Below are 57,671 nucleotides of genomic sequence, written 5' to 3' on the forward strand. Positions count from 1 at the left end.
ATATTAAAGATGGCCCATTGATGAACCATCCAACTGTTAGCGCTTCATGCAACGGAATTCGCTATATTAATACAGTATATGATGGCATTGGTAGCTATTCTTATACCATTAATCTTGATTAATACAACAAAAACCTTGGATTAGGATAAAGGCTCAAGGGACTACCTTTATCCCATCGTTCTACCCTACCTTAAGAGAATAAGGTGCTGCCTTGGTTTTTCTCTTGCCCATATCTAAAGACCAACCACCACCCAGAGCTTTAATTAACTGGATACTGGCAATTTGCCGGCGAGTACGGATGTTGATTAATGAAAGTTCTGATTGTAATGCAGTATTTTCAACAACTACGACTTGCAGAAAAGTAACAAGCCCTCCTTTATAGCGATACAACTCTTGCTCCCAAGCCCGTTTGGCCGCACGAGCCGCTGCTTTTTGAGTCCGATATTCTTTATCAAGCTGATGAATCGCAATCAGATTATCCTCTACTTCCTGCAATGCAGTTAATACTGTTTGTCGATACGTAGCAACTGTTTCAAAATACTGAGCTTTAGCCTGATTTAATAAACCCCGCAATCGACCACCATCAAAAAGTGTTACTTGTGCTACAGGTTGGCTTAAGGTCAATAAACTCAGAGGCCCAAGTGACCAAAAAAGGCTTGGTTTGGAGATGAGATTCGCCAGGCTCCTGCTTTGAAAACCAGCACTTCCCGTTAATTCGATTACTGGAAAAAAAGCAGCTCGTGCTACACCAATATTTGCATTTGCAGCCTGAACCCGCGATTCCGCAGCAACAATGTCAGGTCTTCTATCCAGAATAGTTGAAGGCACATTTGGCGCTATTGCCAGGAAAACTCTAGGTGATTTAGCGGGAGATAAGGAAAAATTACTTGGTATTTCTCCCACTAATACTGCGATTGCATGTTCAAACTGAGCTCGTTGTAACCGTATATCTTCCGCCTGTGTTTTCGCATTCTCAAGTTGCGTTTCTGCTTCATCAACATCAGCTATAGGTGCAGCCCCACCTTGATAACGATTTTTTGTTAAATAAAGAGCTTGTTGATAGGCAACAACTGTCATATTCAATATGCGTTGCGCCTCATCACTGCCTCTTAATGCAAAATAATTATTCGCAAGCTCTGCTTGCAAACTCAAACGAATGGAAGCCATATCCGCCGCACTTGCATTCGCACTACGTTCACTGGCAATGACCGAATTGCGGATACTTCCCCACGCATCCAGCTCATAAGAGAGAAAACCACCTAGCAGAAATTGATTAAAAACCGGCGTAGTTACAGGATTCGCAACCGTTCGTGAATTTTGCTGTCTATCCGCATTGAATAAGCCTTGAATCGTGGGAAAAAAATAGGAGCGAGCCACTTGTACCAGTGAAACTGCTTCCTGAAAATGAGCATAAGCCAATTTCAAATCTTGGTTTGCATTATTTAGTTGGTTTTCCAAATCATTTAATACCGGATCATGAAAAGCCTGCCACCAACCATCTGGGGCAACAATTCGTGGTGTGGATTTAATTTCCACCCATTGACCTGGTTCCTTGAAATGTTCAGGAATAGGCATGGCAGGACGATGATATTTTGGAGCAAAAGAACACCCCATTAATGCAAAAACAAGGACACTAACACCAATAGATTTCTTTCCAAGCCCTGCTGCGGCGGGAAATTGTTTTGTCAATACGGTGCTCGAATTCTCATATGACTTCATGTATCCCGTTGTACGCTCGGTTTCTCCTTGCACTTTTTTCATGAAACAACTCGCACAGTTTCCCCATTTCTAATTGCATCTGGAGGATTAAGTACAACTCGATCACCAGGTAATACTCCTGTGGCAATTTCAACTTTTGAACCAAAATCACGTCGAAGAGTAACGGACTTTAAGACAATCTTATTGTCTTTGTCTAATGTTGCTACCTGTAATCCTTGCGCCTGAAAGAGCAAAGTATTGACAGGTAAAATCACCGTCTTAGGAGGAATAGGTAAAGTAAACCAAACTTCAGTGTAACTACCAGGCAACAATTCTCCATTTTTATTCGGAGAAATAAATTGAGCAAGTAAAGTACGCGTCTTAGGATCAATTGCTTGTGCTGTTTCAAATAATTTGGCAGGGAAAACTTGCTTGGGATGCTCCGCGAAATGGAGCTCTACAGTCATATTCGGCTTAATTCGAGAAGAAAAATACTGGGGGATTTTAACATAAATTCGCAGAGGTTTTGTTTGGGCAATACGAAATAAGGGTGGGGCTGTTGCACTACTCCCTGCGTCAATTAAATCACCAATATCTGTAGCTCGAGCCGTGATGACTCCATCAAAAGGGGCTATGACACGTTGAAATCCGACTAACTCTTGCAAATGTTGCAAATTGGCCTTTGCTGCAAACATCGCTGCTTCTAAAGCTGCAGCCGTACTTACTTTTTCGTCCGTTTCCTGTTGGGAAACGGATTTCGTTTTTACTAAATTAAGCCAACGTCTCGCAGTAATTTGTGCCAATTGATTATTCGCTATAGCGGTCTTCAAATCAGCTCTCGCTTGACGCTCTTGTGCATCAAGCTCAGGCGTTTCAATAACGGCCAGTAAATCACCTTGTTTCACATGGCTGCCAATATCTACATACCATTTTTTTATATAACCATTAGCACGTGCAAAAATAGGTGACTCATGCCAGGCTTGAACATTACCTGGTAAAATAATTTTGTCCTCTCCTTTCTCTTGTTCCGCTGTCATCACGCGTACTACAGGAACTGCAGCCGCAAGAGTCTCATTACGTAAACTGATCGCTGCGGAAACACGAAAAATAATGATCACCAAAATAATAAATAAAAAAACAGTAATCGCAATAACCAGTCTTCTATGCTTGTGGCCCTTTATATGTGATTGAATTGTTTTAAGCATGTTCCTTCCTTTGCTTCTTTTTCAATTTGCGTTGATGAATGACGTAAAAAACAGCCGGGACAAAAAAGAGCGTAGCCATTGTTGCAAAAGATAACCCCCCAATTACTGCCCTTCCTAATGGAGCATTCTGTTCACCACCATCCCCCAGGCCCAGCGCCATAGGAAACATACCAATTATCATGGCTAATGCAGTCATCATTACGGGTCGTAAACGGGTCTTTCCTGCTTCAAGCGCTGCTTGCATTGGATCATTTTCAGTTGCCAGATGATCTCGAGCAAAACTGATAATGAGGATGCTATTTGCTGTTGCAACCCCCATACACATAATTGCTCCTGTAAGGGCTGGTACACTTAATGCAGTATGGGTAATAAATAACATCCAAGCAATTCCAGCAATAGCAGCAGGTAATGCGGTAATAATGATAAAGGGATCAGTCCAAGATTGAAAGTTAATGACAATCAGCAGATAAACTAACAAAATTGAGAATGCTAATCCCCAATACAACCCATTGAATGCATGTTCTTTAGTATCAATCTGCCCACGAATCGCTACAGAAGAGCCTTTAGGCAAATCTTTATACGTGGCCCGAATAATTCTTTGGATGTCTTTGGTTACTGCGCCTAAATCTCTATCTTGTATTGAAGCAAAAATATCAATCACTGGCTGAACGTTATAATGTGACTCAACAACTGAAGTCACCATACGCTTCAATTTTGCAAAAGAACCTAAAATTTGCAGCTGGCTAGGTCGCATGGTTAAACTTCCAAGCGGAATATTAAGCAAATCATTTAATGACGTCATCACATATTGCGGTGCTTGGGTAACAATCGGATAAGAAACCCCATTTTTAGGATCCAGCCAGAAGGTAGGTGTGGTTTGAAAACTACCCGAAAGGGTAACCAACAAATCAGTAGCAACATTGAGCTGAGTAAATCCAAGTTCCTTTGCCAAACTACGATCAACATCCACAAAAAATTCAGGATAATTATTGGATTGTCTTATGCGCACATCAGTAAGTCCTGGAACCCGTTTTAACTGATTCATTAGGCTATTAGCATAATGAGCATTGTCTTCTTTTTTTAAACCAATAACCTGGATGTTAATAGGTGATGGCAAACCAAAATTGATAATTTGGTTTACGATATCTGCGGGTAAAAATGCAAAAGTAACTTGCGGAAAACGATCCCTCAGAACTGCTCTTAATTGATGCACATAATCCGAACTGGGTCTATGCCCATCTTTTAAAGAAATTAAAATGTCTGCATCTTCCGGGCCGTTCGTTGCTGAGTTGCTGTAGGATAAATTAATTCCACTTACCGGCAGCCCAATATTATCAACAATACTACCCAAATCCCTGGGAGGTATTACCTGGCGAATCACTGTATCAATATTATCCACTATACGTGCTGTTTCTTCTACTCGAGTACCTGTCGGTGCACTAATATGTAATTTAATTTGCCCTGCATCCACATCAGGGAAAAAATTCGAACCAAGCCATGGCCAGAGTAATACTATTGAAACACCAACAAAAGCTAAAAAACAGGGAATAAAAACTTTAGCATTATTCAATACCCAAGATAATGACTCAGAATACCGCGAACGTAATGCAGTAAATTTTTCTTCGAATGCTTCGTGTAGGCGAGAAAATCGACCCTTATTTTTCTCCTCAGACCTCGGATCATGTTTGCGTAACCAATACTTTGCCAAAGTAGCAACAAGTGTACGTGATAAAATATAAGACATAAGCATTGCAAAAATTACTGCTTCAGCTAAAGGCACAAATAAATATTGAGCGACTCCCCCCAAATAAAACATCGGCACGAAAACAATACAAATACATAGGGTTGATACCAGCGCAGGGATTGCAATCTGTTTCGCACCATCAAGTATGGCTTGTTCTACTTCCTTACCTTGCTCCAAATTCCAGTTAATATTTTCAATAGCAACGGTAGCATCATCAACTAAAATACCTACAGCAAGCGCTAAACCACCTAAAGTCATAATATTGATTGTCTCTCCTAAAGCAGAAAGAATAGTAATCGATGCAATAATGGATAAGGGAATGGACAAAGTGATAATCAAAGTACTGCGCAGGCTGCCTAAAAAAAGTAAAATCATAAGTCCCGTTAATGCTGCAGCAATTACACCTTCAGTAATAACGCCCCGGATAGCGGCAGTCACAAAGATTGATTGATCCGCAAAATAGGATAAATTAAGTCCTTCAGGAAGCATATCCTTAACTTTAGGTAATAACGCTTTTACCCGATGAACGATATCTAAAGTCGATGCACTCCCTGTTTTTTGAATGGACATCATTACTGCCCGTTGTCCATCTACTCGCACTATATTGGTTTGTGGTGCAAATCCATCTCGAACATGAGCAACATCACGGATATATAAAACTCGGCCCGGGGTGGATTTAACCGGCGCTTCATTTAATTCAACTGCTGAAAGCGGGCTACCATTTAATTTAACGATGTATTCATACTGACCTATTTTTTGTGTTCCTGCAGGTATAATAAGGTTTTGTGCAAGAATGGCATTATTAATATCTTGTGCAGAAACCCCATAGGTTTGCATCGCTGGAATATCCAAATCAACCTGAATTTGACGTACTTTTCCTCCATAAGGATACGGTAACGCAGCTCCTTGAACTGTTGCAAGTTGCGTACGAAGAAAGTTATTCCCCAAATCATTTAACTTTTGTTCCGGGATGGTCGCACTCGACAATACAAGTTGTAACACAGGAACCGTTGAGGCTTTATAGTTTAGTATTAATGGCGGTAAAGTCCCTGGCGGCAAATTACGCAGTATCGTTTGTGCAATTGCCGTGACCTGACTCAAAGCCATATCGACATTCACATTGGGATGGAAGAATAATTTGACGACGCTGACGCCAATGAGTGATTCAGACTCAATATGTTCAATATCATTTACTGTAGTCGTTACAGCACGCTCAAAAACACTCGTAATGCGGTTACCCATTTCATCAGGAGGTAAACCAGTGAAGCTCCATACAACACTCACAACGGGAATATTGATATCAGGAAAAATATCTGTAGGAGTGCGCATTATTGCCAAAGGCCCAATGATAAGAAGCATTAAAGCCATTACAATAAACGTGTAAGGTCGCGAAAGTGCAATCCATACAATCCACATAAATATCCATATCAACTATTCTAAAAAGAGACTCATTATATCAATGAAATACATTAAATTTTAAGAAGAATTAGGAGTTTTTCTTATTTAATTTCGCATCCAAAGTCACAAAGATGGTATTGCAAAGCTTTTGTTTTTTATATTGAATTTTTTAAATGAATCATTACCATTAAGTAAGGTCAAACTCTTGGCCACAACGGACAAAACCCGCAAAACCATGCGCTTTAGCATCCGGTAACTCTCCATCATTGTAATGATATAACCAGAGCTTTGCTTTAATCTTTGGATCCAACGTATCTAACTGATTGAAATGAGCGTGTACCCCACTGGGAGCTTCCATAGTTTCGCAATCGTGAAAAATAAGTGTTGCATCCCGATAATATTTTTCAAAACGCTCTGGAGTAAAGCGTGCATCAGTAGTAATGAAGAATTTTTTTCCTTTAAAACCAACGGCCAAACCATAGCTTGGCATCAGCTTCTTATTGGAATAAATATGAATGGTTTGCACTAAATTCAGTTTCAATCCCTCCCAATTAAACACTTGCTCATCCTTGATTAAATGCACCACAAAATAATCACTTAAAATTGCCTCTCTATCATCAAGTGTTTTTAATCCTCCACTTAAGCTGTGCTCCCATAATCGATGAACTAAATCTTTATGAATGATTAGCTCAGGTGATCCAGTAGAAGAAGCAAACTTACGTTGAAAAGCAAACCATTCGATCCCCCCTATGTGATCGGCATGTAAATGGCTAATGTAAACTGCATCAATATCTTGAGGAAGGTATCCGGCTTTAGTTAATGAAAAACGAATATCCGTACCACAATCTATCAATAGTTTCTTACCACTATCCGTTAGAAGTAGCATATTTGACTGAAAGTTTCCGAAATCCGTTCCGATACCACTACCCGCTCCTAAAAATAACAATTTCATGAATTAATCCCTGAACTAAGTGAAGGATCAAGTCTGTGAGCTTGTCCTAAAAATTCCCTAATAAACAGATATCTTCTTCATTAAAGAATAGCATTTAAAATTAGTTATTAGAAATAGCTCAAGTATTATAAATGAGCTATTCTCAATGTAAGTGGACAGGCCAAACGAGTTAAACGTGCTAGGAAAACTCCATCTTAAAAATACGCGTCTGCTGTACTATTTTTTCTTCTTTCTAGCAATCACGCTTGGGAGCCTTATCGTTTGTTTGTTTTTATTAAAACACATTGCGGTACAAGAAATCATCGATGGAAATGAGCGATATCAATTGTATTCGTTAGCGAATCAACTTCGCCAGAGCTCCGATGATTTAACTGAGATGGCACGTCTTTATGTAATCACAGGCGAAAAAAAGTACTTTGATCACTATAATGAAGTCCTGGGGATAATCAATGGAACCTCTCCTCGCCCTTTAAATTATGACGAATTATATTGGGATTTGGTCATTGGAGATAAACGCCCCCAACCTTATGGCCCAGCAAAATCATTAGCTGCAATGATGTTGGAACATCGTTTTACTTTAAAAGAATTCTCCTTGCTGACTGAAGCTGAGAATCAAAGCAAAAAACTTGCAGAAACCGAAATTAAAGCAATGAATCTGATTGAAGGAAAATATCAGGATAAGTCAGGAAATTACACGATTATTGGGAAACCAAATCGCCAGTTAGCCCAACAAATGGTTTTTGGCGATGATTATTTGCAAGCAAAATTAAAAGTGATGAAGCCCTTACAAGAGTTCTTCACGCTGGTAAATACCCGGACATTCTTAATCAATGAACAAATTGATCAGGAAATGTCAAAAATTATCGCCTTAGCACTTGGACTCTCACTTCTGTCAACCTTCCTTATGCTCTTTTTTATCATTCATGCATTAAAAACATTATCCAAAGTAAATGAGGAAAATGATCTTTTATTATTGAATATTTTGCCAGAGTCAATTGCCTCTCGCTTGAAAATGGGAGAAGAGGATATTGCTGATGAATATTCCCAAGCAAGTGTTATGTTTGCAGATATTATTAATTTTACGCAGTTAACTGATCAATTAGGTGCCAAAAAAACAGTAAATGTTTTAAATTTATTGTTTGCTGAACTCGACAAACTTACCGAAAAATATCATATAGAAAAAGTTAAAACCATTGGCGATAACTATATGGCTGTATCAGGTGTTCCTGAACAAACAACACGCCATGCAATCAACATTGCAAATTATGCTTTAGCTATTCTGGAAAAAATGCAGGCATTTAATCAAGAAAATCAGATGCAACTCCAACTTCGCATTGGAATTACCTATGGTACTGTCATTGCGGGGATAATTGGTCATAAAAAATTTGTTTATGACATATGGGGGAATGTAGTTAACTTAGCCAGCCGACTGGAAGAAACTTCTCTCCCCAATAAAATCCAAATCTCTGAAAAAATGGCTTTTATGCTCCAAGATGAATTCATTGTTGAACCACGAGGAACTTTGGAAATGAAAGGCATAGGTGATGTAACGACCTATTTTCTTCTGGGAAAAAAAGAAAAATAAAACTACAGATGTTTTATTCGCCTTTATGGCATCGAGGACATATCCCATAAATATTTAATGCATGATCGGTCATCTGAAAATGTGCGCGCTCAGCTATTGTTTTTTGTCTTTGTTCAATAATTTCATCAACAAATTCTTCAACACAACCACATTTGATGCAAACCAGGTGATCATGATGAGCCCCCTGACTCAATTCAAATACTGAGTGTCCCCCTTCAAAATTATGACGTGTAACTAATCCTGCTGTCTCAAATTGTGTTAATACACGATAAACTGTTGCGAGGCCCACATCTTCCCCTGTTTCTAATAATGCCTTGTAAACACCTTCCGCACTTAAATGATGATTGGGCGATTGCTCCAAGATTTGCAATACTTTTAAACGCGGTAAAGTAATTTTCAGTCCAGCATTCTTAAGCTGCTTACTTTCTTCCATTAATGCTCCAGGTGTCTTTCAGTAAATGACGTGTTATTATGGCGAAATTTTTCACGATAGGCAAAAAAATGAGAATAATAATTTTTCTACTTGGAATCGTATTTACTTTAACTCTTACCCAATGTTCCTCTTTTGATCTATCTCGACGAGTAGTTCAGCAAGGGAATTTATTACCACAATCAAAAATTGACCGGCTCAAAATAGGAATGAGTAAGAATGATGTTGCTATATTAATGGGCACCAGTTTGTTAAGTCCCACCTTTAATAACGATCGCTGGGACTATGCATACACCTGGCGCAGAGGTCATGGATATATGACGATGTCAACAGTGAGTTTGTATTTTCACAACGATAGACTAACTCATGTGGAACGAAGCAAACTAAAACCAGGTGTAGCATCGCTCAATCATCCAAACATTAATCAAGAATAACCAGAACTTGTGTGTTCTGTTTTAAATAAAGGCTGAGGATTTATGCCCTCAGCCCGGCTTCTATCTCTTACCCACATCTCTGCCTACAGGCAACAAATGACATTCTACCAGGTTAAATTTTGAGGATCTCTTAGGAATAAGCCGTGGGACATCGGTAGCTATGTGTATCGACTTAGAGGGCTTACACACGGCGGCGAATACTTGTTGCCTTTTGACGTCGTTTTTCTTTTGGATCTAAAACCAAAGGCCTATATATTTCTACTCTATCACCTTCTTGAAGCACGTGTTCCAAAGAAACTTGTTTTGCATAAATTCCAACGACCATATTTCGCGTTTCCGGATGAGTATTATATATTCCTGATGCATTTAGAGCATCAAAAACTGTTGCTCCTTGTTTGAGATCTAAAACCATATGTACTGTACTCCTATCTACAGCCACATATACCAGCTCAATCTTCACCATAAATTGTCCTGGCTCTCTCACAAAAGGAATCGACCATTTTATCCGTTACTTGCTCAAATACAGGGCCAAGCAACATGGAAAACATACGCCCGGCAAATTCAAACTCTAAATCAAACGAGACTTTGCATCCCTCGTCCACTTCATCGAAACGCCAAAAACCCTCTAAATGACTGAATGGACCATCAACAAGACGAATTTCGATCATTTTATTAATTTGTAATCGATTACGTGTAGTAAAGGACTTACTCATGCCTGCTGCACCAATAATTAAAGTGGCCTGCACTTCATCTTCATCACGATGATGTACTAAGCTTTCTGTACAATAAGGTAGAAATTCCGCATAACGCTCTACTTCATTCACCAACGAAAACATTTGCTCACATGTATAATTGACCGTACGTGACTTTTTCACTATGGGCATTATGCTTCTCCCCGAATTTTATGTCTAAACCAAAGACTGAGCTCTTTAATTTCCTCAAAACAAATTGAATGTTCCATAGGATATTTATAATAAGAAATATGTTCATATCCTTTTTTCAATAGCCAATCTTTACTTGATTCAGTCCACTGAGGTAAAACCAGGGGATCAAATTGCCCGGCCCCCATAAAAAAAGGTGTACTCTTATCCAGATTTGGCCTGCTATGCGCAGCTAAAGGTAAATAAGCAGACAAGGCAACAACTCCCCCCAAGCGAGCTGGTGTATGAAGAGCCGTATGTAATGCCATAGCTCCCCCTTGTGAAAATCCTGCCAGGAAAATCTGATTGTAGGCAAAACCATCGTTTAATTGTTCATCGATAACTTTACGAATCAGCAACTCTGATTGTTCAATTCCTTCTTTATCTTCTCTATCAATTAATCTGACACCGACAATATCATACCAAGCAGGCATGACCATCCCGCCATTTAATGTTACTGGCCGTTGGGGGGCATTAATAAATACGTGGCGTATCTCTACATCCGCAATCGTTAACTGATCGACTAAACCCATCATATCGGAAGCATCAGCCCCTAATCCATGCATCCAAATAACACATGCTTGTGCTTGAGCCTGTGACTCATTTATAAATACATTCAAAACAAATCCCCTCACAGACAAAAAAGAGAAATTATCGCTAATGCATCAACACAGTGCAAGTTATATACTCTCGATATTTTATAGAAATTTTATTGACTTAAAAACAAACAATTTGATATATTTGCAATCACAAATACCAGCCCTTCTATTCCATTTTTACTCAATATGAATTATAGTTCGCTAGTGTGAATCAATAAGCGGCAAAAGATGTTTAATAAAGAAGAACCATTTACCCTTACGATGCTGGGGACCGATACAGTATATACTCCCACTCTAAAAAGCAAGAAGAAACCTAAACCCTTAAAAAAAGGGGATACAGTTCAGGAATATTATCCTAAGGGAGAAACTCTAAGTATTGTTTCGACATTGATTAAAACAGAAGAGAACCCTCTGATTAATCACAAACAACTTGCTCCTTTTCAATCTGCAGAAGTCGCTGTGGTTAATGGGCCCAAAACAGACGGAAGCGATGTGGGCGAAAAAATTGGAATTGGCCTTGGTATTGCTTTAAATGCTCTTGTCCGCGGGCAAACTAAGCTTAATGATATTGCACACAGCAGAGGCGGCGTTGAATCCATTCTGATCGCTCATGAACTCGATGCGATAAAGAAAGCCATTAATTCTTGTGAAAATTTCGAACAACTAATCAAGGAATTAACGCAACAACAAGCGGCCAGGAAAAGTGGCAAACCATTTAACAATACTACTGACATCATTAAACCTTTATTAACCCAACTACCTAAAGACAAACAAGACCAAGAGCGATGGTTTAATGCACTAAAAACCAATATTGCTGATGCATCAATGAATCTTTTTATCATTGATCCAGTTCCTGGAGACTGTTGGCCAGTAACTTGGTATGACGAAAGATTTTTTACTCTTCCATCTTTTGTTAAACATGCTGAATTTGTCTATTACGAAAATGAACGCTCTGATTGGGGCTTTACTCCAATCTATGTTGAGGCTTCAAATGCAGAACAAACAATAGTTCGACATACCCTGCCCGGGCATCACGGTACAGGCTCTGCTGGAACTAATGCATCACAACAAAACGTTGTCGTTTCTCCTGATAAAACCAAAGCGACGCACGTTCAAAAATTAATGGTTTTTAAATTACTTAATTTTTTAACATCGCACGGAGTTGCATTTAAAGACGCACGAGAAATTTTCCATGAGTCTACCGGTTTAGGTAAAAAATATCTCTCATTCCTGAAAGAAATGGACATTAGCGAGGGTATCGATGTAGCAAAACTTGATTTCCCAACTATATTTCGCAAGCTCTATGACAAAATTTATGAAAATAGAGCTGCATATGAAGCGTTTAATGCGACGCATTATACATTTATGGGCGTAGCCCCCCAAAGAAAAATGCTGCGCACTGGTCATAAATACGGTCTTTTAACAGAAGTTTTTCCTAAAAATATCGGATATGTTAATGAAGAGCACAGTAAATTAATGAAAGAGTATTTCTTCAAAATACTCCAAGTTGATTCCCATGAAGAGCATAGTTTGGCTGCATTGATTAAATCAGCACAAAATGTATTATCCAAAAACATTAGAAAAATATCTAATCTTTCAGCTTCCCTTACTGAGCACTCAATTGCAGCAACAGCAATACTTGACAGTGAAAGTGCACGCCAAGATGTTTTAAGTTCTTTTGGCGCATTAATACAAAGAGTAAACCAACAATATCTAAGCGATGATTGGAGTGCAAATGACAAACAAAAAGAAAAAGAAGAGCTTTTTGCAGCAATCACCAACATATTTCAAGAATTTAATGAATTATTAAAAATTGAAAATCCAACCATACAAGAATTTGTAAAAAACCTGATTGATTTAAGTTTAAAAGGAGTTACTCAGACTGTTGGGCAACAACATGCGAACCTTAAAGAAGAATTGAATCGTTTGCAAACATCAACTGATACCAATTTAAAATACTTTTTTAATTCCTTATTAACTCAGATTAATAAAGATGAAAGCTATTCAGGTGCAGAAATTAATCCGGAAATTATTAGGATTTTCGAAAGCCAGGAATTTGCTCGATTAGCGGATTACCCAGTAAGTATAAAAATAGCTTACATCTGCCGACAACTGGGCGAAAAACTTCCTAAAAACGAAACTGAAGAAAGCTTAATTGAGCAACTTACAGCTCGATTTGAAGATCATTATGGTAGCTCTTTTGATGAATTTGAAAAATTGTTTCATCAGATCGGAGTCTTTATTAATGACACCGCAGCGCTAGGTCGATTCTTTGTAACCGAGGAAACTATTTTCAATAAGCATGAGTTGTCCCTTCGAAAAGAAGCTGAAACATTAATCGATATCGCTGCACAAAAATTTTATCGAGACAGACCCAAAGCCTTGCCTGCTCCTGCAGAAAAAGGCACGTTCCAAGAGTTAGTTGAACGTCATGCCATCAATAAATACGATGTCGTTGATAGACTAAAACAAGAAAAAGTTGCTTTAGAACAGGAAAGACAGCAATTAGCTGCTCGCATCGAAAAGATGCAGCAGGAACAAATAGCGAAAAAAGAAGAGCAAGAAAAAACAATCGAAAAGATGCGGGAACAAATAGCAGAAAAAGAAGAGCAAGAAAGAAAAACGAATGCATCATTAAAAGCCGAACGAAGTAAAACAAGCGAATACCAGGCCGCACTGAATAATAATAATGAAGCCAAGTATTTATTGCTCATTAATAACAAACTGATTCCCTTAACAAATGAATATTTAGCATTACTTAAATCTCAATTATCCAATAGGCCTAAAGAATTAGAACAGGATGATGAAATAAAAAAAGAAGATGATAAAATAAATATCAAAATCAAAAAAGCAACCGAACTGCTTGATGTTTTGCAAAATCAAAAAAAATTTCCTCACCCTGAAATGCGCTTGCGCGTATTTTACAAAAAATTGGGCCGTGCTGAAGCGGAACTCAAAAAACATCGTGATGCTGACTGGGAGCGATATTTTCAAAATGCCTTAATCGCCGTAGGAATTCTTGCAAGCCTCGGCCTAGGATTAATTGCGCTCGCAGTTTATACCCATGTAGGCTATTCATCGACAAAATCGATGCTCTTCTGGCAATCTTCTGGAGAGAATGTGGTCTCTACAATGAATAAGTATAGAAAAGGGCTTGATCTATCAATTGATGATATTGATGATGATGAAGTGCTCATAGATGACTTATCAATATAGTTGCAGTATGTAAGCATCGGAACCCAGAAAATCTAGACAATTTGGCCTGTTTCTATTTCGCTAGCTTGAGTCAAAATGGCTAGATGTTCAAGTACTGAAGCGCAGCATACATGGAGTATGTGCGCATCAGGACGAATAAAATCTGGACAGATTGGCCAAAATAGTAGAAATGCAAACAGACCTACTTGAATTTTTACTTAAATAAATGGATAGTTACCCTTCTAACAGTTAATGACTTTTTTCCAATGAGACGAATTTACTTTTTATTTATGATTTGCATCCCCATATTCTTATTGGGTTGTGGGCAAAAAGGGCCTCTTTATTTGCCAGAATCAACAAAAAATGCCACAAATAGTAAGTAACGAGTGACGTGCGGGGCAAAAATTATGAAAATTAAATTTACCAAAATGCATGGCTTAGGCAATGATTTCATAGTGATTGATGGAGTCCATCAGAAAATCAATCTAAGTCCCCAACAAATCGCCAATATAGCTCAGCGCAATACCGGTGTTGGTTTTGATCAATGTTTACTTATTGAATCCAGCCAGCAAGATGGTATCGATTTTAACTATCGAATTTTTAATGCGGATGGTCAGGAGGTTGGTCAATGTGGTAATGGAGCACGTTGTCTTGCTTTATTTGCAAAATACTATGGTTTAACTGACAAAAATCACTTAACTGTGGCCACATCAACCACGAAGATGAATTTACATATCAATTCAGACTCAAGTGTCAGCGTCGATATGGGTATTCCACAATTAGCCCCATCAGCTATCCCTCTCAGAGCAAATCAACAAGCTGCCGAATATTCTTTGGAACTTCCGCATAATCAAAGAATAAGTTTACATGCACTCAGTATGGGTAATCCACATGCAGTATTATTGGTAGAAAATACAGAAGCAGCACCAGTCCATACTCTTGGGAAACAAATCAGCCTGCATCCAGACTTTCCTGAACAGGCAAATGTTGGATTTATGCAAATTGTAAATCCGACGCATATTAAATTACGAGTGTATGAACGCGGCTGTGGGGAAACACAAGCATGTGGAAGTGGTGCTGTCGCAGCAGCCGCTGTTGGACGTTTGTACCATCAACTGGACAAACAAATCAAAGTGACGTTACCTGGCGGTGATTTGTTTATTAACTGGCCAACATTTAATGAACCAATAATTCTGACTGGGCCAGCCGTTTTTGTTTACGAAGGTATCCTGTTCTAAAAAGCAGATGTTAGGGCGAGTTCTGTTGATATATCTTTCATGCAATGTCCCCTTTTATGCAAAATTAACACAAGTATTGAATTTTATTTACAAAGAGTTATCCTGAAAGAACGCCTCACACTCGCATCGTTCCAAAATTTATATAAAATTTCTTTCGAAACTCGCCGCAGCAAGCAAAGTGCGAAGAGAAAGAGAAGTGCAGAATCGGAGTGTACACGAGTTACATGAGGATTCGAGCACCGCATCGACGACGCAATTTGTCACTACAGGAAGTTTTTGGGGGAAGTCTATTTTGGAAACTGGTGCTTGGCTAAAAGGAGAGTGCCATGACAGGAAGCAAAATACAAAGTTTTGATTTATTCAAAGCAGCTATGGGAAACCCAGAGTATTTAACGGAAATCAATAAAGATATAGGGAGCCAAGCCCAATTTTTAGCAACTCTTGAAGAAGGAAATTTGACGTTCTCCAATATTCTTGAATCCATTCAAATAGTCAAAAATCCAAAAGTAAAATCTCTCTTGATTATTCACTTATTAAGCCAAAAAGAATTCTTATCTTCTTTAAAAGGGGATTCCTTGTTAAATAGGTTGGTTATTCCAGATCTCCACATCCCTTCACGTCTTAATTCTCTGATTCATCAACTAGACATAAAAATGCTTTCTACTCAATTGATTGGCAAATTAGAACCTGAAGCAGCGGTCAGTATTCTTTGCTCCGTGCCTCATTTTCATCAGTTAACCATGCCCCAAATAGAAGCATTAATCGAGCGATACCCCCTCTATGAAAGACACAAGGTTCTAACTTATTGGATTACTCATTTTGTTTCCATGCCTAATGCCCATTACATCTTGGCTCATTTAATGAACATTGCCGGGCACAATATCATTGATGAATTGAGTAAAATGGAACCTAATCAGAAAGAAATAGTCATTCTCAATATTATTGAGCATTTAGGATTATTTAATAATATACCGATTAAATTCCTGGATCATGCAAATAAAGAATCTCATTTGATTTTGGCGATGCGCTTTTATCTTAATGGACATTATAATAAAGCCTATGCAAGCTATATTAATCAATTATCTAAAAGATTATTAGATAAAAACCATTCTTTTTCACTCGAAGCAATCGAGTTACTTTTTTTCCTGAACGATAAACTGGCATTTAGAGAGTTAGCAAAAAGAACAGCTCATTTAACGAATCGCTATTTAAGAAATAATGCGCTAAAAGGAAATGTTGCATTATTTTATCAAAATAATCGCATTAACATTCAAAGAATGCTGCAAAATGTTCATTTAAATCCACTCTTTTTTAGTGGACACCGACCACCAGCTGATTCGGATGAAAACCCCTTTATAGAGGGTTTAATCAAACATGACAAGTTGATTAATTGTTTTGAGTATTTTTTAATACACTATAAAGGCAATTCTGAATCAATTGGGAAACTGCTTAATGACTATATGGAGTTTTATCAGCACTCAGAAAATCATACCATTCGAGCCAAAGCAATACACCATATTGGTTTCATGCTAGGACGTCCCGAATTAGATGGAACAGTAAAAGAAGCAATATTTACTGCTTTTTTAAACCACCCTGATTTTTTTGATGAGCAAGTTAGTTATCAATTATTTTTATTTGATGCAAAAAGGATTATTCGTTATTTTGGCCTACGTGGTGGAAAAGAAAATTATCAAAGAGTTATTGATTTGTGTACTTTGGCCCTAAAAAATCTGAACTCTGAAAAAAATCAAGAAATTATTCTCGTTGCACGAAAAGCGCTTTCGGAAGCGCAACATGAGTTACGTTTTACTAAAGAACAAGGATTTTTTTCTGGATTGATTAAATGGTTCAAACGATGTTGGACTTACGGATGGACTGGTTTTTTTAAACCTAACTCACCTGATTATGTCGTTCCAGAATCATTGGGGCTTAAGGAAAAAAATAAAAAACCATCCAAAGATCGGATAAAAAAATCCATCTCAACTCAGGAGGAAGAAAAAGAGCTTCCGGATTTATTAAACGACATCACTCTTCCGTTAACACAAGAAAAATTTGAAGACATTATTAAGGCATTAGAGAGTTACTCATTACAAACAATACCTAAAGAGGAGCTGAGCACAAGACAAAAACTTCACCGTCTATATCATTATGTAATGGAACGTAAAGAAGAAAATGAGGGGCTTTATCGATGGTTAAAAGACAATCAAAATCCATTTATTATAAATCAATTTCGTCTATTAGAGTTGATGTTAAAAGAAAGACCTCTCAGTGATGTAGATTCATTACTTGCACAGGTCAATGAAGATTCAGACCACTTGCAATATGTTTCCAACGAATTTGATTGTCTACTGCCAGAACTGGTAATCCAATCCAGTACTAAACCTTTAAAAAGTTCAGAAAACACTGACTTTGTAGCAAGCGCAACTAAAGTGCTTTCCGAATATACTTGTGAAGCTGCTGGATATGCACAAAGTGCATTGCATTGGGCGGAAGGCTTTTTTGCGAAAATGAAGAATCCTGCCAAAGAAGAAGAGCCTTTTGAAGTGGAACATATTGATTCTTTTAAAAAAACAATCAGTGGCAAAGGAGTTACTTCGTAATAGCTCAAGTCTCCCATGTGAATGTTTACTCGAACGGTTGGATTTGAGCACAGGTTGTGAGAAATTTTTTCTAAGCAAGCGCAGCATACATCAGTATGTGAGCATTGATTAGGGAAATTTTCTCGCCAGATGCGCCAAATACGGCCGTTCCCTGGTTGGGATTGAGCACTTACGTTACTTCGACTTAAGTTTCCAACGCTTATGCATCCAGTTCCATTGCTCAGGATGAGCTAAAATAATGCGTTCTAAAGCTTGGTTATAAGCTAACGTATTATAATATAGTGATTCTTGAGCACTTCCATAATCTGTCCAAGGGATTGGATCATAAAATTCTAAGACATGTTTTCCATTAGGCAATCTATAGCCCGCTGCAGGAATTACTGGGACTCCAGTATAGCGAGATAAAGTCGCTAAGCTACGATAGGTTCCTGCCTTTACTCCAAAAAACTCTACAGCAATACCGTCTCGATTAACCAAAGAAGCATGTTGATCAAGAACAAAAATGACCGCATGATTTTGTTCCAAAGCAGCACAAACCTTATCTAGAGAATTCTTTTTAGGAATAACGTTTAAACCTACTTGGTAGTATTGCTTAAATAAGCTCCGCTCAATAAATTTGATTGATAGAGTACGACGTATAAAATGAAACTGCCCTTGAAACTCTTTAAAATTTAAAACACCACCTATTGGCGCCACTTCCCAATTGCCAAAATGTCCAGTAAGAACCAAAACACCTTTTTGTTGCGCTACAACTGCTAACATATTCTCATGGCCACGAACCTCGACTTGTTTACGTAATTTATCTTCAGACATGAAACGCAATTGAATTGCTTCTTTAAAGGATTTAAGTAAATGAGAGTAATAAGATACAGCAAGCCGCTTTTTTTGTGCGTCATTTAATTGATCACCATAAACGCGATCAATATTTGCCATAATGACTTGCCGCTTATAGGGTAAAAATTTATATACGAATCGCCCCAGCAAGCTTATAGGCAACTCATTAATTTTTCGTTCTAATTCAGTCACAAGCTTTGATCACCAAACAAGCATTCATACTGGCAAACCCACGATTAATCGTCAATGCATAAGGCCCTCTTTTGAGAGACTGATGTTCTGCACTTACAGATAAACCTTTACAGCTGGAGGCAATATTTTGCAAATTAGCGATACCAGGTACACACTTAGATGAAAGCGCATAAGTTGTCATTACCGCGTCAATCAGACCAGAAGCGCATATAGTATGTCCCATAGACCATTTGAATGCGGTTACTGGAATTTCCTTTTGCGCAAAAACATTTTGTATTGCCTGAGATTCGCTATAATCCGATTTGCTATTACCATTACCGTGAGCAACAATAAAACCTAAATTATCAGCGTTTAGTTGAACAAGATCCAAAGTACGTTGCATCAACTCTGCCAATTGTTGTCCGCTTGCATCCAGAGAAAATAACCCTTCTGTTTCCGTGGTAGATAATCCACCAATAATTTCTCCATAACACGTTGCGGAGCGTGCTCGCATACTTGCTTCACTTTCCAATATCAAAGCAGCAGCACCTTCAGCTAAAATTGTGCCATCATGCGCCTCATCAAAAGGTTTTAAATGTTGATGACTTAATACACCTAATTGCTCATAGTAAAACAAGGCTTGGGGTTCAGCTATATCATAGGCAACAACCACGGCCCGCTCTGCCTGACCACTGCTAATGGCATGATATGCTTCCAATAAAGCCTGCGTACCACCCACTGCATGGTTCGTTACATTATGATTAGGACCTTTAAATTCATAGGTGATTCCTGTATATGCAAGAACATTATTAGGTAATATTCGCAATAACCACATTGGATGAACTGTTTCGAATAGCTGCCCAGCAAATTGCTGCATATCACCTTGAGTTTTTGCTAACAAAGGCAAAAAATCATACTGTTGAAAATATTTATTTCCAGGAGACCCCACAAAAATAGCGGTTTGCTCATTAAACGAATTAGGATCATCAAGAGTATCGCGATAAGCAATCATTTGACTGTGTTCGATTGCTTGTACCGCAGCATTAATTCCCATCACATCCTGGCGTGAAATAACCTTCAGCAACTTACGATCCGGTAACATTTTTGCAGGATTAAAATCTTTTAACTCTCCAGCCAATCCATGAGGCCAACCGGATAAATCCCAGTGGGTCATTTTAGCAATTCCGTTTTTTCCAGAAAGAATCGCATCCCAAGTAGCATCCGCAGTAGCGCCTGATGCAGTTAGGGCGCTGCGCCCAGTAATGAATACTCTATTGCTCTGACTCATAGTCCTGCTCCTTCAAATTCAGGATGCTTAAATAACAAGCAACTATTTGAGCCACCAAATCCAAAAGAATTGGATAAAACCACACCTAAAGAACGTTCACGCGGCCCATCAACTACATAATCCAAATCACATTCTGGGTCTGGGGTCGTTAAATTAGCAGTCTTGGGTATCTGTGCCTGCTCTATAGATTTAACGGATAATACAGCCTCCAGCGCCCCTGCCGCAGCAATCAAATGTCCAGTCTGACTTTTAGTCGAACTTACAGGTAGGTTTGCGATATATTCCCCAAAAACTGCTTTAATCGCATTCGTTTCACTTAAGTCATTCATCTTGGTCGAGGTACCATGGGCATTAATATAATCCACATCAGAAGCCCGTACTCCTGCATCATGGAGAGCGCGTTCGATTGCTTGAATGGCTCCATCCCCATTTGGATGTGAATCAGTAATTCGATAAGAACTTAAGGAATTTCCCTCACCGGCTAACTCAGCATAAATACGAGCACCGCGAGCTTTTGCTTTACTCCATTCTTCCAAAATTAAAAAGGCAGCACCTTCCCCCAAGACAAAACCATTACGCGTTGCATCAAAAGGTCGGCTCGCTGTTTCCGGTGTACTATTATAAGAAGATAAGGCGCCTAATAAGCAAAAACTGGATAACCCCAAAGGATTAATCATCGAATCAAATCCGCCAGCCAACATAAAATCAGCTTCGCCTCGACGAATGACTTGCATCGCCAACCCTAAAGCTTGCCCTCCTGAAGCACACGCTGTATGCACCGAGGAAGCATAACCTCTAATTCCGAATTGTTGAATCAATAAAGATAACCCTGAGTTTGGCGTTGTTTTACCAAAATCAGATAATCTGTAAAATTCTCGCGTGTTCGCAAGTAATCGCCCCCAATCCGCTTCACCATCTTGAGCACAAGTTTGTTGAAATCGGGACAGATAGTCAAATTCAGCAGTCATCATACCGCTACCTGTAACTACGCCCCATTGTGCTGCCGTTTGCTCTGTAGGCAATATACCTGCATCATCAAATGCTTGTTGCGCTGCCTCAAGAGCATATCGTGTAAAAGGTACAGAAAAGCGACTACGTTTTGTGGTTAATTTGGGATCGAGTGTAAAATGTTTCACCTCAGCCGCAATATAAGCGGGAAAAGCACTGGCGTCAAACTGCTTGATTTCAGCAATTCCCGAACGCCCCTCCAATAAATTGGACCATGTGGACTGCACATCAAGTCCTAAAGGAGAAACAGCTCCCAAACCTGTAATAGCCACTCGTCTTTTTTTCACTTTATTTACCTCTGGGAATTAAGTACTACATCTACAACACAAACACGCTTGCCTGCAACCTCACTACGATAAGCCAGGATCAACTCATCTTCTGTTTGTTTTTTGACAGTCACAAAACATTCAAGAATATCACCCGGATAAACGAATTCATTCATTTTTATTTTGCGCAATTCGCTTACTTTATAGTGTATTGAATATCCTGCACGTCGAATAAATTCATAGGTCAAATTTAACTTGCACTCCAATAATACTGTCAGAGGTAATACGGGTTTCTTAGGAAAATGATCTGCAAAATAAGGGGCTGCTCGTGATATTCTTTTTTCAGCGATTAAACTAACCCCTGGTTGACTGAAGCGAACTCTATCAAAAGTCATGGGCACTACAGGCAATTCCAAACTCATAATCAGATCGTCATTCAATAATGGTGCACTTTCCTTGCTAATAACTGACCAATCCCCAGGACGATTAATTTCAGAAAATTGCTGCCTTACTTCATCTAAATCAATAAAATCAGCCATTGGTAGTAAAGGGCCCAAAGCCCCTTCAATACGAAAAACAAGCTCATTACCCACTTTAGCTTCGCTATGGTATTGCATTACCGAATCATCTAAGTGTTTAATAAATGACTCAAGCAATAAAGTCTCGCCTACATAAGCCCGTCGGTGCATAGAAGCACTGGCGACAATACCAGCAACAGGCCTGCGGGTAAATCCTTGCAGCTCCATTACATTCCAAGCGGCCAATTGTCCTAGTGTTTCTCCAATTAAAGAAGGAATAAAACAGGGCCGTCCCTGTTCATCAACTGTGAGGAATGCATCATTTGAAGTAACATGTTTGACTCCCCGGATCATCTGTCCAGGAGATGACTCTACTATACGATCAACAAATAAGAATCTCATCAGTATTTATTATGCCCTATTAACTTGCTTTTAAAGTCACACCAGAATTAAGCCTCAGCTCCAGCGGTTTGTTGTTCCTTAGTTGCAGCGACAACTAACTTACAAAACGTTTCAATGGTAAATAACATGGGTATTTCATTGACTTTCATATTTGACTTGAATTGCTCTGCAGGAACTTCACTTAAATAATTTTGCAATGCAATCAAACCTTGTTCGGTGATGATACCACCTTTCTCGAATTCATCTTCTGCCAAATCACCACGTGCATTTTTTTCCAATTGACCACGAGGAATTTTAATTTTGAATTCTTTTTCCAATTGGAAAACCAAATCAAGAAAATCAATAGATTCAGCGCCGAGATCTGCTATTAATCGACTGTTAAGAGATATTTCTTCTACATCAATTACTAGCACATCAGCAACAATTTCTCTAACTTTAGGATAAACGTCTGCTACATTCATATTTTGTCCTCAGAGATCAGCTAATTTACAAAGCCCGAAATTATACCATAGATTTTTTTAAAGACACAAAATTAAACGTGGCGAGGTATTAACCAACCTGACTATACCCTGCATCAACAAATAAAGTATGTCCATTAATCATGGACGCTTCGGGTAAGCATAAGAGATAAATGGCATTAGCAACATCTTGTGTTGTTAGTGGTCTATCAGCCAGTGAGCGGGCTTGGTACTCATCAAGTAACTGTTCCCTATTAGGGAAATGCTTTAATGCATCAGTATCAACTACCCCAGCAGAAACAGCATTCACTGTAATGCCATCAACAGCCAACTCAAGACTCAAAGAACGAACTAAAGCTTCAAGTGCTGCTTTAGATGCACCAATAAATGCATAATTTGGAATTGCCCGAGATGCACCAAGACTAGATAAGGCGATAATACGGCTACCCTTGGGCATCAGTGAATGTCCTTCTGTGGCCAAATGATTTAATGCCAAAGCATTGGTTTCCAGACACCAGCGCCAATGCTTAGTTGACATCTTTAGTGCCGGTTTTAAAACACCACTAGCGGCATTACTAATTAAAAAATCAAGGCGATTAAAATGTTCATGGAATTGTGCAAACATTTCTTTTACAGACTGATGATCTGCTACATTAGCTTGCAAAGCAATTGCTTTACGGCCCATAGCATGGAGTTCTTCAATCAAAGCTTGGGCTTCATCAGAACTGTTGTAATAAACTATGGCAATATCACTTCCTGCCTGGGCTAACTTTAATGCAGTCGCCTTACCGATGCCTTTTGCACCGCCAGTAATTAATCCAACTTTACCCGCAAAAACCAAACTCATGGAATATTCCTCATCAACTTCATTTATCTAAGAATAAAAAATGCAACTGTTATAAAGCCCGCTTAAGAAATCATAACTCCTGTTACATTTAACATGTAGCCTGGGTGAAGCGAAGCGGAACCCGGGTATAGGGAAAAAATTCCCGGGTTCCGCTTCGCTTCACCCAGGCTACTATTTCAAAGATACCAAGTGCTTGTAAATCGGCACCGTGGACAAACAGTTACAAAAGCTACATTTTCATTTTTATTCATCGATAAAGCAATGATTAGATCATTAAATTTTTAAATATCTTGTTTCTAGAGAGCTAACTTTGTACTATCGCCACACGATTAAGATAAATATATATTAATGAATGAAGCATTCTTGGTTTAAAACTGTGTTTCCTATCGCTGCGATTTTTTCCTTTCGCATGCTCGGTTTGTTTTTACTCATACCTGTATTTAGCATTTATGCAGAAAATTTGCAGGGTGCCTCTCCTGCTTTGGTGGGTCTTGCTCTAGGAATTTATGGTCTTGCGCAAGGTCTTCTCCAAATGCCCTTTGGCATGCTTTCCGATAAAATAGGAAGAAAACCCATGATTACTGTGGGTCTAATCCTTTTTGCTTTTGGTAGTTTGCTGGGTGCCATTACTGATTCTATTTATGGGATGATTCTTGCCAGAACCTTGCAAGGCACAGGTGCAATTGGTAGCGTTTTAATCGCTTTACTTTCTGATTTAACACCTGACGAACAACGTACCAAAGCAATGGCGGTCATTGGTATGACCATAGGCACATCATTTAGCTTGGCCATGGTAATTAGCCCAGCCATTACCCATCATTTTGGTCTCTCTGGTATTTTTTGCCTAACTACTTTATTAGCGATTATAGGGATAGGATTGCTGCATTTAGTAATTCCTAAACCTGTAAATGAACGCATTCACATTGATAGTGAAACAAATCCCGCTTTATTGAAACAAGTTATTTCCAATCTACAACTACAACGCCTTAATATGGGCATTTTTTGTCAGCATTTTATTCTTACAGCAACATTTTTTGCCATCCCCTACATCTTGAGAAAACAGGTGGAGCAAGGCCATTTATCACAACAATGGCATTTTTATCTGCCCCTTATGCTTATTTCATTTATACTCATGATCCCATTTATTGTGATTGCCGAAAAGAAAAAGCGCATGAAAAGTGTTTTTATTTTATCCGTACTCACAATGGTAATAGCACAATTATTATTAGCCTATACTTTTCAAAATTGGCTTAGTCTATGCTTTCTTATGTTAATTTATTTTATTGCTTTTAATATTCTCGAAGCCGCATTACCCTCTTTGGTATCCAGACAGGCAAATCCTAACAGTAAAGGAACTGCCATGGGCGTTTATTCAACCAGTCAATTTTTAGGGCTTTTTATTGGTGGAACAATATCAGGTGTTTTGTATCAATGGAGTGGCAGCAAGGGAATTTTTATTACGAATACTGTCTTAAGTGCTTTATGGCTACTTGTTTCTTTTTCCATGAAATCAAACGCTTCTATCGCAACACTTATTTTGCCTTGTTCCTGGACTGGAAAAAAAATAAATCTCATCAATGAATTGTTACATGTGAAAGGAGTGATTGAAGTAGCATTCGCAGAAGATGAGCGGGTAATTTATTTACGTGTGAACAGAGAGCACTATCTTGAAGGCAGTGCTGAAAAAATAATTCATAGCGGAAATCGCTAATCAATGGAGTGTTTAAATGAAAATTTCTTTGAAGCATCAAACTACAGAACACAGTAATGCTGCATCCTGTAAAGTGACAGAGTATCATCTTAATGATCCAATGATTGATTGCGCTATAGCAAAAATATCAGGCCGATATCCTGAGACACGACGAGTAATAAATTTAGAATGTAATGAATTAGCTTATGTATTCCAGGGTGAAGGTAAAGTCGTTGTCAATCATACAGAATATAAATTATCTGCTGGTGATGCAGTATTAATTGAAGCAGGAGAAAAATATTACTGGGAAGGAACTATGCAATTGTTTATTTCTTGTCGTCCAGCATGGAATATGGGGCAACACCAATTAGTTGATTAAATTCTACATACTACTCGTAGCCTGGGCGAAGCCTAGGCTACTCAAGTTGATACTGTTTGCAATGCACCATTAAGCTACTGACGGACCAGGCGCAAATTTTTACCAGAAAATGAGCTCTTCTCTGTAGATCGGTATGGGTTAATATCCAAACCGCCTCGTCTTGTATAGCGTCCATATACAGTCAGTTTTTCAGGCTTGCAATAGTTCATAATATCAACAAAAATGCGCTCAATACATTGTTCGTGAAACTCATTATGATTTCGATATGAAACAAGGTATTTCAATAAACCTTCTCGATTAATTTTTTTCCCTTTATAGGTGATGTGTACGCTTCCCCAATCAGGCTGGTTTGTAACCAGACAATTTGATTTCAATAAATTGGAAAATAAGGTTTCCTCCACAATTTCATCGCTTACAGTGAGAAATGAAGGCTCAACAAGATAAACAGAACATTCTATATCAAGATTATCAAGTAACTCCCCTATTAAAGGCTGTTGTATAGCAAACTGACTGGTCGCATCCAGAAGGTGAACATGCACCCAAACTTCAGCACCAACTCGTTCTTGTAAGTCTTTTTTAATTGTATTTTCTAATTCACGAACACTTTGAATTCGAGTATTGTTGAATGAATTAAAATAAAGTTTTAATGATTTTGACTCAATCAAGTTAGGTGAACTGCAGTCATAAAACAATTCAGCAATTGCAACCATTGGTTTGCCTTTAGCATTAAGCCAGGAAACCTCATAGTGATTCCAGCAATCAAATCCATAAAAAGGCAATTGAACTGGATCAACCCCAATTTCCTGCCGCTTTCCTGCTCTCGGAATAGGATATAATCGATCTGGATTATACATTTCATCATATGCAGATTTTTTACCTAATTCGGATTGTTCCGCTTCGGATTGATATTTTTGCAATACTTGATCATTCATTGTATTTAACTCCAATATTTCTATAATTTTTGCAGTACTTTTCCAATTCACCGGTTGATTCATTTCCATTTGACTGGAAATATAAGTGAGCAATGATGCCGCTTCATTAATTCGCGCCGCTTTCTCGGTTAATTCACATGCTTGTATGCCAATAGACGTCATTACATCGAAATGCGGATTTTCCATAATTTTTTTAATCGTCGATAAAGAAAAACCTAAAAACTTTAAGGTGATAATTTGTTGTAATCGTATTAAATCCGTTTCAGAATAAAGACGATAACCGCTCATTGAGCGCTTTGTTGGTTTTAATAAGCCAATTTCATCGTAATATTGTAATGACCTTATAGTTAATGAGGTCATTTGGCTAATTTCTTTAATTTGGTAATATTTCATTCAACTTTCCCCTGAAAGTTGATTCTAAACTATCACGTAACGTGAGAGTCAATAGCTGAAAGCAAAAAAATGCACTATAGGGATAACAAAATCATGTCTAAAAATGATCTCAGTTGGTTAAAATACATTACTGAAATTCAAGCAATCGCTCAAAATGGACTGAGCTACTCAAATAATGAATTTGATAAAGAACGTTATTTAAGGCTTCGCGAAATTGCTTCCGAATTTATGGCAAATTACTCGGATACTCCTCTTACTGAGATAAAACAAATTTTTTCATTAGAAAAAGGATATGCTACTCCTAAGGTAGATGTCCGTGCTTTTATTCTAAAAGATAATAAAATTTTATTGGTTAAAGAACGCTCCGATGAGCTGTGGACCTTGCCTGGTGGGTGGGCAGAAACAAATGAATCAGCATCGGAATCAGTAATTAGAGAAGCTAAGGAAGAAACTGGATTTGATGTTTCTGTAATTAGATTACTTGCATTGTGGGATAAACAAAAACATGAGCATCCGCAACAGTGGCCGCATACTTATAAATGCTTTTTTCATTGTGACATTATGTCGGGAACCGCAAAAGAAAATTTAGAAATTTCTGAAATTGATTTTTTTGATTTAACTCGCTTACCAGCACTCTCAACACCTAGAGTGACCCAAAAACAAATTATGCGTCTGTACGAACTGGTTTCCAGTTCCGATAAAACACTTTTTGATTGAACAGATGCTTGACTCTTACCTTATGTCATACATTAGCCTTGTCACCAAGGAGGAAAAACGATGAAACAATGGTATGCAAAAGAGTTTAGTCGACTGACGCAAGTTTCAGTAAGAACACTGCATCACTACGACAAAATTGGTTTACTTAAACCCAGTTTACGTCTAAGCAATCGTTATCGTTTGTACTCCGAACAAGACTTATCAAAGCTGCAACAGATTATTGCCTTGAAATTTTTTGGTTTTGAATTAGCGCAAATCAAACGACTACTTGCTCATAATGCAAACATGCTGGAAAATCTAGGCATGCAAGCAAAATTTCTGCAAGAAAAAGCAGAAACACTCCTGCAAGCGAAGCTAAAGTAACTATTTATGATGTCCTAATCCATGATGAGCAGGTGAGTAAAGAAGCTAAAGAATGGCTTAAAAAAATCTCGAACTAATCATCCTATTCAACAACGAGTATATCAAGCCAGATATGCTTGTTGTTTTTTTTCTTTAGCAAAACGCAATTAAAAGCTCATCTTTAACTCATCAGTGCAAGGAATATATAAATTAGGTATACTCTTTCCCTAACTTTCGCATACAGGAGATCTTAAAATGGCACGTGGTATAAATAAAGTCATCTTAATTGGCAACGTGGGTATTGACCCTGATGTCCGTTACTTACCTAATGGAAATGCGGTCACTACACTATCAATTGCCACAAGTGAAGCATGGAAAGATAAAGTAACAGGTGAGAAACAAGAACGGACTGAATGGCATCGCGTAGTATGCTTTAACCGTTTAGGTGAAATAGCTGGGGAATACGTACGCAAAGGCTCTAAACTCTACATTGAAGGTAGTTTAAGAACTAGAAAGTGGCAGGATCAACAAGGCCAAGATAGATACACTACTGAGATTGTAGCTAATGACATTCAAATGCTCGACAGTAAAGGAGCCGCCGCATCATCCAGCTTTGATGAGATACCACAAGCCCAATTTACACCACCAAGCAATCCCAATGCGGGAAGACAACAACCGGTGCAAGTACCACAAGATGCTTTTGATCAATTGGATGATGATGTTCCATTTTAACTTCATTTGGATCTAAGCTGTCATATTGTCTATTGCTGCCCTTATCGATAAGGGCGCTATAATTTTCGTTTAACAGTTTTTAAAATAACTGTAACCTGTTGCGCAGTGGAGCCGCGACGTAGAAATACTATCTCTGTTTATAATCTAAATTAAGACATCAATCTTTTTTTATAAATGATATATGACCTGTTCTTTCCAGATATGCAAAAAGCACTTTATCCAAAGAAGAAGTATGTATTTGTTGACGCATTTGTTCCTCTATATCTTTTTTGGTGATATTTAAGCTTTGTAATACGTTCTTTTGAAGATGACCATTTTTTATAAGAAGATGACGTTTTCCCTTAAATATGCGTTCAAATATTAAAGATTTTCTAGTACATATAGCTAATATTTTATGCGTCAATATCAAACCAATTAAACCAATAGTTGTAGACATCAAAGTAGCCGGGCCATTTATTCCTCTGCTAATTAATCCACCAGAAATCACAATAATTAACAGATCAAATGAGTTGTTTAATTTAAACCGTCGATCACCAAATCGAATCAAAAGTGTACCAATTACTAATAACAATATAGCTCTTATAAACACATAAACTAGATTTTGATCTTCATTGACTAAATAAGCATAGAAAAGCATCCATTATCTCCAGATCGATAAAGTTATTAATTATTTTCCATAAACAAGATTACTTTTCAAATATTAGCTTTGCCAAATTACCTTGTAAAACCTCTTAAAAGATGACCTATATATAAGCCCTGACAAGGAAATTATCATTAGACCCCTTTCAAAACACTCCTGCGAAGGAGGGCTGTTTCATCGATACGATGCGCAAATCCTTATGGGACTTCGTTACACTCCAGTTCTACAGCTGTTATCACGCATTTCTTGCTTTGCAGCGAGTGACGAAAGAGGTCTATTATAATCATAAACCAAACTACAATTGACTTATTAACTGCTAAGAAGTAGAGGTTCTATAATACTGTCATACTAAACCATTTAAGTGAAACATAATGAAATTCACTTTTCAAATCCATATCGATGAGTCAAAGTGTATTCCATATGAAAAAAGCTTGAAAAGAAACCTTAGAAAGCTATTAGTGACTTACAATTGAGGTAACCATGGACAAAGTTAATTTGGTTGAAAAATTTAAACTCTTTAATGAGTACTGGGCTCCACGCATTGTTGGAGAACTAAATGGTCAATATGTCAAACTTGCAAAATTCAAAGGAGAGTTTATGTGGCATAGCCATGCAACTGAAGATGAGCTTTTTATGGTCATAAAAGGTATGCTCAAAATTGAACTTAAAGATAAAATAGTTACTTTAAAAGAAGGTGAGTTTTATATTGTACCCAAAGGCGTAGAACATAAACCTGTAGCAGATGAAGAAGTACATGTCATCTTATTAGAACCAAAATCAACAGAGCAAACAGGCGGTATCGAGAGTGATTTACTTGTGGATAAGCAACCATGGATCTAAAAAATAAATAAAACTTATCGCCATTTGCTTTGTTAAAAACGTAGCCTGGGTGAAGCGCAGCGGAACTCGGGGGGATTCTCAACGCAAAACCCGAGTTCCGCTGCGCTTCACCCAGGCTACAATCTAATTTTCTTCAAAACAAAAAACCCGCAAAATGCGGGTTTTTAGATTTGAACAGCTGAATTCACTCTTCAGTATCATCACTAGCAACAGGTCGATCTAATAACTCAACTATTGCCATAGGTGCATTATCGCCGTCTCTATAACCACACTTGATAATACGTACATATCCACCAGGACGTTCAACAAAACGCGGACCTAAATCTTTAAATAATTTACCAACAGCAGATTTAGATCTTAGAATATCAAACGCATGACGACGTGTAGCAACTGAATCAACCTTTGAAACAGTAATTAAAGGTTCAATATAACGTCGCAAATCTTTAGCTTTAGGCAAAGTTGTTTTAATCAACTCATGCTCAATTAAAGAGCAACACATATTTGCAAACATAGCCTTTCTGTGGCTACTTGTACGGCCAAAACTTCTGCCTGAATTACGGTGACGCATAACCAAAACTCCTAAACTTTATTCGCCAAGATTTGCTGGCGGCCAATTCTCAAGTTTCATACCAAGCGATAATGAACGTGAAGCTAAAACATCCTTAATCTCAGTTAAAGATTTCTTACCTAGATTAGGAGTTTTTAAGAGTTCATTTTCAGTTCTTTGTACTAAATCGCCGATATAATGAATATTTTCTGCTTTCAAGCAATTTGCAGATCGAACAGTTAACTCTAAATCATCAACAGAGCGTAATAGAATAGGATCAAAATCATTGCGTTCTTTATTATCAGACCGAGACTCTTCAAATTTCATGTCAACAAAAGCATGAAGTTGTCTTTGAAGAATACTAGCAGAGATCCGTATTGATTCTTCAGCATCAATAGTTCCATTAGTTTCTAACTCAATAGTTAACTTGTCGAGGTCAGTACGGTTTTCTACACGAGCACTATCAACATAGTAAGCCACTTTCTTAACTGGAGAGAAACTATTATCAATTTTAAGCTTCCCAACAGATTTTCTTTCTACTTCATCATCGAAATGTCTAATAAATGAATCAGTACTGTGGAAACCAATTCCTCGCTCAACTTTCAAAGTCATATTCAATTTGCCTTTTTCATTCAAATTAGCAATGACCAGCTCTGGATTAATTATTTCTAATCCATGAGTCAGCTGAATGTCTCCAGCAGTAACTTGACAAGGACCTTGTTTGTTCAATGTTACAGTGGCGTCTTCACCAACTGACATTTTTATTGCAACTAACTTCAGGTTCAGTAATATATCAACAACATCTTCCTGCACGCCTTCAATTGTGCTGTACTCATGCAGAACACCGTCAATTGAAGCTTCAGTAATTGCACTTCCAGGCATTGATGATAACAAAATACGTCTCAAAGCATTGCCGAGAGTATGACCAAAGCCACGCTCCAAAGGCTCTAAAACTATTCTAGCTTTATAGGGCGATTCTGCCTGGACCTTAAGAACATTAGGTGTCAACATTTCATTGATTTCAGTATACATTCAGCTATTTCTCCGAGCTTACTTAGAGTAAAGTTCTACAACTAAGTTTACGTTGTAGTCTGAAGATAAGTCAGTTAACGTTGGTGCTGTAGAGAATGTCCCTTTGCAAGAAGAAGAATCTACAGTAATCCAATCACATGGAGCTCTTTGTTCGGACAAAGCTAAAGCTGCTTGAATACGGCCTTGGCTTCGTGCTTTTTGACGAACAGATATAACATCTCCAGGTTTTACTAAGAAAGATGGAACGTTAACTATATTATCATTAACAAGTATGGCTTTGTGTGTAACAAGTTGTCGTGCTTCAGCACGTGTACTTGCAAAACCCATACGGTACACAACATTATCCAAACGTCTTTCAAGTAAAGACATCAGGTTTTCGCCTGTAGCACCTTTCATACGAGCAGCCATTTTGTAATAGCCACGGAATTGCTTTTCAAGAACGCCATATAGTCTTCTAATTTTTTGTTTCTCTCTAAGCTGAATTCCATAACCATTCAGGCGTGGTTTTTTATCACCATGTTGTCCAGGTAACTTTTCAGATTTACATTTGGACTTGTGATCACGGACACCACTTTTAAGTAATAAATCACAACCTTCACGACGTGATAACTTACATTTTGGACCAAGATATCTAGCCATTAATTACTCCTGAGTCTTATACACGACGTTTTTTAGGTGGTTTACACCCGTTATGAGGTATACCAGTAACATCGGTAATTTCAACAATTTTAAAATCCTGTGATATTAATTCACGAATAGTGGACTCTCTTCCAGGTCCGGGACCATGAACAAATACAGCCACAGATTTCATACCGTATTCTTTCGCAACAGCAGCAGCACGCTCAGTAGCAACCTGTGCAGCATAAGGGGTGCTTTTTCTTGATCCTCTAAATCCTGAACCACCAGATGTTGCCCAGCATAGCGCATTACCTTGTCTATCAGTAAAGGTAACTATAGTATTATTAAAAGATGCATGAACGTGCACAATACCATCTGATACAACACGTTTTGCCTTTTTGCGTACTTTTTGTTGTTTTGACTTTGTTATTGCCATCTTACTTTCCTACATGAAAAATCAAACGGTAGTGCCTTTTCTGCGACCTTTTCTCGTACGAGCATTAGTTTTCGTACGTTGTCCTCGCAATGGCAACCCTCTTCTGTGTCTTAGACCACGATAACATCCTAGATCCATAAGGCGCTTAATGTTCATTGTCACAACACGACGCAAATCACCTTCCACTGTTATTTTTGCAATTTCTGTTCTCAAAGACTCAAGTTGAGCATCAGTTAGTTCTGATACCTTTTTTGAAGGTTCAATACCAACTGCTGAACATAATTTCAAGGATGTAGGTTTACCAATACCATATATTGCTGTTAAAGCAATCACAACATGTTTGTGATCAGGTATATTTACTCCTGCAATACGAGCCATTAACTTCTCCGAACGTTATTTGTTCTGTCGAAAGGGACAGAAGAATACTATTTTTATAAAATTAAATCAAGCGGATATTAACCCTGCTTTTGCTTATGTCTGGCATCTTTACAAATAACCCGTATAGTGCCACTTCGTTTAATAATCTTGCAATTGCGACAAATTCGCTTTACAGATGCTCTTACTTTCATTCCTAACTCCGATAAAGATCATAAAAGACCAGGTAATTTGGTGCCTTTAAAATTAGCCTTTTTCATTAAAGAATCATATTGCTGCGTCATTAAATGAGCTTGTACCTGAGCTACAAAATCCATAATAACAACTACAATAATCAGCAATGACGTTCCTCCGAAATAAAAAGGGACATGCCATGTATACATCAAAATCTGAGGCAAAAGACATACAAGAACCAAATAAATCGCGCCAACTAGTGTCAAGCGGGTCATTACACCATCAATATATTTAGTTGTTTGTTCACCTGGTCTAATTCCAGGAATATATGCACCAGATTTTTTTAAATTATCAGCAGTATCTTTGGGATTAAACACCAAAGCTGCATAAAAGAACGCAAAAAATATAATAGCTACAGCATACACAATTAAATACAAAGGCTGCCCAGGGGATAGAGCCATTCCAACATCAGCTAACCACCCCAAACCTTTAGTATGTGAGAAAAATTGCGCCAAAGTTGCAGGTAATAATATGATGCTGGACGCAAAAATAGGAGGTATTACTCCAGACATATTGATCTTCAAAGGTAAATGGCTTGTTTGTGCAGCATATACCTTTCTACCTTGCGTTCTTTGCGCATAATTAACTCTTATACGCCTCTGTGCACGCTCCATGAATACTACAAATCCGGTTACCACCACTACAACAGCAGCAATAATAATTAAGGTTAATGCCTGCATTTGTCCTTCTTTAACCTGTTGAAGAACTGATGCAATAGCAGTGGGCATACTTGAAACAATTCCCGAAAAGATAATTAAGGATATGCCATTACCGACACCCTTTTCAGTAATTTGCTCACCCAACCACATTAAAAACATTGTTCCGGTCACCAAGGTAACCACTGCGGTAAAGTAGAATGAGAAGTCAGCTTGTAGTGCAATTTGTTGTCCAGCTAACCAACGTGCCATCCCTAAAGACTGAAACACCGAAAGTACCAAAGTCAGGTATCGAGTGTATTGGTTTATTTTTCTACGTCCAGATTCACCTTCTTTTTTAAGTTGTTCCAATTTAGGAGAAACAACAGTAAAAAGTTGTAGAATAATAGATGCAGAAATATATGGCATAATACCAATTGCAAAAACCGTCACACGCGATAAAGCACCACCAGAAAACATATTGAATAAGCCAAATATTGTATTCTGTTGTTCATTAAAAAAATTAGCGAGCCGCGCGGGATCCAAACCAGGAACTGGTATGTGTGCTCCTAAACGATATACTAAAATGCCAAGAACAACAAACAATAATCTTGATTTCAGTTCAGCCAATCCTCCACGTGATTGGCTTGCATTATGTTTTTGGTTTTTCATAGTCATTCTTCTATGCTGCCGCCTAAACCTTCAATGGCCGAACGAGCTCCTTTAGTGACTCTTAAACCTTTAAGTTTGATGGCAGTAGTTAATTCACCAGATAAAATAACTTTTACATCCTTAATAGAATTGCTGATTAAACCTGCTTCACGCAATGTATTGAGATCAATTACTTCAGCAGACAATTTTGCAAGTTCACTGAGACATATTTGATCTACAGTTCTACCAACGCGTGACTTAAAGCCCATTTTTGGTAGACGTCTTTGAATAGGCATTTGACCGCCTTCAAAATTAATTTTATGAAAGCCACCAGCACGAGCTTTTTGCCCTTTATGACCTTTACCACTTGTTTTACCTAGTCCGGATCCTATACCACGCCCTAATCGTTTTTTGGGACGTTTTGAACCAGGATCTGGTGATAGTGAATTTAAATTCATTATACACTCTCCTCAACCAGCAATAGATAATCAACTTTATTAATAAGGCCACGAATTGCTGGGGTATCATTATGAGATACACTCGAATTAGTTTTACCTAGACCTAATTGCTTTACGATAGAAATGTGCTTTGGCTTTCTGCCTATAATGCTTTTAACCAAAGTTATTTTAATTTTCTTTTCCATAATTAGCCCGCCATAACTTCTTCAACAGTTTTACCACGCTTGGCCGCAACATAATCTGGGGTACCGATATTAGTTAAAGCTCCAATTGTAGCCCTAACAATATTGCTTGGGTTGGTAGAACCAATACTTTTAGCTAATATGTTTTGCACGCCTAAAACTTCTAAGACGGCTCTCATCGCGCCACCAGCAATAATTCCAGTACCTTCACTTGCAGGCTTCATAAATACTTTAGAAGCACCGTAGTTCCAAGTAATTTCATGAAATATAGTTGATCCAGAAAGTGGAATATAAACCATATTTTTCTTAGCTTGCTCCATTGCTTTTTGAATAGCAATTGGAACTTCTCTCGCTTTACCTCTACCAAAGCCAACTTTACCCTTGCCGTCACCAACAACAACAAGTACCGCAAAGCCGAAAACACGGCCGCCTTTTACAACTTTAGCTGTACGATTAACCGATACTAGCTTTTCTTGGTAGCCATCTGATTTAGGTGATGATTCATCGAATGCCATAATCGTTCCTTAAAAATCTAATCCAGCTTCGCGCGCACCTTCTGCAAGGGCTTTCACTCGGCCATGATATTTATAACCAGCACGATCAAATGCAACTTGAGTAATGCCACGCTCGCTTGCACGCTTACCAAGCAGCTTGCCAACTAGGTTAGCTTGTTCTACCTTACATTTACCGGTCAGGCTTGGGCGCAATTCTTTATCGTTTGTTGAACATGATACCAATACTTTATCACCAAGCTTATCCGCTTCAATGATTTGTGAGTAAATGTGCAAACCACTTCTATAAACGACTAATCTTGCTCTGCCTGATTTACGGATCAGTGCTTTTGCTTTTAATCCACGTCGAGCACGTGAGTTCTGTTTATTCATGACTTAAACCTTATTTCTTTTTCGCTTCTTTACGAGCAATATACTCGCCAGCAAGTTTAACACCTTTGCCTTTATAGGGCTCTGGTGGTCTAAATGCTCTTATTTCAGAAGCAACTTGACCCAAAATTTGTTTATCAACACCTTTCAGCAATATGACAGTATTACTTGGGGTTTCTACTAAAACGCCTTTAGGCAAGTGGTATTCAATAGGATGAGAAAAACCTAAAGATAACGTAATTGATTTATCTTTAGACTGTGCTCTATAACCTACACCAACCAGTTCCAAGGTAACAACAAAACCTTCAGTTACACCCTTAACCATATTGTTTACTAATGCACGAGCAGTTCCAGCCTGAGCCCAAGCTCTAGGATCATTTGCAGCAGGCGCAAACTCAACATGATTAGAATCTTTATTTTTAGTTACTTTAACTAACCTATTAATTTTTTGGGTTAGTGTTCCTTTAGGCCCTTTTACAGTAATTTCACCATCACCTATTGTTATTTCAACGTTTGCTGGTTGAACTACTGGGGCTTTTGCTACTCTAGACATATTATTCCTCGCAAGTATTAAGCCACTTCACAAATGACTTCGCCACCAACGCCTTTCATCTTTGCAGATATATGGGTCATTATACCTTGTGATGTAGACAAAATAGCTACGCCAAAGCCAGGAACAGATGTCAAATCTTTATAAGACTTATAGACTCTCAATCCAGGCCTGCTAATTCTCTTAATCAATTCAATAACGGGTCTGCCATGATAGTATTTCAGCTTAATCGTCATTAATTTAAGATTATTATCTAATGATTCCACAAAGAAGTTTTCAATATATCCTTCTTCCTTTAAAACACGAGCAATTTCTTCCTTCAATTTAGAAGAAGTTAACGTTATTTGCTGATGCTTTGCTTGTTGACCATTTCTAATTCGGGTCAGCATATCAGCAACTGGATCATGCATACTCACAATCGTTCTCCAATTAAAAAATTACCAGCTAGATTTTCTTCCGCCAGGTATATTACCAACCATTAGTTGTTGCCTTAAGCAAATTCTACAAAGAGCAAACTTACGATAAACTCCATGTGGACGGCCACATTGCTGACATCGTGTTTTAAAACGAACAGGATTTGAATTAACAGGCAATTTAGCTAACTTTAACTGGCTATCCATAATTACCTGAAAATCATCAGATGATTTAATCAATTTTTTCAATTCGTTTCTGCGTCTACTGTACTTATTTACTAGCTTGCTACGCTTTAACTCTCTCATGAGCATTGATTTTTTAGCCACAATTTCACCCTTATTTTTTATCTCTATCTTTCAATGGAAGGTTAAAGGCTTCTAATAAAGCTTTAGCTTCTTCATTTGTTTTAGCACTTGTAGTAATACAAATATCTAAACCACGGATACCATCTGTTTTATCGTAATCAATTTCTGGAAATACGATTTGTTCATGTATCCCCATACTGTAATTACCAGTTCCATCAAAAGATTTAGGATTTAAACCACGAAAATCTCTCACACGCGGTAAAGTTACGGAAACCAGTCTGTCTAAAAACTCATACATACGTTGACGTCTTAGTGTTACTTTACAGCCTATTGGCCAACCTTCCCTAATTTTAAAACCAGCAATAGATTTTCTTGCTTTAGTAACAACAGGCTTTTGTCCAGCAATTAGAGTCATATCCTCAACTGCATGGTTCATCACCTTTTTATCACCAACAGCTTCGCCAACACCCATATTCAAGGTGATTTTAAGCAACTTTGGAACTTCCATAACGCTGGAATACTTGAACCGTTTCATCATCATAGGGATGATTTCTTTTTTATAAAATTCATTAAGTCTTGCCATTTCAATCACCTAATTAAACACGGTCAATTATTTCATTGTCAGATTTAAAGTATCTAACCTTCTTACTTATTCCGTTACTCTCAATAAACTTAAAGCCTACTTTATCTGCTTTCTTTGTATTGGGATTATAATGAGCAACGTTAGAAACGTGTACTGGCGCTTCAAGGGTAATAATACCACCCTTGCTTTCTGGTTTTTGTGGATTAGCCTTAACATGTTTTTTGATTAAGTTTCCACCTTCAACAACCACACCACTTTCAGTCACACGTAGGACTTTACCTCTATGACCTTTACTTTTACCGGCAATTATAATTACATCATCGCCTTTCTGAATACGTTTCATATCTAAATCCTTCTCACAAAACTTCTGCAGCCAGAGATATTATTTTCATAAATCTCTCTCGTAGCTCGCGAGTAACAGGGCCAAATATACGAGTACCAATTGGCTCGTTTTGGTTATTTAACAGTACTGCAGCGTTACCATCGAAACGAATCAAAGAGCCATCGTCTCTACGAACGCCTTGTGCTGTACGAACAACTACTGCTTTCATCACAGCACCTTTCTTTACTTTACTTCTGGGTATTGCATCTTTAATACTTACTTTGATTACATCACCTACACGTGCATATCTACGGTGAGAACCGCCAAGCACTTTAATACACATAACCTTACGTGCTCCGCTATTGTCAGCCACTTCGAGCACTGTCTGCATTTGGATCATTTTTTACTCCAGCTCTGATTTCGACCAGAAAAAGGTTGCTGATTATATCAGGCCTTTTAGGGTTTTAAAAGTAAATCAACAGGGTTGATTAAGAAATTACTTCGACTAATACCCAGCTTTTTGTTTTAGAGAGTGGTCTTGACTCACGGATTTTTACTATGTTACCAATTTTACATACTTGATTTTCATCATGCGCATGCAATTTAGATCGACGTTTCATAATTTTTCCATACTTTGGATGTTTAACAGAACGTTCAATCATCACAACTATGGTTTTATCCATTTTGTCACTAACTACTTTTCCAACCATTGTTCTGGCATTTGATTCACTATTAGACATGTCACTTACCTGCCTTTTCAGTCAACATTGTTTTTACTCTTGCCACTGACTTACGCACCATGGTGATGAGATGTGTTTTATCTAGTGAGCCACTTGCTTTCTTCATTCGCAAATTTAATTGTTCTTTACGCAATGAAAGCAATTCATTTTGCAGTTCTTCTACTGATAAACCGCGTAATTCATCAATCTTTTTCATTACATCACCTTCCTTTCTTCAAATATAACCTTGAAAGGAAGTTTTGCTTTAGCCAGATCAAAAGCTTCCATAGCAAGCTCTCTGGACACACCTTCCATTTCAAATAAAACCTTACCTGGTTGTATTTGAGCAACCCAATATTCAACGCTACCTTTACCCTTACCTTGTCTTACTTCCAAAGGCTTTTGTGTAATAGGCTTATCTGGGAATACTCTAATCCAAATTTTACCACCACGTTTAATATGACGTGTCATTGCTCTTCGCGCTGCCTCGATTTGTCTTGCTGTTAAACGACCACGCTCAAGCGCTTTCAAACCAAATTCACCGAAGCTGATATTGCTACCGCGTAAGGCTAAACCTCTGTTACGGCCTTTCATCTGTTTTCGGTATTTTGTACGTTTAGGTTGTAACATGATTCTTAATCCTCACTCACTGGGCAACGTCAGAAGATCTTTTCTTTTGCGGGAGAATTTCACCCTTGAAGATCCAGACTTTTACACCAATAATACCGTAGGTAGTTTTAGACTCCGCTGTACCATAATCAATATCAGCTCTGAAAGTATGTAAAGGTACGCGACCTTCCCTATACCATTCACTACGAGCAATTTCAGCACCACCTAGTCTACCACTAACACAAATTTTAATTCCTTTAGCGCCTGCTTTAAGAGCTGAAGTTACTGCACGTTTCATAGCACGTCTAAACATAACACGCTGCTCTAACTGTTGCGCGATTCCTTCAGCAACAAGTGTTGAATCAAGTTCAGGCTTTTTAATTTCTTCAATATTAAGATGAACAGGTACACCTAATTTATTAGAAATTTCATTACGCAGAGTCTCAATACCACCACCCTTTTTACCGATGATCACACCAGGTCGTGCAGTTTGTATTGTAACAACAGCATTATTAGCAGGACGCTCAATGAGAATCTTGCTTACTGCAGCTGCCATAAGCTTCTTTTTCAGTTCAGTACGTAATTTAATATCTTGAATTAAAAATTCAGCGTATTTTTTGCCTGCGAACCATTTAGAGTTCCAGTCTTTAATAATACCAAGGCGTATGCCTATAGGGTTAACTTTTTGTCCCATTGCTATTCCTCGTCAGACACTTTTATCGTGATATGGCAGGTACGTTTGCAAATTCTGTTTGCACGTCCTTTAGCTCTGGGACTAATACGTTTTAAAGTCATTGCTTCATCAACGCAGACCATACCTACTTTTAAATCATCAATATCTGCACCATTATTATTTTCAGCATTTGCAATTGCAGACTCTAATAATTTAAGCATTAATTGAGCACCTTTTTTTGGTGTAAACTTGAGGACATCAAGTGCACCAGATACATTCATATTTCGTATCATATCTGCTACCAATCTGCCCTTCTGAGCGGATAAGGGAGCACCTTTTAACTTTGCTGTAACTTCCATCATATCCTCTTATTTGCCTTTAGCCTTTCTGTCACCAGAGTGGCCTTTGAATGTACGAGTCATGGCAAACTCACCTAATTTATGACCAACCATATTATCTGTTATGTAAACAGGAATATGATCTTTGCCGTTATGAACAGCAATTGTTAAGTCAATCATTTCAGGAACGATTGTTGATCTTCTTGACCAAGTCTTAATTGGTTTTTTAGATTTTGATTCAATTGCAGCTTCTACTTTGGCAATCAAATGATGGTCAACAAAAGGACCTTTTCTTATAGAACGAGCCACTTGATATCCTCTCAATAATTATTTCTTCTTACGTCTTCTGACAATAAAATTATCAGTACGCTTATTACTTCTGGTTTTGTAACCTTTAGTAGGTACGCCCCATGGTGACACCGGATGACGTCCACCAGAAGTACGGCCTTCACCACCACCATGTGGGTGATCAACTGGGTTCATAGCTACCCCACGAACTGTTGGGCGAATACCTCTCCAGCGTTTTGCTCCAGCTTTTCCTAATGCACGTAAACTATGTTCACTATTACTGACTTCACCAATTACTGCTCTACAAAGAACATGTATTTTACGCATTTCGCCAGAACGAAGTCTTAATGTTGCATAAATACCTTCTTTAGCAACAATTTGTCCGCTTGCTCCAGCACTTCTTAATACCTGGGCACCTTTTCCTGGTTTCATTTCAACACAATGAATTGTAGTACCAACAGGAATATTTTTTAATGGAAGACAATTACCAATACTAATAGGTGAATCAGCACCGCTAATAACTGTATCACCAACCTTTAAATTGGCTGGTGCAATAATATACCTTCTTTCACCATCTTTATAAACAATTAATGCGATTAATGCAGTACGATTTGGATCGTATTCAATACGCTCAACACGAGCCTCAATCCCATCTTTATTACGTTTAAAATCAATGATGCGATATTGATTACGTTGACCACCACCGATATGTCTTACAGTAATTCTACCTTGGTTGTTACGTCCGCCAGTTTTTTTCAGTTTTTCAACTAAAGCCGCATGTGGCTTTCCTTTATGAATATGGTGGTGAACCACACGTAATTCGCCACGTTTTCCTGGCGATGTAGGTTTAGATTTTAATAGTGCCATCTTAATCTGCCTTATTCGGTAGCTGTAAAGTCAATATCTTGATCAGCATGAAGAGTTACAAATGCTTTTTTCCAATCACTACGCTTTCCGCTTGTTTGTTTAAAACGCTTTGTTTTTCCCTTCACATTGATAACAGATACATTTTTAACTTTAACGTTAAATATATTCTCTACCGCTATTTTAATTTCATTTTTAGTTGCAGTTTTCAATACTTTGAAAGTAAACTGTTTCAGCTTGTCAGCTATAACAGTGGCTTTTTCAGAAGTATGTGGTTCACGTAGAACCATCAACAATCTTTCAGCGTTCATTGTAACTGTTCCTCAATTTTTTTAATTGCAGCTTCTGTAACAACAACCTTCTCAAATCTGAGTAAAGAAACAGGATCTATAGTTGTAACGTCGCAGATATCATAATCAATTAAGTTTCTTGAACCAAAATATTCATTCTCACCAACTTCACTCATTACTATAAGTGCATTATTAATATTTAGTTGGTTCATTTTGCTAACAAAATCTTTAGTTTTTTTGCTTTCACATTGGAAATCACTAACAACAACCAAGTTCCCAGTGCGACAAAGTTCGGAGATTATACTACGTAATGCACGTTTGTACATTTTTTTATTAATTTTTTGTGAATAATCTCTTTTTTTAGAAGCAAAGGTTACCCCACCGCTTCGCCATAGTGGACTTCTTATAGTACCTGCTCGAGCACGTCCAGTACCTTTTTGATTCCATGGCTTTTTACCGCCACCCCGGACTTCAGAGCGAGTTTTTTGGGCGCTATTACCACTACGAGCGTTATTCATATAAGTTACTACAGCTTGATGAATCAAACCTTCATTATAACCATATGCGAATACTTCTTGGTTCAGTATTAATTTTGAATTTGTATCTATAGTAGTAATTTCCATCACTCACCTCGCACTTGCTTTTTAACTGCAGGCTTAATCTCAACTCGTGAGCCAGGAGCACCAGGTATTGCACCTTTGATAAGAAGTAAATTTCTTTCTGCATCTACGCGCACTAATTCAAGGCTTTGAACGGTACAACGAACATTACCTAAATGACCTGCCATTTTCTTACCTTTGAACACACGTCCTGGAGTTTGGTTTTGACCAATAGAACCAGGAACACGATGCGATCTGGAGTTACCATGGGTAGCATCTTGTGTTCTAAAATTATATCTTTTAACTGTTCCGGCAAAACCTTTACCTTTAGTGATTCCAGCAACATCAACAAATTGTCCAGCCGCAAAAACATCCGCAACTGTGATTACTTGACCTGCTTTAAATGCATCTTCTGAATCAACTAAAAACTCAACAGACATATCACCTGCTTCAATTTCAGCTTTTGCAAAGTGACCTGTTAAAGGTTTATTAACTTTACTTGCTTTTTTTGTACCGCCTGTTAATTGAACAGCGGTGTAACCATCAGTTTCTTTAGTTTTAACCTGGGAAACTCTATTAGGGTGAACTTCAACAACAGAAACTGGAACTGAAACTCCATCTGCCATGAAAACCCGCGTCATACCGATTTTACGGCCTAATAAACCGATCATCATTCTAACACCTCTTTAATATCCTTCACCCTAACACTTAGTCATCAAGGCTTATCTGAACATCAACCCCAGCAGCCAGATCCAACTTCATCAATGCATCTACTGTTTTTTCAGTTGGATGAACGATAACGACCAGGCGTTTATGAGTACGTAATTCATATTGATCTCGAGCATCTTTATTAACATGCGGTGAAGTCAATACAGTAAATTTCTCCTTACGGACAGGCAACGGTATTGGCCCACGAACTTGTGCGCCAGTACGTTTTGCTGTCTCTACAATTTCTCGAGTTGACAAGTCAATCAACCGATGATCAAAGGATTTTAATCTTATTTTAATGTTTTGATTGTTACTCATTCTAATTACTCGATAATTTTAGCGACAACACCGGCGCCTACAGTACGGCCACCTTCCCGAATTGCGAAACGTAAACCTTCATCCATCGCAATAGGTGCATGCAGGTGAATGGTCAATTGTACGTTATCACCAGGCATTACCATTTCCACCCCAGATGGAAGATCACAGGTTCCAGTTACGTCTGTCGTTCTGAAATAAAACTGTGGTCTGTATCCATTGAAGAATGGTGTATGTCGTCCACCTTCTTCTTTTGATAATACGTATACTTCTGCTTCAAATTTTGTATGAGGCTTAATTGTGCCTGGCTTAGCTAATACCTGGCCACGCTCAACTTCATCACGTTTGGTTCCACGTAATAACACGCCAACGTTGTCACCAGCTCGACCCTCATCCAACAACTTACGGAACATTTCAACGCCTGTGCAGGTGGTTTTTTGAGTGTCACGAATTCCAACAATCTCAATCTCTTCACCCACTTTAACGATACCACTCTCTACGCGTCCGGTTACTACTGTGCCTCGTCCAGAAATAGAGAAGACGTCTTCGATTGGTAACAAAAATGCTTTATCAATGTTACGTACTGGCTCAGGTATGTAGGAATCCATAGTCTCAACCAATTTCTCAATCGCTTTAACTCCGATATCACTGTCATCACCTTCTAATGCTTTCAATGCAGAACCAACAACAATCGGAATATCATCGCCAGGAAAATCGTAACTGCTTAATAAGTCACGTACTTCCATCTCAACCAACTCTAACAACTCAGGGTCGTCTACCATATCTGCTTTATTCATGAACACAACAATATAGGGTACTCCTACCTGACGTGATAACAATATGTGTTCACGTGTTTGTGGCATTGGACCATCCGCCGCTGATACTACAAGTATCGCTCCGTCCATTTGCGCCGCACCGGTAATCATGTTCTTAACATAGTCAGCATGTCCAGGGCAATCTACGTGCGCATAGTGTCTGTTTGCTGATTCATATTCTACGTGAGCTGTAGATATTGTAATACCTCGCTCCCGCTCTTCGGGTGCTGCATCAATCTGGTCATACGCTTTGGCTGTGCCACCAAATTTCTTTGCCATAATTGTGGTAATAGCCGCAGTTAATGTAGTCTTACCGTGGTCTACGTGACCAATCGTGCCAACGTTTACGTGTGGCTTCTTACGCTCAAATTTTTCCTTCGCCATTTCAATAACCTCGTTTTAACTTTTTATTGTTTCTTAATAATTGCTTCAGCAATGTTATTTGGAGCTTCAGCATACTTAGAAAATTCCATAGTATATGTTGCTCTTCCTTGGGTAGCAGAACGTAAATCGGTTGAATAACCAAACATCTCTGCAAGTGGTACTTCAGCTCTAACAATTTTTCCTGCTGGTGAATCTTCCATGCCCTGCACAAGACCACGACGTCTATTAAGGTCGCCCATAACATCGCCCATGTAGTCTTCAGGAGTAACTACTTCAACACTCATAATTGGTTCAAGTAAAACTGGTTTGGCTTTTAATGCACCTTGTTTGAAACCCATTGATCCAGCAATTTTGAACGCCATTTCACTAGAATCTACTTCATGGAATGAACCATCAAACAAGGTTACTTTAACGTCTACTACTGGATATCCAGCAATAACGCCATTTTGCATTTGCTCTTGAACCCCTTTATCAACAGCTGGTATGTATTCTTTAGGAATAACACCACCAACAATTTCATTGATAAACTCATAACCTTTTCCAGGCTCTTGAGGTTCAATTTTCAACCACACATGTCCAAATTGACCGCGTCCACCAGATTGTCTAACAAATTTACCTTCTTGTTCCACTGTTTGTTTCAGTGTTTCACGATAAGCAACTTGAGGCTTACCCACATTGGCTTCCACATTAAACTCACGCTTCATGCGGTCAACAATAATTTCCAGATGAAGTTCACCCATACCTTCAATAATCGTTTGTCCTGATTCTTCATCTGTATGTACTCTGAATGATGGGTCTTCTTGAGCTAATTTACCAAGAGCAATACCCATTTTTTCTTGGTCTGCTTTAGTTTTTGGCTCAACAGCAACTGCGATTACCGGATCTGGAAAGTCCATTCTTTCTAGAATGACAACACTTTCAGTATCACATAAGGTATCACCTGTTGTTACTGTTTTTAGTCCAACAGCGGCAGCAATATCTCCTGCCCTTACTTCTTTAATTTCTTCACGCGAGTTTGCGTGCATCTGTAATAAACGACCTATACGCTCTCTCTTTGCCTTCACTGAGTTGTAAACTGTATCACCACTCTTTAAAACACCTGAGTATGCTCTAAAGTAGGTTAAAGTTCCAACAAATGGATCTGTAGCAATTTTAAAAGCTAAAGCAGAAAATGGTGCATCATAACTTGTTTTACGAGAAGCGGGTTCCCCATCTTCATCTACACCTTGAACGTCAGGAATATCAGTCGGGGAAGGTAAATATTCAATTACACCATCTAAAACTGCTTGAACACCTTTATTTTTAAAAGCTGAACCACAAAAAACCGGAACAATTGTGTTGCTTATTGTTAGTTGCCGCAACGCTTTTTTGATCTCTTCTTCGGTAAGTTCTTCACCTTCAAGATATTTTTCCATCAGCTCTTCAGTTGCTTCTGCAGCAGCTTCAATAAGTAGAGCGCGATATTCTTCACATTGTTCTTTGAGATCTTCAGGCACTTCTTTATATTGGAATGTCATACCTTTATTTTCTTCATCCCAATGAATTGCCTTCATTTTAATGAGGTCAATAACCCCTTTAAATTCTTCTTCTGCACCAATAGGTAATTGAACAACGACAGGATTTGAACCCAATCTTTGCTTAATTTGGGCTACTACACGAAGGAAGTTTGCCCCCATCCTATCCATCTTATTAACAAATACGATACGTGGTACACCATATTTGTTTGCTTGACGCCAAACAGTCTCTGACTGTGGTTCCACACCAGATACTGAGTCGAACACAACAACAGCACCGTCAAGTACACGTAATGAACGCTCAACCTCAATCATGAAGTCAACGTGTCCTGGGGTATCAATAATATTAATACGATGAGGTTCAAATTGCTTGTCCATCCCAGACCAGTAGCAAGTTGTTGCTGCTGAGGTAATGGTAATGCCACGCTCTTGCTCCTGAACCATCCAGTCCATTGTTGCAGCGCCGTCATGAACTTCACCAATTTTATGAGACATACCCGTATAGTACAGTACACGCTCAGTTGTGGTAGTTTTTCCAGCATCAACGTGCGCTGCAATTCCTATGTTTCTATATAGTTTTAATGGAGTAGACACGGATTACCCTCTCTCTCTTAGTTCCATCTAAAATGCGCAAACGCCTGGTTAGCTTTTGCCATCTTATGTGTATCTTCACGTTTTTTCACTGCGGAACCTTTGCTTTCATAAGCGTCCATCAGTTCACCGGCTAGGCGTAACATCATACCTTTTTCACCACGAGTACGAGCAGCTTGAACGATCCAGCGCATACCCAAAGCAATGCTGCGATCTGTTCTTACTTCAACTGGAACTTGATATGTAGCACCACCAACTCGACGCGAACGAACTTCCACGCTTGGGCGAACATTATCCAAAGCATTTTCAAAGTAGCGAAGAACAGTAGCTGAACCACTTGCAGAACCTGATTCACCTTCGTCTTCATCTGCTTTTTTAAGCTTCTTTACGCGCTCTTCTAAAACAGATAAAGCACCGTATATTATTTTTTCAGCAGTAGACTTTTTACCACTGACCATTAACACGTTAATAAATTTTGCTAACAATTCACTATGATGTTTAGGATCTGGCAAAATTTCTCTTTTAGGGACTTCTCTTCTTCTAGGCATTTCAATTTCCTACAATCAGTTATTTTTTATCTTTTGGTTTTTTAGTACCGTATTTCGAACGGCCTTGTTTACGATCATTAACACCTGATGTATCCAAGCTACCGCGTACCGTGTGATAACGCACCCCAGGTAAATCTTTAACACGACCACCTCTAATAAGAACAACTGAGTGTTCCTGAAGGTTATGGCCTTCTCCACCAATATATGATGAAACTTCAAATCCATTGGTTAAACGTACACGAGCAACCTTACGCATAGCTGAGTTAGGTTTTTTAGGTGTAGTAGTGTAAACGCGTGTACACACACCGCGTCTTTGTGGACATGATTCCAGCGCTGGTACGTTACTTTTCTTCTTTACGTCCACACGAGGCTTTCTTACTAACTGATTAATAGTAGCCATTTATACTTAACTCCGATCTGTCTCTTTTGATTATTTCGAATGCATAAGGAGGCCGGATTCTATATAGCCACGGCAGATTTGTCAAGTTTAATCTGCCGTTTTTTCGAATCCGAACTAGTGTTCTTGATTGTCTGCGTTTAATGCTTCACTTAACGCATGCTCAACATCACTTGCAGTAACAGTATGCACTGGGTGCTCACCGGCTGCAGCCTTAGCTCTTTTTGCCTTACGGCCTTGATGATATGCATAACCTGTTCCTGCAGGAATCAAGCGCCCAACCATCACGTTTTCTTTTAATCCACGTAAATCATCAACTTTACCACTTACAGCAGCTTCAGTTAGTACTCTTGTTGTTTCTTGGAACGAAGCAGCAGAGATAAATGACTCAGTTGCCAATGACGCTTTTGTAATACCTAACAATATAGGTGTACCTCTAGCGATTTGTTTTTCCTCAGCCATAAGCTTGTCATTTTCTTGCAATAAGACGCTTTCTTCTACTTGCTCACCTACTAAGAATTTTGAATCCCCAGCAAAAGTAATAACTCGTTTACGCAGCATTTGTCGTACGATTACTTCAATGTGCTTGTCATTAATTTTTACACCTTGTAGACGATATACATCTTGTACCTCATTTACGATATAGTTCGCTAATGCACCAACACCCAACAATCGTAATATATCATGTGGATTAAGTGCACCTTCAGCGATAATCTCACCACGCTCAACATGTTCGCCTTCGAAGACAGAAATATGTCTCCATTTTGGTATCAATTCTTCATGACATTGATCTTCAGAAACATTAATAAGTAATCTTCTCTTACCTTTTGTTTCCTTACCAAAACTAACCATTCCCGAAACTTCAGCCATAACTGCTGAATCTTTAGGTTTACGCGCTTCAAATAAATCAGCTACTCTTGGTAGACCCCCTGTAATATCGCGAGTTTTGGAACGCTCTTGAGGGATACGTGCGATAACATCTCCGATTCCCACATGGCTGCCATCCTCAAAATTAACGATAGCATCTACAGGCAGATAATATTGGGCAGGAACATTAGTACCAGCAAGATAAATATCTTCACCATTTTCAGTAACTAGTTTTACCATAGGTCGTAAATCACGACCTGCGGCACTGCGTTGTTTTGCATCGATAACTACAATATTACTCAAACCGGTTAATTCATCAGTTTGTCGGTTCATGGTAATACCATCGATTAGGTCGACGAATTTCAAATAACCACTTACCTCAGAAATAACTGGGTGAGTATGCGGATCCCAAGTTGCAATAACTTGTCCAGCTTCCACAGGTGAATTATCATGCACTGAAATTACCGCACCATAAGGTAGCTTATAACGTTCACGCTCACGTCCGAACTCATCAACTATTGTTACTTCACCAGAGCGCGATACAGCAACCAGATTTTTATTTTCATGCGTTACTGTTTTAATGTTATGTAAACGAATAACCCCTTTGGTTTTAATCTGAATATTATTTGCTGCTGTGGCTCTTGATGCAGCACCCCCAATATGGAAAGTACGCATTGTTAACTGCGTTCCAGGCTCACCAATTGATTGGGCAGCAATAATACCTACAGCTTCCCCGGTATTAACAAGATGACCTCTTGCCAAATCACGGCCATAACACTTAGCGCATAATCCAAATCGAGTTTGACACGTAATCGGTGAACGAACCATGATTTGGTCCACGCCTTGTTTTTCCAGCTTTTCAACCCACTCTTCATCCAATAATGTTCCTGCAGTAACCACAGGCTCGCTTTGGTTAGGAATGTAAACATCTGAAGCAACTACCCGTCCTAATACACGCTCATGTAGGGGCTCAACAATATCGCCACCTTCAATCAGAGGTTGCATTAAAATACCAGTATTAACACCACAATCGTCTTCAGTTATCACTACATCTTGCGCCACATCAACTAAACGTCGTGTTAAGTAACCGGAATTAGCTGTTTTTAGCGCCGTATCTGCCAGACCTTTTCTCGCTCCGTGCGTTGAAATAAAGTACTGGAATACGTTCAGACCTTCACGGAAGTTAGCAGTAATTGGTGTTTCAATAATCGAGCCATCTGGTGCAGCCATCAATCCACGCATACCAGCAAGCTGTCTAATTTGCGCTGCAGAACCCCTAGAGCCTGAATCAGCCATCATGAAGATTGGATTGAATGATTCTTGTCTAACCAGATTACCTTTTGCATCACGAGCTTCTTCAGTTGCTATTTTGCTCATCATGGATTTAGCAACTAATTCGTTTGTTCTGGACCAAATATCAATTACTTTGTTGTAACGTTCGCCATTGGTTACCAAACCTGAACGGAATTGAGATTCAATTTCACGAACTTCATTATCAGCATGCTCAATAATACTGGCTTTATCATCAGGTATTTCCATATCTTCAATACCAATTGATACGCCAGAACGTGTCGCATACTTAAAGCCTGTATACATTAACTTATCAGCAAAAATTACAGTTTCTTTCAAACCGAAATTTCTATAGCAACTATCAATAACCTTCGAAATAACTTTCTTGGTCATGGTACGGTTTATCGTTGCAAAAGTCATACCTTTAGGAAGAATCTCGGCAAGAATAGCGCGACCAACTGTAGTTTCCACCAGATGATGTCCATCCCCGTCGTCCTTAGGCATGCGGATTTTAATTTTAGCATGGATATCAAGATGTCCTGACTCGTAAAAATTCTGAGCTTCCTGCGCACTGACAAAAATCTTCCCTTCACCTAATGCATTAACTTTTTCTCGAGTTAAATAATATAACCCGAGTACAACGTCTTGGCTGGGAACAATAATTGGCTCACCACTCGCAGGTGATAAAATATTATTGGTAGACATCATTAATGAGCGCGCTTCTAATTGTGCTTCCAAAGTCAATGGCACGTGAACGGCCATTTGGTCACCGTCAAAGTCCGCGTTATATGCAGTACAAACCAAAGGATGCAATTGTATCGCTTTACCTTCAATCAGTACCGGTTCAAATGCTTGAATACCTAGTCTATGCAATGTGGGTGCACGGTTCAACAGGATAGGATGCTCACGAATAACATCGTCTAAAATATCCCAAACAACTGACTCTTCACGCTCTACCATTTTTTTGGCGGCTTTAATTGTTGTAGCCAAGCCTCTAAATTCGAGTTTGCTGAATATGAATGGTTTAAATAATTCAAGAGCCATTTTCTTTGGAAGACCGCACTGATGCAGTTTCAAAGTCGGACCAACCACAATTACCGAACGTCCTGAATAGTCTACACGCTTACCTAACAGGTTTTGACGGAAACGACCTTGCTTTCCTTTAATCATATCTGCTAAGGATTTGAGTGGTCTTTTGTTTGTACCTGTAATCGCACGGCCACGACGCCCGTTATCCAGAAGCGCATCCACTGATTCCTGCAACATTCTCTTTTCATTTCGCACAATAATATCAGGTGCATTCAGATCAAGAAGACGCTTCAAACGATTATTTCGGTTAATAACACGTCGATACAAGTCATTCAAATCAGATGTGGCAAAACGACCGCCATCTAATGGAACTAAAGGTCTTAAATCTGGTGGTAGAACAGGTAATACATCCATGATCATCCATTCTGGCTTATTGCCAGAATCATAGAATGCTTCGAGTAACTTTAATCTCTTCGTGATTTTCTTAATTTTTGTTTCAGAACTTGTAGTTGGTAATTCTTCACGCAAGCTCTTGATTTCTTCTTCCAAATCAACTTGACGAAGTAAATCGCGAATGGCTTCAGCCCCCATTCGTGCATCAAACTCATCACCATATTGTTCCATTGCATCAAGATATACTTCATCATTCAGCAATTGGCCACGTTCAAGTTCTGTCATTCCTGGATCGACGACAACAAACGCTTCAAAATAAAGAACACGTTCAATGTCACGTAAAGTCATGTCAAGTAATAAACCAATTCGGGAAGGTAATGACTTCAAAAACCAGATATGTGCAACTGGACTTGCAAGTTCAATATGTCCCATACGTTCACGACGTACTTTAGCCAGTGCAAGCTCGACACCACATTTTTCGCAGATAACGCCTCGATGCTTGAGTCGCTTATATTTACCACATAAGCACTCGTAATCTTTTACTGGACCAAAGGTTTTGGCACAAAATAAGCCGTCGCGCTCAGGCTTAAATGTACGGTAATTAATTGTTTCGGGTTTTTTTACTTCACCATATGACCATGAACGAATTAGCTCAGGAGAGGCTAACGCAATTTTAATTGCGTCAAACTCTTCACTTTGTCCCTGTTGCTTAAGGATGCCGAGCAAATCGCTCATTACAGGTGCTTTTCTCATTGGTTCATTCATTGGATCGTCGTTTAGAGTACTCAAGTCTATGCCTCCAAAAATTTGTTAATCAGTATGTATCGCTGAAAAAGTTAATCGTGTTCGAGTTCGATATCTATTCCAAGTGCACGAATTTCCTTCAATAATACGTTGAAAGATTCAGGCATTCCTGGGTCCATACGATGATCACCATCGACAATATTTTTGTAGATTTTTGTTCTACCTCCAACGTCATCTGATTTCACAGTCAACATTTCCTGTAATGTATAAGCTGCACCATAAGCTTCGAGAGCCCATACTTCCATCTCCCCAAAGCGCTGACCACCAAACTGTGCTTTACCACCTAATGGTTGTTGCGTTACCAGGCTGTATGAGCCAGTTGAGCGAGCATGCATCTTATCATCAACTAAATGGTTTAGTTTCAACATATACATGTAACCTACAGTTACTGGGTTATCAAATTTGTTTCCAGTCCTACCATCAATCAAGAAGGTTTTGCCATCAGAAGACAAATCTGCCAGCTGCAGCATGCGTTTTATTTCTTCTTCAGAAGCACCATCAAAAACAGGTGTTGCCATCGGTACACCAGCTCGCAGATTATCTGCCAATCGGAATAACTCTTCATCATTCAGACAATCCAGATGTACGCGTTGTACATCATCATGGTTGTATATCTTATTCAAAAACGATTTGATTTCAGCTGCATTTTGTTTTGAATCAAGCATCTGAGCAATTTTATTTCCCAAACCTTTTGCAGCTAAACCAAGATGGGTTTCCAACACTTGTCCAATGTTCATACGTGAAGGGACACCCAATGGGTTAAGAACAATATCTACAGCTGTTCCATCTTCCATATGCGGCATGTCTTCAACCGGAACTACAATAGAGATAACCCCTTTGTTTCCATGTCGACCAGCCATTTTATCACCTGGTTGAATACGTCTTTTCACAGCAAGATATACCTTAACAATTTTTAATACACCAGGAGCTAAATCATCTCCTTGAATTATTTTCTTACGGCTATCATTGAAACGCTTTTCCATTTCTTTAGACAACAGCTCAAGCTGTTTTGAAAGTTGTTCCAATTGCTGGCTGATTACATCATTTTCAAGACGAATATCAAACCATTTCTCTCTACCTATCTTATCCAGATATTCTTGGTTTATTTTGGATCCTGGTTTCAGATTTCCTGGACCACCTGTTGCTACCTTATCAAGTACAATGTTCGCTACACGATGGTAAATATCTTCTTCACGAATACGTCGCTCATCAACTAAGTCCTTACGAACTCGAGCTAAATGTTCCTCTTCAATGCTTTTCGCACGCGCATCTTTTTCTAAGCCATCACGTGTAAATACTTGAACATCAATAACCGTACCATTCATTCCTGATGGAACGCGTAATGAAGAGTCTTTAACATCAGAAGCCTTTTCACCAAAAATTGCTCGTAACAACTTCTCTTCAGGAGTAAGTTGGGTTTCACCTTTAGGAGTAACTTTTCCAACCAGAATATCGCCTGCCTTAACTTCAGCTCCGATATAAACCACTCCAGCTTCATCTAAGTTAGAAAGTGCTGATTCACCAACATTTGGAATATCAGCAGTAATTTCTTCAGTGCCTAATTTGGTATCACGTGCAATACAAGTTAACTCTTCAATATGAATCGTCGTGAATCGGTCATCTTGTACAATACGTTCGGATATAAGGATAGAGTCCTCAAAGTTATATCCATTCCACGGCATAAAGGCGACCAATAAATTTTGACCTAGAGCTAATTCACCCATATCAGTACAAGGACCATCCGCTAAGATATCTCCTTTTTGAATTATATCGCCGGTATTAACAATTGGACGTTGATTAATACATGTATCCTGGTTTGAGCGGAAGTACTTAGTCAGGTTGTAAATATCAACACCTGTTTCACCAGCTGTAGTCTCATCATCATTCACGCGAACAACGATACGCGACGCATCAACAAGATCAATTACCCCACCACGTTTTGCAACTACTGAAACTCCTGAATCAGAAGCAACAATACGTTCCATTCCTGTACCTACTAGAGGTTTTTCAGAACGTAAAGTCGGCACTGCTTGCCGCTGCATGTTTGATCCCATCAAAGCACGGTTCGCATCATCATGCTCCAAGAATGGAATTAAAGAAGCAGCAACAGAAACGATCTGCTTGGGTGAAATATCCATGTAGTTAATCTTATCCGGTGTAGTCAATGAAAATTCATTTTGATGTCTACAGGGCACTAGATCTGCAAGAATATTTCCATCCTTATCAAGAGCCACGCTCGATTGTGCAATATACTGATCAACTTCTTCAATGGCTGATAGATATTCAATCTCATCCGTCACACGGCCATTGATTACTTTACGGCATGGAGTCTCAATAAATCCATAATCATTTGTTCTAGCATAAACAGATAATGAATTAATCAAACCAATATTTGGACCTTCTGGTGTTTCAATAGGACAAACACGTCCATAGTGTGTGGTATGAACGTCACGAACTTCAAAGCCTGCTCGTTCACGTGTTAAACCACCTGGGCCCAATGCAGAAACCCTACGTTTGTGTGTCACACCTGATAATGGATTAACTTGGTCCATAAACTGTGATAATTGGCTTGAGCCAAAAAATTCTTTAATTGCAGCAGAAACTGGTTTTGCATTGATTAAATCTTGTGGCATCAGATTTTCAGATTCAACCAAACTTAAACGTTCCTTAACTGCTCTTTCAACACGTACAAGACCGACTCTAAATTGGTTTTCTGTCATTTCACCAACACTACGAACCCTTCGGTTACCTAGGTGGTCAATGTCATCCACCATACCAATACCATTTCTTATATCGATCAATGTCTTGATAACAGCCATTATATCTTCTTTAGTCAAAGTACCTGGGCCATCATCATTTTTTCTACCAACACGTCGATTAAATTTCATTCTACCAACGGCTGATAAATCATAGCGTTCATCAACAAAGAATAAGTTTTTAAACAGGGCTTCAGCTGCTTCTTTAGTTGGTGGTTCACCTGGTCTCATCATACGATAAATTTCAACAAGCGCCTCTAACTGGCTTGAAGTAGGATCAATTTTCAATGTATCTGAAATATAGGAACCATGATCCAAGTCATTAGTATAAATCATGTCAAACTCATGGATTCCATTGGTAGCCATGAGATCGAGAGTCTCCTCAGTTACTTCATCATTTGCTTGTGCAATAAACTCACCAGTAGAAGTATCTATAATATTTTTAGCTAATGTTTTACCTATTAAATAATCACGTGGAACAATCAGATCTTTCATCTGAGCTTTTTCCATTTGTTTAATATGACGCGCAGTAATTCTTCTACCTTGTTCTACAATGAGCTCACCTGTTTCAGGAACAAGAATATCAAACGAAGCAATTTCACCTCGAAGTCGTTGAGGAATTAAATCAATATGGTATTCACCATTTTTAAGATGGCAGCTTGTCATTTCAAAGAACTCACTCAGGATATCCTCTGTTTCGTATCCTAAGGCTCTTAATAAAATGCTTACTGGTAATTTACGTCTTCTATCAATTCGAACATAAACACAGTCTTTTGGATCAAATTCAAAATCTAACCATGATCCACGGTAGGGTATAATACGTGCAGAATACAATAACTTACCAGATGAATGGGTTTTGCCCTTATCATGTTCAAATATCACACCAGGAGAACGATGTAATTGAGAAACAACAACTCTCTCGGTACCATTTACCACAAATGTACCAACATCAGTCATTAAAGGTATTTCACCCATAAAAACATCTTGCTCTCTAATATCTTTGATTGGTTTAGGATCTTCGCTTGCGTCCTTATCAAGAACAACAAGTCTGATTTTGACCCTTAGTGGTGCAGAATAGGTTAAGCCCCTCAATTTGCATTCACGAACATCAAACGCTGGTTCACCCAACTTATAACCAACATATTCCAGTCGTGCATTGCCAGAAAAGCTTTCAATCGGGAATACAGAAGAAAATGCAGCATGCAATCCTGTATTAAATTGTTCGTTTGACTTGCTATCAGCCTGAAGAAAATCCCTATAGGATTTAAGTTGAATTTCAAGCAGATTTGGTATTGCCATTTTATCGGCCTGCTTACCAAAGCTTTTGCGAAATCGTTTTTTCTCAGCATGCGAATATTGAGGTTTAGCTTCTGCAACGGCCATGGTGTTTCCTCTGTAAATTATTGATGACTCAAACACGTAAACCCAGCCATGAAAACCATGGCTGGGTTCTATCTCACTGATATAACTTTATTATTTAACTTCTACTGAAGCACCAGCTTCTTCAAGTTCTTTCTTGATGTTAGCAGCTTCATCTTTAGATACACCTTCTTTAATTGTTGAAGGAGCACCTTCTACTAAGTCTTTAGCTTCTTTCAAGCCAAGACCAGTAATACCACGAACTGCTTTAATTACGTTAACTTTGTTTGCACCGAAACTGGTCATAACAACAGTAAACTCTGTTTGTTCTTCAGCAGCGGCAGCAGCAGCACCAGCAGCTGGAGCAGCAACTGCAACAGCAGCAGCGGCAGCAGAAACGTTGAATTTTTCTTCCATAGCTTCGATTAATTCAACAACTTCCATAACAGACATGTTTGCTATGGTTTCTAAAATATCATTTTTTGACACAGCCATTACTAGCTCCTGATTTAAAATTAATTTAATGATTAAATGAGATTTAACCTGCTTTTTTATCTTTTACTGCTGCTAAGGTTCTAACTAATTTAGCATGTGGCTCAGCAAGAGTTCTGACAAATTTCTCAATTGGCGCTTTCATCACGTACATCAACTTGGCAATTGCCTCATCTCGAGTCGGTAAGCTAGCAACAGCATCAATCTGATTTGCTTGATATACTTTTCCGCCTACTGATAATGCTTTAATCTCAAGTTTGTCAAATGTCTTAGTGAATTCTTTAAGTAGTCTTGCAGCATCACTAGGTGCTTCCAGTGATAATGCAATGAACAACGGGCCTACAAGCGAGT

The 57,671-nt window shown here is 38.6% G+C and carries 64 protein-coding genes and 2 pseudogenes (2 of these 66 cut by a window edge); 13 read left to right on the forward strand and 53 right to left on the reverse strand.

The window, feature by feature from the left end:
• Positions 1–122: the final stretch of a hypothetical protein gene (locus tag DY223_RS14025; protein WP_058458765.1), read on the forward strand. It extends 265 nt beyond the left edge of the window; the window shows 122 of its 387 coding nt (coding positions 266–387); the start codon falls outside the window, past its left edge; the stop codon is at positions 120–122.
• Between the two features lie 58 nt (positions 123–180).
• Here DY223_RS14025 and DY223_RS14030 read toward each other — a convergent pair whose 3' ends face one another.
• From DY223_RS14030 to DY223_RS14045, 4 genes are all read right to left on the reverse strand, one after another.
• Positions 181–1,761, reverse strand: coding sequence for an efflux transporter outer membrane subunit (locus DY223_RS14030; RefSeq protein WP_082642411.1), 1,581 nt, complete (start codon positions 1,759–1,761; stop codon positions 181–183).
• Positions 1,758–2,903: an efflux RND transporter periplasmic adaptor subunit gene (locus tag DY223_RS14035; RefSeq protein WP_058458766.1), complete on the reverse strand. Its 1,146-nt coding sequence runs from the start codon at positions 2,901–2,903 to the stop codon at positions 1,758–1,760. Before DY223_RS14035 ends, DY223_RS14030 begins: the two co-directional genes overlap by 4 nt.
• Positions 2,896–6,063 (reverse strand): efflux RND transporter permease subunit, encoded by a 3,168-nt coding sequence (locus DY223_RS14040; RefSeq protein ID WP_058458767.1) that lies wholly within the window; start codon positions 6,061–6,063, stop codon positions 2,896–2,898. Before DY223_RS14040 ends, DY223_RS14035 begins: the two co-directional genes overlap by 8 nt.
• Positions 6,064–6,232: 169 nt before the next feature.
• Positions 6,233–6,997, reverse strand: coding sequence for an MBL fold metallo-hydrolase (locus DY223_RS14045; protein ID WP_058458768.1), 765 nt, complete (start codon positions 6,995–6,997; stop codon positions 6,233–6,235).
• A 151-nt stretch (positions 6,998–7,148) separates the two neighbouring features.
• Between DY223_RS14045 and DY223_RS14050 the strand changes: the two genes are divergently transcribed.
• Complete coding sequence (locus DY223_RS14050) at positions 7,149–8,582, forward strand: adenylate/guanylate cyclase domain-containing protein (RefSeq protein ID WP_259293206.1); 1,434 nt, start codon at positions 7,149–7,151, stop codon at positions 8,580–8,582.
• Between the two features lie 13 nt (positions 8,583–8,595).
• Here the strand turns inward: DY223_RS14050 and fur are convergent, their stop codons facing one another.
• On the reverse strand, positions 8,596–9,015 hold the full coding sequence (gene fur / locus DY223_RS14055) for a ferric iron uptake transcriptional regulator (RefSeq protein WP_058458769.1): 420 nt from the start codon (positions 9,013–9,015) through the stop codon (positions 8,596–8,598).
• A 38-nt stretch (positions 9,016–9,053) separates the two neighbouring features.
• Between fur and DY223_RS14060 the strand changes: the two genes are divergently transcribed.
• Positions 9,054–9,446, forward strand: a complete 393-nt coding sequence (locus DY223_RS14060) for an outer membrane protein assembly factor BamE (RefSeq protein WP_058458770.1) — start codon at positions 9,054–9,056, stop codon at positions 9,444–9,446.
• 181 nt (positions 9,447–9,627) lie between these two features.
• Here the strand turns inward: DY223_RS14060 and DY223_RS14065 are convergent, their stop codons facing one another.
• The 3 genes from DY223_RS14065 to DY223_RS14075 are packed head-to-tail and all read right to left on the reverse strand — an operon-like array spanning position 9,628 to position 10,986.
• Positions 9,628–9,909, reverse strand: a complete 282-nt coding sequence (locus DY223_RS14065) for an RnfH family protein (protein ID WP_058458771.1) — start codon at positions 9,907–9,909, stop codon at positions 9,628–9,630.
• Complete coding sequence (locus tag DY223_RS14070; protein WP_058458772.1) at positions 9,896–10,330, reverse strand: type II toxin-antitoxin system RatA family toxin; 435 nt, start codon at positions 10,328–10,330, stop codon at positions 9,896–9,898. Before DY223_RS14070 ends, DY223_RS14065 begins: the two co-directional genes overlap by 14 nt.
• Positions 10,330–10,986: an alpha/beta hydrolase gene (locus DY223_RS14075; protein ID WP_082642412.1), complete on the reverse strand. Its 657-nt coding sequence runs from the start codon at positions 10,984–10,986 to the stop codon at positions 10,330–10,332. Before DY223_RS14075 ends, DY223_RS14070 begins: the two co-directional genes overlap by 1 nt.
• Before the next feature lie 207 nt (positions 10,987–11,193).
• On the opposite strand from DY223_RS14075, the gene DY223_RS14080 reads away from it, so the two are divergent.
• The 4 genes from DY223_RS14080 to DY223_RS14095 all read left to right on the forward strand — a co-directional run bounded on the left by DY223_RS14080 (position 11,194) and on the right by DY223_RS14095 (position 17,998).
• Positions 11,194–14,181 (forward strand): hypothetical protein, encoded by a 2,988-nt coding sequence (locus DY223_RS14080; RefSeq protein WP_058458773.1) that lies wholly within the window; start codon positions 11,194–11,196, stop codon positions 14,179–14,181.
• A gap of 245 nt (positions 14,182–14,426) precedes the next feature.
• On the forward strand, positions 14,427–14,543 hold the full coding sequence (gene lptM, locus DY223_RS14085) for an LPS translocon maturation chaperone LptM (RefSeq protein ID WP_082642413.1): 117 nt from the start codon (positions 14,427–14,429) through the stop codon (positions 14,541–14,543).
• Positions 14,544–14,567: 24 nt separating this feature from the next.
• A complete protein-coding gene (gene dapF / locus DY223_RS14090; protein ID WP_058458774.1) occupies positions 14,568–15,398 on the forward strand; it encodes a diaminopimelate epimerase in 831 nt (276 codons plus the stop codon).
• A gap of 326 nt (positions 15,399–15,724) precedes the next feature.
• Positions 15,725–17,998 carry a hypothetical protein gene (locus DY223_RS14095; protein WP_058458775.1) on the forward strand — a complete coding sequence of 758 codons (2,274 nt, stop codon included), beginning with the start codon at positions 15,725–15,727 and terminating at the stop codon, positions 17,996–17,998.
• A gap of 174 nt (positions 17,999–18,172) precedes the next feature.
• Here the strand turns inward: DY223_RS14095 and DY223_RS14100 are convergent, their stop codons facing one another.
• The 6 genes from DY223_RS14100 to fabL all read right to left on the reverse strand — a co-directional run bounded on the left by DY223_RS14100 (position 18,173) and on the right by fabL (position 23,790).
• Positions 18,173–19,024, reverse strand: coding sequence for a lysophospholipid acyltransferase family protein (locus DY223_RS14100; protein ID WP_058458776.1), 852 nt, complete (start codon positions 19,022–19,024; stop codon positions 18,173–18,175).
• A complete protein-coding gene (locus DY223_RS14105) occupies positions 19,017–20,291 on the reverse strand; it encodes a beta-ketoacyl-[acyl-carrier-protein] synthase family protein (protein WP_058458777.1) in 1,275 nt (424 codons plus the stop codon). Before DY223_RS14105 ends, DY223_RS14100 begins: the two co-directional genes overlap by 8 nt.
• Positions 20,288–21,586 carry a beta-ketoacyl-[acyl-carrier-protein] synthase family protein gene (locus DY223_RS14110; protein ID WP_058458778.1) on the reverse strand — a complete coding sequence of 433 codons (1,299 nt, stop codon included), beginning with the start codon at positions 21,584–21,586 and terminating at the stop codon, positions 20,288–20,290. The genes DY223_RS14105 and DY223_RS14110 overlap by 4 nt, the downstream gene beginning before the upstream one ends.
• A 5-nt stretch (positions 21,587–21,591) precedes the next feature.
• A complete protein-coding gene (locus DY223_RS14115) occupies positions 21,592–22,485 on the reverse strand; it encodes an ApeI family dehydratase (RefSeq protein ID WP_115684330.1) in 894 nt (297 codons plus the stop codon).
• 47 nt (positions 22,486–22,532) lie between these two features.
• Positions 22,533–22,946 carry an acyl carrier protein gene (locus DY223_RS14120; protein ID WP_058458779.1) on the reverse strand — a complete coding sequence of 138 codons (414 nt, stop codon included), beginning with the start codon at positions 22,944–22,946 and terminating at the stop codon, positions 22,533–22,535.
• A gap of 88 nt (positions 22,947–23,034) precedes the next feature.
• On the reverse strand, positions 23,035–23,790 hold the full coding sequence (gene fabL / locus DY223_RS14125; protein WP_058458780.1) for an enoyl-[acyl-carrier-protein] reductase FabL: 756 nt from the start codon (positions 23,788–23,790) through the stop codon (positions 23,035–23,037).
• Positions 23,791–24,142: 352 nt separating this feature from the next.
• On the opposite strand from fabL, the gene DY223_RS14130 reads away from it, so the two are divergent.
• A complete protein-coding gene (locus DY223_RS14130) occupies positions 24,143–25,501 on the forward strand; it encodes an MFS transporter (protein ID WP_058458781.1) in 1,359 nt (452 codons plus the stop codon).
• 16 nt (positions 25,502–25,517) lie between these two features.
• Positions 25,518–25,859, forward strand: a complete 342-nt coding sequence (locus tag DY223_RS14135) for a cupin domain-containing protein (RefSeq protein ID WP_058458782.1) — start codon at positions 25,518–25,520, stop codon at positions 25,857–25,859.
• A 74-nt stretch (positions 25,860–25,933) separates the two neighbouring features.
• Here DY223_RS14135 and queF read toward each other — a convergent pair whose 3' ends face one another.
• The gene (gene queF / locus DY223_RS14140; RefSeq protein ID WP_058458817.1) at positions 25,934–26,791 is read right to left on the reverse strand and encodes an NADPH-dependent 7-cyano-7-deazaguanine reductase QueF; all 858 of its coding nucleotides are present in this window, start codon (positions 26,789–26,791) and stop codon (positions 25,934–25,936) included.
• A gap of 240 nt (positions 26,792–27,031) precedes the next feature.
• Positions 27,032–27,184 (reverse strand): annotated as a pseudogene (locus DY223_RS19720) (MerR family DNA-binding transcriptional regulator); the annotation flags it as partial.
• 93 nt (positions 27,185–27,277) lie between these two features.
• Between DY223_RS19720 and DY223_RS14145 the strand changes: the two are divergent.
• The 3 genes and pseudogenes from DY223_RS14145 to ssb all read left to right on the forward strand — a co-directional run bounded on the left by DY223_RS14145 (position 27,278) and on the right by ssb (position 28,975).
• Positions 27,278–27,901, forward strand: a complete 624-nt coding sequence (locus DY223_RS14145) for an NUDIX hydrolase (protein ID WP_058458783.1) — start codon at positions 27,278–27,280, stop codon at positions 27,899–27,901.
• Positions 27,902–27,961: 60 nt separating this feature from the next.
• A pseudogene (locus DY223_RS14150) lies at positions 27,962–28,246 on the forward strand (MerR family transcriptional regulator); the annotation flags it as partial.
• A 252-nt stretch (positions 28,247–28,498) separates the two neighbouring features.
• A complete protein-coding gene (gene ssb, locus DY223_RS14155; protein ID WP_058458785.1) occupies positions 28,499–28,975 on the forward strand; it encodes a single-stranded DNA-binding protein in 477 nt (158 codons plus the stop codon).
• Between the two features lie 157 nt (positions 28,976–29,132).
• Here ssb and DY223_RS14160 read toward each other — a convergent pair whose 3' ends face one another.
• Positions 29,133–29,612, reverse strand: coding sequence for a DUF421 domain-containing protein (locus DY223_RS14160; RefSeq protein WP_058458786.1), 480 nt, complete (start codon positions 29,610–29,612; stop codon positions 29,133–29,135).
• A gap of 483 nt (positions 29,613–30,095) precedes the next feature.
• On the opposite strand from DY223_RS14160, the gene DY223_RS14165 reads away from it, so the two are divergent.
• Positions 30,096–30,455: a cupin domain-containing protein gene (locus tag DY223_RS14165; protein ID WP_058458787.1), complete on the forward strand. Its 360-nt coding sequence runs from the start codon at positions 30,096–30,098 to the stop codon at positions 30,453–30,455.
• Between the two features lie 184 nt (positions 30,456–30,639).
• On the opposite strand, the gene rplQ is transcribed toward DY223_RS14165, so the two are convergent.
• The 36 genes from rplQ to rplJ all read right to left on the reverse strand — a co-directional run.
• Complete coding sequence (gene rplQ, locus DY223_RS14170; RefSeq protein WP_058458788.1) at positions 30,640–31,023, reverse strand: 50S ribosomal protein L17; 384 nt, start codon at positions 31,021–31,023, stop codon at positions 30,640–30,642.
• An 18-nt stretch (positions 31,024–31,041) separates the two neighbouring features.
• Entirely contained in the window at positions 31,042–32,034 is a 993-nt protein-coding gene (locus DY223_RS14175) for a DNA-directed RNA polymerase subunit alpha (RefSeq protein ID WP_058458789.1), read from the reverse strand.
• An 18-nt stretch (positions 32,035–32,052) separates the two neighbouring features.
• A complete protein-coding gene (rpsD, locus tag DY223_RS14180) occupies positions 32,053–32,673 on the reverse strand; it encodes a 30S ribosomal protein S4 (RefSeq protein WP_058458790.1) in 621 nt (206 codons plus the stop codon).
• A 16-nt stretch (positions 32,674–32,689) separates the two neighbouring features.
• Complete coding sequence (gene rpsK, locus DY223_RS14185) at positions 32,690–33,088, reverse strand: 30S ribosomal protein S11 (RefSeq protein WP_003633055.1); 399 nt, start codon at positions 33,086–33,088, stop codon at positions 32,690–32,692.
• 21 nt (positions 33,089–33,109) lie between these two features.
• Entirely contained in the window at positions 33,110–33,466 is a 357-nt protein-coding gene (rpsM, locus tag DY223_RS14190) for a 30S ribosomal protein S13 (RefSeq protein WP_019233380.1), read from the reverse strand.
• A gap of 77 nt (positions 33,467–33,543) precedes the next feature.
• On the reverse strand, positions 33,544–33,657 hold the full coding sequence (gene rpmJ / locus DY223_RS14195; protein WP_010946099.1) for a 50S ribosomal protein L36: 114 nt from the start codon (positions 33,655–33,657) through the stop codon (positions 33,544–33,546).
• A gap of 18 nt (positions 33,658–33,675) precedes the next feature.
• Positions 33,676–35,004: a preprotein translocase subunit SecY gene (gene secY / locus DY223_RS14200; protein WP_058458791.1), complete on the reverse strand. Its 1,329-nt coding sequence runs from the start codon at positions 35,002–35,004 to the stop codon at positions 33,676–33,678.
• A 2-nt stretch (positions 35,005–35,006) separates the two neighbouring features.
• On the reverse strand, positions 35,007–35,441 hold the full coding sequence (rplO, locus tag DY223_RS14205) for a 50S ribosomal protein L15 (RefSeq protein ID WP_058458792.1): 435 nt from the start codon (positions 35,439–35,441) through the stop codon (positions 35,007–35,009).
• On the reverse strand, positions 35,441–35,626 hold the full coding sequence (rpmD, locus tag DY223_RS14210) for a 50S ribosomal protein L30 (RefSeq protein ID WP_019233377.1): 186 nt from the start codon (positions 35,624–35,626) through the stop codon (positions 35,441–35,443). The genes rplO and rpmD overlap by 1 nt, the downstream gene beginning before the upstream one ends.
• Before the next feature lie 2 nt (positions 35,627–35,628).
• The gene (rpsE, locus tag DY223_RS14215; protein ID WP_019233376.1) at positions 35,629–36,138 is read right to left on the reverse strand and encodes a 30S ribosomal protein S5; all 510 of its coding nucleotides are present in this window, start codon (positions 36,136–36,138) and stop codon (positions 35,629–35,631) included.
• Positions 36,139–36,147: 9 nt separating this feature from the next.
• A complete protein-coding gene (rplR, locus tag DY223_RS14220) occupies positions 36,148–36,507 on the reverse strand; it encodes a 50S ribosomal protein L18 (protein ID WP_058458793.1) in 360 nt (119 codons plus the stop codon).
• A 10-nt stretch (positions 36,508–36,517) separates the two neighbouring features.
• Positions 36,518–37,057, reverse strand: a complete 540-nt coding sequence (gene rplF, locus DY223_RS14225; RefSeq protein ID WP_058458794.1) for a 50S ribosomal protein L6 — start codon at positions 37,055–37,057, stop codon at positions 36,518–36,520.
• A gap of 17 nt (positions 37,058–37,074) precedes the next feature.
• Positions 37,075–37,464, reverse strand: coding sequence for a 30S ribosomal protein S8 (gene rpsH / locus DY223_RS14230; RefSeq protein WP_202972288.1), 390 nt, complete (start codon positions 37,462–37,464; stop codon positions 37,075–37,077).
• 27 nt (positions 37,465–37,491) lie between these two features.
• On the reverse strand, positions 37,492–37,794 hold the full coding sequence (gene rpsN, locus DY223_RS14235; protein ID WP_058458796.1) for a 30S ribosomal protein S14: 303 nt from the start codon (positions 37,792–37,794) through the stop codon (positions 37,492–37,494).
• 10 nt (positions 37,795–37,804) lie between these two features.
• Positions 37,805–38,356, reverse strand: coding sequence for a 50S ribosomal protein L5 (gene rplE, locus DY223_RS14240; RefSeq protein WP_058458797.1), 552 nt, complete (start codon positions 38,354–38,356; stop codon positions 37,805–37,807).
• A 13-nt stretch (positions 38,357–38,369) separates the two neighbouring features.
• Positions 38,370–38,699 carry a 50S ribosomal protein L24 gene (gene rplX / locus DY223_RS14245; protein ID WP_058458798.1) on the reverse strand — a complete coding sequence of 110 codons (330 nt, stop codon included), beginning with the start codon at positions 38,697–38,699 and terminating at the stop codon, positions 38,370–38,372.
• A gap of 13 nt (positions 38,700–38,712) precedes the next feature.
• Positions 38,713–39,078, reverse strand: coding sequence for a 50S ribosomal protein L14 (gene rplN, locus DY223_RS14250; RefSeq protein WP_006872243.1), 366 nt, complete (start codon positions 39,076–39,078; stop codon positions 38,713–38,715).
• An 88-nt stretch (positions 39,079–39,166) separates the two neighbouring features.
• Positions 39,167–39,418 (reverse strand): 30S ribosomal protein S17, encoded by a 252-nt coding sequence (rpsQ, locus tag DY223_RS14255; protein WP_019233369.1) that lies wholly within the window; start codon positions 39,416–39,418, stop codon positions 39,167–39,169.
• Between the two features lies 1 nt (position 39,419).
• The gene (rpmC, locus tag DY223_RS14260; protein ID WP_019233368.1) at positions 39,420–39,614 is read right to left on the reverse strand and encodes a 50S ribosomal protein L29; all 195 of its coding nucleotides are present in this window, start codon (positions 39,612–39,614) and stop codon (positions 39,420–39,422) included.
• On the reverse strand, positions 39,614–40,027 hold the full coding sequence (rplP, locus tag DY223_RS14265; RefSeq protein WP_003633085.1) for a 50S ribosomal protein L16: 414 nt from the start codon (positions 40,025–40,027) through the stop codon (positions 39,614–39,616). Before rplP ends, rpmC begins: the two co-directional genes overlap by 1 nt.
• Before the next feature lie 16 nt (positions 40,028–40,043).
• Positions 40,044–40,700 (reverse strand): 30S ribosomal protein S3, encoded by a 657-nt coding sequence (rpsC, locus tag DY223_RS14270; protein ID WP_058458799.1) that lies wholly within the window; start codon positions 40,698–40,700, stop codon positions 40,044–40,046.
• A 2-nt stretch (positions 40,701–40,702) separates the two neighbouring features.
• Positions 40,703–41,038, reverse strand: a complete 336-nt coding sequence (gene rplV, locus DY223_RS14275; RefSeq protein WP_010654827.1) for a 50S ribosomal protein L22 — start codon at positions 41,036–41,038, stop codon at positions 40,703–40,705.
• Between the two features lie 9 nt (positions 41,039–41,047).
• Positions 41,048–41,326 (reverse strand): 30S ribosomal protein S19, encoded by a 279-nt coding sequence (gene rpsS, locus DY223_RS14280; protein ID WP_010654828.1) that lies wholly within the window; start codon positions 41,324–41,326, stop codon positions 41,048–41,050.
• A gap of 18 nt (positions 41,327–41,344) precedes the next feature.
• Positions 41,345–42,172: a 50S ribosomal protein L2 gene (gene rplB, locus DY223_RS14285; RefSeq protein ID WP_058458800.1), complete on the reverse strand. Its 828-nt coding sequence runs from the start codon at positions 42,170–42,172 to the stop codon at positions 41,345–41,347.
• A gap of 11 nt (positions 42,173–42,183) precedes the next feature.
• Positions 42,184–42,480 carry a 50S ribosomal protein L23 gene (gene rplW / locus DY223_RS14290; RefSeq protein WP_058458801.1) on the reverse strand — a complete coding sequence of 99 codons (297 nt, stop codon included), beginning with the start codon at positions 42,478–42,480 and terminating at the stop codon, positions 42,184–42,186.
• The gene (rplD, locus tag DY223_RS14295; RefSeq protein ID WP_058458802.1) at positions 42,477–43,082 is read right to left on the reverse strand and encodes a 50S ribosomal protein L4; all 606 of its coding nucleotides are present in this window, start codon (positions 43,080–43,082) and stop codon (positions 42,477–42,479) included. The genes rplW and rplD overlap by 4 nt, the downstream gene beginning before the upstream one ends.
• Complete coding sequence (rplC, locus tag DY223_RS14300) at positions 43,082–43,732, reverse strand: 50S ribosomal protein L3 (protein ID WP_058458803.1); 651 nt, start codon at positions 43,730–43,732, stop codon at positions 43,082–43,084. The genes rplD and rplC overlap by 1 nt, the downstream gene beginning before the upstream one ends.
• A gap of 34 nt (positions 43,733–43,766) precedes the next feature.
• Positions 43,767–44,084 (reverse strand): 30S ribosomal protein S10, encoded by a 318-nt coding sequence (rpsJ, locus tag DY223_RS14305; protein ID WP_019233361.1) that lies wholly within the window; start codon positions 44,082–44,084, stop codon positions 43,767–43,769.
• A gap of 5 nt (positions 44,085–44,089) precedes the next feature.
• Positions 44,090–45,280 (reverse strand): elongation factor Tu, encoded by a 1,191-nt coding sequence (gene tuf / locus DY223_RS14310; RefSeq protein ID WP_058458804.1) that lies wholly within the window; start codon positions 45,278–45,280, stop codon positions 44,090–44,092.
• Between the two features lie 23 nt (positions 45,281–45,303).
• Positions 45,304–47,388, reverse strand: coding sequence for an elongation factor G (gene fusA / locus DY223_RS14315; protein ID WP_058459061.1), 2,085 nt, complete (start codon positions 47,386–47,388; stop codon positions 45,304–45,306).
• A 17-nt stretch (positions 47,389–47,405) separates the two neighbouring features.
• Positions 47,406–47,933 carry a 30S ribosomal protein S7 gene (rpsG, locus tag DY223_RS14320; RefSeq protein WP_058459060.1) on the reverse strand — a complete coding sequence of 176 codons (528 nt, stop codon included), beginning with the start codon at positions 47,931–47,933 and terminating at the stop codon, positions 47,406–47,408.
• Positions 47,934–47,952: 19 nt separating this feature from the next.
• The gene (rpsL, locus tag DY223_RS14325) at positions 47,953–48,333 is read right to left on the reverse strand and encodes a 30S ribosomal protein S12 (protein WP_010654837.1); all 381 of its coding nucleotides are present in this window, start codon (positions 48,331–48,333) and stop codon (positions 47,953–47,955) included.
• 114 nt (positions 48,334–48,447) lie between these two features.
• Complete coding sequence (rpoC, locus tag DY223_RS14330; protein ID WP_165483274.1) at positions 48,448–52,644, reverse strand: DNA-directed RNA polymerase subunit beta'; 4,197 nt, start codon at positions 52,642–52,644, stop codon at positions 48,448–48,450.
• Between the two features lie 101 nt (positions 52,645–52,745).
• Positions 52,746–56,852, reverse strand: coding sequence for a DNA-directed RNA polymerase subunit beta (gene rpoB / locus DY223_RS14335; protein ID WP_058459059.1), 4,107 nt, complete (start codon positions 56,850–56,852; stop codon positions 52,746–52,748).
• 90 nt (positions 56,853–56,942) lie between these two features.
• A complete protein-coding gene (gene rplL / locus DY223_RS14340) occupies positions 56,943–57,323 on the reverse strand; it encodes a 50S ribosomal protein L7/L12 (protein WP_058459058.1) in 381 nt (126 codons plus the stop codon).
• A gap of 43 nt (positions 57,324–57,366) precedes the next feature.
• Positions 57,367–57,671, reverse strand: the 3' portion of a protein-coding gene (rplJ, locus tag DY223_RS14345; protein WP_058459057.1) for a 50S ribosomal protein L10. The gene runs 220 nt beyond the window's last position; 305 of the gene's 525 nt are visible here — the last part of the coding sequence; the start codon falls outside the window, past its right edge — the gene reads right to left on this strand; it ends in the stop codon at positions 57,367–57,369.

Origin of the sequence: Legionella bozemanae, from assembly GCF_900450575.1 — a bacterium.
Lineage (GTDB): Bacteria > Pseudomonadota > Gammaproteobacteria > Legionellales > Legionellaceae > Legionella > Legionella bozemanae.

Bases quoted from the DNA above. Each gene is read 5' to 3' on its own strand.
- rplQ (WP_058458788.1), bottom strand. From the start codon at position 31,023: ATGCGTCACCGTAATTCAGGCAGAAGTTTTGGCCGTACAAGTAGCCAC.
- DY223_RS14120 (WP_058458779.1), bottom strand. From the start codon at position 22,946: ATGAATGTAGCAGACGTTTATCCTAAAGTTAGAGAAATTGTTGCTGAT.
- rpsM (WP_019233380.1), bottom strand. From the start codon at position 33,466: ATGGCTCGTATTGCAGGAGTAAATATACCTGATCACAAACATGTTGTG.
- rplD (WP_058458802.1), bottom strand. From the start codon at position 43,082: ATGGAAATTACTACTATAGATACAAATTCAAAATTAATACTGAACCAA.
- rplB (WP_058458800.1), bottom strand. From the start codon at position 42,172: ATGGCACTATTAAAATCTAAACCTACATCGCCAGGAAAACGTGGCGAA.
- rplF (WP_058458794.1), bottom strand. From the start codon at position 37,057: ATGTCTAGAGTAGCAAAAGCCCCAGTAGTTCAACCAGCAAACGTTGAA.
- rplC (WP_058458803.1), bottom strand. From the start codon at position 43,732: ATGATGATCGGTTTATTAGGCCGTAAAATCGGTATGACGCGGGTTTTC.
- DY223_RS14065 (WP_058458771.1), bottom strand. From the start codon at position 9,909: ATGGTGAAGATTGAGCTGGTATATGTGGCTGTAGATAGGAGTACAGTA.
- secY (WP_058458791.1), bottom strand. From the start codon at position 35,004: ATGAAAAACCAAAAACATAATGCAAGCCAATCACGTGGAGGATTGGCT.
- DY223_RS14080 (WP_058458773.1), top strand. From the start codon at position 11,194: ATGTTTAATAAAGAAGAACCATTTACCCTTACGATGCTGGGGACCGAT.
- DY223_RS14095 (WP_058458775.1), top strand. From the start codon at position 15,725: ATGACAGGAAGCAAAATACAAAGTTTTGATTTATTCAAAGCAGCTATG.
- rplE (WP_058458797.1), bottom strand. From the start codon at position 38,356: ATGGCAAGACTTAATGAATTTTATAAAAAAGAAATCATCCCTATGATG.
- rpoB (WP_058459059.1), bottom strand. From the start codon at position 56,852: ATGGCCGTTGCAGAAGCTAAACCTCAATATTCGCATGCTGAGAAAAAA.
- DY223_RS14035 (WP_058458766.1), bottom strand. From the start codon at position 2,903: ATGCTTAAAACAATTCAATCACATATAAAGGGCCACAAGCATAGAAGA.
- rpsL (WP_010654837.1), bottom strand. From the start codon at position 48,333: ATGGCTACTATTAATCAGTTAGTAAGAAAGCCTCGTGTGGACGTAAAG.
- rpsC (WP_058458799.1), bottom strand. From the start codon at position 40,700: ATGGGACAAAAAGTTAACCCTATAGGCATACGCCTTGGTATTATTAAA.
- rplW (WP_058458801.1), bottom strand. From the start codon at position 42,480: ATGAACGCTGAAAGATTGTTGATGGTTCTACGTGAACCACATACTTCT.
- ssb (WP_058458785.1), top strand. From the start codon at position 28,499: ATGGCACGTGGTATAAATAAAGTCATCTTAATTGGCAACGTGGGTATT.
- DY223_RS14030 (WP_082642411.1), bottom strand. From the start codon at position 1,761: ATGAAAAAAGTGCAAGGAGAAACCGAGCGTACAACGGGATACATGAAG.
- rplO (WP_058458792.1), bottom strand. From the start codon at position 35,441: ATGAATTTAAATTCACTATCACCAGATCCTGGTTCAAAACGTCCCAAA.
- DY223_RS14105 (WP_058458777.1), bottom strand. From the start codon at position 20,291: ATGAGTCAGAGCAATAGAGTATTCATTACTGGGCGCAGCGCCCTAACT.
- rpsH (WP_202972288.1), bottom strand. From the start codon at position 37,464: ATGCATGATCCAGTTGCTGATATGCTGACCCGAATTAGAAATGGTCAA.
- rpsD (WP_058458790.1), bottom strand. From the start codon at position 32,673: ATGGCTAGATATCTTGGTCCAAAATGTAAGTTATCACGTCGTGAAGGT.
- DY223_RS14145 (WP_058458783.1), top strand. From the start codon at position 27,278: ATGTCTAAAAATGATCTCAGTTGGTTAAAATACATTACTGAAATTCAA.
- rplR (WP_058458793.1), bottom strand. From the start codon at position 36,507: ATGAATAAACAGAACTCACGTGCTCGACGTGGATTAAAAGCAAAAGCA.
- rpsE (WP_019233376.1), bottom strand. From the start codon at position 36,138: ATGGCATTCGATGAATCATCACCTAAATCAGATGGCTACCAAGAAAAG.
- rpsQ (WP_019233369.1), bottom strand. From the start codon at position 39,418: ATGTCTAATAGTGAATCAAATGCCAGAACAATGGTTGGAAAAGTAGTT.
- DY223_RS14135 (WP_058458782.1), top strand. From the start codon at position 25,518: ATGAAAATTTCTTTGAAGCATCAAACTACAGAACACAGTAATGCTGCA.
- rplN (WP_006872243.1), bottom strand. From the start codon at position 39,078: ATGATCCAAATGCAGACAGTGCTCGAAGTGGCTGACAATAGCGGAGCA.
- fur (WP_058458769.1), bottom strand. From the start codon at position 9,015: ATGGAAGAAAGTAAGCAGCTTAAGAATGCTGGACTGAAAATTACTTTA.
- DY223_RS14130 (WP_058458781.1), top strand. From the start codon at position 24,143: ATGAAGCATTCTTGGTTTAAAACTGTGTTTCCTATCGCTGCGATTTTT.
- rplP (WP_003633085.1), bottom strand. From the start codon at position 40,027: ATGTTACAACCTAAACGTACAAAATACCGAAAACAGATGAAAGGCCGT.
- rpmD (WP_019233377.1), bottom strand. From the start codon at position 35,626: ATGGAAAAGAAAATTAAAATAACTTTGGTTAAAAGCATTATAGGCAGA.
- DY223_RS14175 (WP_058458789.1), bottom strand. From the start codon at position 32,034: ATGTATACTGAAATCAATGAAATGTTGACACCTAATGTTCTTAAGGTC.
- DY223_RS14040 (WP_058458767.1), bottom strand. From the start codon at position 6,063: ATGTGGATTGTATGGATTGCACTTTCGCGACCTTACACGTTTATTGTA.
- rpsG (WP_058459060.1), bottom strand. From the start codon at position 47,933: ATGCCTAGAAGAAGAGAAGTCCCTAAAAGAGAAATTTTGCCAGATCCT.
- dapF (WP_058458774.1), top strand. From the start codon at position 14,568: ATGAAAATTAAATTTACCAAAATGCATGGCTTAGGCAATGATTTCATA.
- DY223_RS14115 (WP_115684330.1), bottom strand. From the start codon at position 22,485: ATGAGATTCTTATTTGTTGATCGTATAGTAGAGTCATCTCCTGGACAG.
- rpmC (WP_019233368.1), bottom strand. From the start codon at position 39,614: ATGAAAAAGATTGATGAATTACGCGGTTTATCAGTAGAAGAACTGCAA.
- DY223_RS14165 (WP_058458787.1), top strand. From the start codon at position 30,096: ATGGACAAAGTTAATTTGGTTGAAAAATTTAAACTCTTTAATGAGTAC.
- DY223_RS14160 (WP_058458786.1), bottom strand. From the start codon at position 29,612: ATGCTTTTCTATGCTTATTTAGTCAATGAAGATCAAAATCTAGTTTAT.
- rplX (WP_058458798.1), bottom strand. From the start codon at position 38,699: ATGAAACGTATTCAGAAAGGCGATGATGTAATTATAATTGCCGGTAAA.
- rpoC (WP_165483274.1), bottom strand. From the start codon at position 52,644: ATGAGCGATTTGCTCGGCATCCTTAAGCAACAGGGACAAAGTGAAGAG.
- DY223_RS14045 (WP_058458768.1), bottom strand. From the start codon at position 6,997: ATGAAATTGTTATTTTTAGGAGCGGGTAGTGGTATCGGAACGGATTTC.
- rpmJ (WP_010946099.1), bottom strand. From the start codon at position 33,657: ATGAAAGTAAGAGCATCTGTAAAGCGAATTTGTCGCAATTGCAAGATT.
- rpsK (WP_003633055.1), bottom strand. From the start codon at position 33,088: ATGGCAATAACAAAGTCAAAACAACAAAAAGTACGCAAAAAGGCAAAA.
- rplL (WP_058459058.1), bottom strand. From the start codon at position 57,323: ATGGCTGTGTCAAAAAATGATATTTTAGAAACCATAGCAAACATGTCT.
- fabL (WP_058458780.1), bottom strand. From the start codon at position 23,790: ATGAGTTTGGTTTTTGCGGGTAAAGTTGGATTAATTACTGGCGGTGCA.
- queF (WP_058458817.1), bottom strand. From the start codon at position 26,791: ATGAATGATCAAGTATTGCAAAAATATCAATCCGAAGCGGAACAATCC.
- rplV (WP_010654827.1), bottom strand. From the start codon at position 41,038: ATGGAAGTTACAGCAAAGTTAAAAGGTGCTCCCTTATCCGCTCAGAAG.
- lptM (WP_082642413.1), top strand. From the start codon at position 14,427: ATGAGACGAATTTACTTTTTATTTATGATTTGCATCCCCATATTCTTA.
- tuf (WP_058458804.1), bottom strand. From the start codon at position 45,280: ATGGCGAAGGAAAAATTTGAGCGTAAGAAGCCACACGTAAACGTTGGC.
- DY223_RS14060 (WP_058458770.1), top strand. From the start codon at position 9,054: ATGGCGAAATTTTTCACGATAGGCAAAAAAATGAGAATAATAATTTTT.
- DY223_RS14070 (WP_058458772.1), bottom strand. From the start codon at position 10,330: ATGCCCATAGTGAAAAAGTCACGTACGGTCAATTATACATGTGAGCAA.
- rpsJ (WP_019233361.1), bottom strand. From the start codon at position 44,084: ATGAGTAACAATCAAAACATTAAAATAAGATTAAAATCCTTTGATCAT.